61 protein-coding genes (2 of these 61 running past the window's edge) are annotated in these 54539 nt (G+C 61.9%); 29 read left to right on the top strand and 32 right to left on the bottom strand.

The window, feature by feature from the left end; translation table 11 throughout:
- The 3 genes from AB5I78_RS07905 to AB5I78_RS07915 form a co-directional block, all read left to right on the top strand.
- A protein-coding gene (locus AB5I78_RS07905; protein WP_369300676.1) for a Zn-dependent hydrolase crosses the window boundary here: on the top strand, window positions 1-297 show its 3' portion. It extends 933 nt beyond the left edge of the window; only the last 297 of its 1230 coding nucleotides appear in the window; its start codon lies beyond the left edge, outside the window; the stop codon is at window positions 295-297.
- Between the two features lie 87 nt (window positions 298-384).
- Entirely contained in the window at window positions 385-1407 is a 1023-nt protein-coding gene (locus tag AB5I78_RS07910) for a histone deacetylase family protein (RefSeq protein WP_145162925.1), read from the top strand.
- A gap of 74 nt (window positions 1408-1481) precedes the next feature.
- The gene (locus tag AB5I78_RS07915) at window positions 1482-1613 is read left to right on the top strand and encodes a hypothetical protein (RefSeq protein WP_256586935.1); all 132 of its coding nucleotides are present in this window, start codon (window positions 1482-1484) and stop codon (window positions 1611-1613) included.
- A 34-nt stretch (window positions 1614-1647) separates the two neighbouring features.
- Here AB5I78_RS07915 and AB5I78_RS07920 read toward each other — a convergent pair whose 3' ends face one another.
- The 7 genes from AB5I78_RS07920 to AB5I78_RS07950 form a co-directional block, all read right to left on the bottom strand.
- Window positions 1648-2535, bottom strand: a complete 888-nt coding sequence (locus tag AB5I78_RS07920) for a hypothetical protein (protein ID WP_369300675.1) — start codon at window positions 2533-2535, stop codon at window positions 1648-1650.
- A gap of 98 nt (window positions 2536-2633) precedes the next feature.
- The gene (locus AB5I78_RS07925; protein ID WP_242194044.1) at window positions 2634-4568 is read right to left on the bottom strand and encodes a response regulator; all 1935 of its coding nucleotides are present in this window, start codon (window positions 4566-4568) and stop codon (window positions 2634-2636) included.
- Window positions 4558-5421, bottom strand: coding sequence for a sensor histidine kinase KdpD (locus tag AB5I78_RS07930; RefSeq protein WP_262207425.1), 864 nt, complete (start codon window positions 5419-5421; stop codon window positions 4558-4560). Before AB5I78_RS07930 ends, AB5I78_RS07925 begins: the two co-directional genes overlap by 11 nt.
- Window positions 5414-6421, bottom strand: coding sequence for an ATP-binding protein (locus AB5I78_RS07935; protein WP_369300673.1), 1008 nt, complete (start codon window positions 6419-6421; stop codon window positions 5414-5416). Before AB5I78_RS07935 ends, AB5I78_RS07930 begins: the two co-directional genes overlap by 8 nt.
- On the bottom strand, window positions 6412-6816 hold the full coding sequence (locus AB5I78_RS07940; RefSeq protein ID WP_145162933.1) for an ATP-binding protein: 405 nt from the start codon (window positions 6814-6816) through the stop codon (window positions 6412-6414). Before AB5I78_RS07940 ends, AB5I78_RS07935 begins: the two co-directional genes overlap by 10 nt.
- The gene (locus tag AB5I78_RS07945; RefSeq protein ID WP_106576990.1) at window positions 6813-7175 is read right to left on the bottom strand and encodes an STAS domain-containing protein; all 363 of its coding nucleotides are present in this window, start codon (window positions 7173-7175) and stop codon (window positions 6813-6815) included. The genes AB5I78_RS07940 and AB5I78_RS07945 overlap by 4 nt, the downstream gene beginning before the upstream one ends.
- Before the next feature lie 2 nt (window positions 7176-7177).
- Window positions 7178-8029: an STAS domain-containing protein gene (locus AB5I78_RS07950; protein ID WP_369300670.1), complete on the bottom strand. Its 852-nt coding sequence runs from the start codon at window positions 8027-8029 to the stop codon at window positions 7178-7180.
- Window positions 8030-8454: 425 nt separating this feature from the next.
- On the opposite strand from AB5I78_RS07950, the gene AB5I78_RS07955 reads away from it, so the two are divergent.
- Window positions 8455-9357, top strand: coding sequence for a LysR family transcriptional regulator (locus AB5I78_RS07955; RefSeq protein WP_106577295.1), 903 nt, complete (start codon window positions 8455-8457; stop codon window positions 9355-9357).
- On the opposite strand, the gene AB5I78_RS07960 is transcribed toward AB5I78_RS07955, so the two are convergent.
- Both AB5I78_RS07960 and AB5I78_RS07965 read right to left on the bottom strand, forming a co-directional pair.
- Window positions 9349-10107 carry a substrate-binding domain-containing protein gene (locus AB5I78_RS07960; RefSeq protein WP_145163244.1) on the bottom strand — a complete coding sequence of 253 codons (759 nt, stop codon included), beginning with the start codon at window positions 10105-10107 and terminating at the stop codon, window positions 9349-9351. The two genes, AB5I78_RS07955 and AB5I78_RS07960, sit on opposite strands and share 9 nt — an antisense overlap.
- Window positions 10107-11411: an MFS transporter gene (locus AB5I78_RS07965; protein ID WP_145162939.1), complete on the bottom strand. Its 1305-nt coding sequence runs from the start codon at window positions 11409-11411 to the stop codon at window positions 10107-10109. Before AB5I78_RS07965 ends, AB5I78_RS07960 begins: the two co-directional genes overlap by 1 nt.
- Before the next feature lie 111 nt (window positions 11412-11522).
- Here AB5I78_RS07965 and AB5I78_RS07970 point away from each other — a divergent pair, with 111 nt between their 5' ends.
- Window positions 11523-11756: a hypothetical protein gene (locus AB5I78_RS07970; RefSeq protein WP_369300792.1), complete on the top strand. Its 234-nt coding sequence runs from the start codon at window positions 11523-11525 to the stop codon at window positions 11754-11756.
- A 125-nt stretch (window positions 11757-11881) separates the two neighbouring features.
- On the opposite strand, the gene AB5I78_RS07975 is transcribed toward AB5I78_RS07970, so the two are convergent.
- On the bottom strand, window positions 11882-12274 hold the full coding sequence (locus AB5I78_RS07975) for a VOC family protein (protein ID WP_145162941.1): 393 nt from the start codon (window positions 12272-12274) through the stop codon (window positions 11882-11884).
- A gap of 40 nt (window positions 12275-12314) precedes the next feature.
- A complete protein-coding gene (locus AB5I78_RS07980) occupies window positions 12315-12494 on the bottom strand; it encodes a hypothetical protein (RefSeq protein WP_106576985.1) in 180 nt (59 codons plus the stop codon).
- Between the two features lie 129 nt (window positions 12495-12623).
- Here AB5I78_RS07980 and AB5I78_RS07985 point away from each other — a divergent pair, with 129 nt between their 5' ends.
- The 3 genes from AB5I78_RS07985 to AB5I78_RS07995 all read left to right on the top strand — a co-directional run bounded on the left by AB5I78_RS07985 (window position 12624) and on the right by AB5I78_RS07995 (window position 15208).
- Window positions 12624-13559, top strand: coding sequence for a LysR substrate-binding domain-containing protein (locus tag AB5I78_RS07985; protein ID WP_106576984.1), 936 nt, complete (start codon window positions 12624-12626; stop codon window positions 13557-13559).
- Between the two features lie 27 nt (window positions 13560-13586).
- The gene (locus AB5I78_RS07990) at window positions 13587-14774 is read left to right on the top strand and encodes a low temperature requirement protein A (protein WP_369300668.1); all 1188 of its coding nucleotides are present in this window, start codon (window positions 13587-13589) and stop codon (window positions 14772-14774) included.
- 71 nt (window positions 14775-14845) lie between these two features.
- The gene (locus AB5I78_RS07995; protein WP_145162947.1) at window positions 14846-15208 is read left to right on the top strand and encodes a 5-carboxymethyl-2-hydroxymuconate Delta-isomerase; all 363 of its coding nucleotides are present in this window, start codon (window positions 14846-14848) and stop codon (window positions 15206-15208) included.
- A gap of 3 nt (window positions 15209-15211) precedes the next feature.
- Here AB5I78_RS07995 and AB5I78_RS08000 read toward each other — a convergent pair whose 3' ends face one another.
- The 4 genes from AB5I78_RS08000 to AB5I78_RS08015 form a co-directional block, all read right to left on the bottom strand.
- Window positions 15212-16147, bottom strand: a complete 936-nt coding sequence (locus tag AB5I78_RS08000) for a LysR family transcriptional regulator (RefSeq protein ID WP_242194030.1) — start codon at window positions 16145-16147, stop codon at window positions 15212-15214.
- A gap of 137 nt (window positions 16148-16284) precedes the next feature.
- Window positions 16285-17472 carry a cyanate transporter gene (locus AB5I78_RS08005; RefSeq protein WP_369300666.1) on the bottom strand — a complete coding sequence of 396 codons (1188 nt, stop codon included), beginning with the start codon at window positions 17470-17472 and terminating at the stop codon, window positions 16285-16287.
- Between the two features lie 219 nt (window positions 17473-17691).
- A complete protein-coding gene (locus AB5I78_RS08010; RefSeq protein WP_369300665.1) occupies window positions 17692-19134 on the bottom strand; it encodes an aldehyde dehydrogenase family protein in 1443 nt (480 codons plus the stop codon).
- Entirely contained in the window at window positions 19131-20756 is a 1626-nt protein-coding gene (locus AB5I78_RS08015; protein ID WP_369300664.1) for a 5-guanidino-2-oxopentanoate decarboxylase, read from the bottom strand. The genes AB5I78_RS08010 and AB5I78_RS08015 overlap by 4 nt, the downstream gene beginning before the upstream one ends.
- A gap of 110 nt (window positions 20757-20866) precedes the next feature.
- Here AB5I78_RS08015 and AB5I78_RS08020 point away from each other — a divergent pair, with 110 nt between their 5' ends.
- Window positions 20867-21739: a LysR substrate-binding domain-containing protein gene (locus AB5I78_RS08020; protein WP_369300663.1), complete on the top strand. Its 873-nt coding sequence runs from the start codon at window positions 20867-20869 to the stop codon at window positions 21737-21739.
- Window positions 21740-21864: 125 nt separating this feature from the next.
- On the opposite strand, the gene AB5I78_RS08025 is transcribed toward AB5I78_RS08020, so the two are convergent.
- Together AB5I78_RS08025 and AB5I78_RS08030 are read right to left on the bottom strand one after the other, a co-directional pair.
- Entirely contained in the window at window positions 21865-22479 is a 615-nt protein-coding gene (locus AB5I78_RS08025; protein WP_145162959.1) for an NAD(P)-dependent oxidoreductase, read from the bottom strand.
- 33 nt (window positions 22480-22512) lie between these two features.
- Complete coding sequence (locus AB5I78_RS08030) at window positions 22513-23379, bottom strand: MBL fold metallo-hydrolase (protein ID WP_369300662.1); 867 nt, start codon at window positions 23377-23379, stop codon at window positions 22513-22515.
- A gap of 104 nt (window positions 23380-23483) precedes the next feature.
- On the opposite strand from AB5I78_RS08030, the gene AB5I78_RS08035 reads away from it, so the two are divergent.
- The gene (locus AB5I78_RS08035) at window positions 23484-24389 is read left to right on the top strand and encodes a LysR family transcriptional regulator (RefSeq protein ID WP_369300661.1); all 906 of its coding nucleotides are present in this window, start codon (window positions 23484-23486) and stop codon (window positions 24387-24389) included.
- 99 nt (window positions 24390-24488) lie between these two features.
- Window positions 24489-24665: a hypothetical protein gene (locus AB5I78_RS08040; protein ID WP_164487913.1), complete on the top strand. Its 177-nt coding sequence runs from the start codon at window positions 24489-24491 to the stop codon at window positions 24663-24665.
- Here the strand turns inward: AB5I78_RS08040 and AB5I78_RS08045 are convergent.
- Window positions 24658-25542 carry a helix-turn-helix domain-containing protein gene (locus tag AB5I78_RS08045; RefSeq protein ID WP_145162965.1) on the bottom strand — a complete coding sequence of 295 codons (885 nt, stop codon included), beginning with the start codon at window positions 25540-25542 and terminating at the stop codon, window positions 24658-24660. The two genes, AB5I78_RS08040 and AB5I78_RS08045, sit on opposite strands and share 8 nt — an antisense overlap.
- A gap of 180 nt (window positions 25543-25722) precedes the next feature.
- Between AB5I78_RS08045 and pobA the strand changes: the two genes are divergently transcribed.
- Together pobA and AB5I78_RS08055 are read left to right on the top strand one after the other, a co-directional pair.
- On the top strand, window positions 25723-26916 hold the full coding sequence (pobA, locus tag AB5I78_RS08050) for a 4-hydroxybenzoate 3-monooxygenase (RefSeq protein WP_145162967.1): 1194 nt from the start codon (window positions 25723-25725) through the stop codon (window positions 26914-26916).
- A 66-nt stretch (window positions 26917-26982) separates the two neighbouring features.
- Window positions 26983-28500, top strand: coding sequence for an MDR family MFS transporter (locus AB5I78_RS08055; protein WP_369300658.1), 1518 nt, complete (start codon window positions 26983-26985; stop codon window positions 28498-28500).
- A 132-nt stretch (window positions 28501-28632) separates the two neighbouring features.
- Here the strand turns inward: AB5I78_RS08055 and AB5I78_RS08060 are convergent, their stop codons facing one another.
- Together AB5I78_RS08060 and AB5I78_RS08065 are read right to left on the bottom strand one after the other, a co-directional pair.
- Window positions 28633-29469 carry a cache domain-containing protein gene (locus AB5I78_RS08060; protein ID WP_369300656.1) on the bottom strand — a complete coding sequence of 279 codons (837 nt, stop codon included), beginning with the start codon at window positions 29467-29469 and terminating at the stop codon, window positions 28633-28635.
- A gap of 51 nt (window positions 29470-29520) precedes the next feature.
- Window positions 29521-30294: a transporter substrate-binding domain-containing protein gene (locus tag AB5I78_RS08065; RefSeq protein ID WP_145162973.1), complete on the bottom strand. Its 774-nt coding sequence runs from the start codon at window positions 30292-30294 to the stop codon at window positions 29521-29523.
- Window positions 30295-30696: 402 nt separating this feature from the next.
- Between AB5I78_RS08065 and AB5I78_RS08070 the strand changes: the two genes are divergently transcribed.
- The 5 genes from AB5I78_RS08070 to AB5I78_RS08090 all read left to right on the top strand — a co-directional run bounded on the left by AB5I78_RS08070 (window position 30697) and on the right by AB5I78_RS08090 (window position 35469).
- On the top strand, window positions 30697-32067 hold the full coding sequence (locus AB5I78_RS08070) for a glutamine synthetase family protein (protein WP_369300654.1): 1371 nt from the start codon (window positions 30697-30699) through the stop codon (window positions 32065-32067).
- 216 nt (window positions 32068-32283) lie between these two features.
- Window positions 32284-32883, top strand: a complete 600-nt coding sequence (locus AB5I78_RS08075; RefSeq protein ID WP_242194006.1) for a class I SAM-dependent methyltransferase — start codon at window positions 32284-32286, stop codon at window positions 32881-32883.
- A 122-nt stretch (window positions 32884-33005) separates the two neighbouring features.
- Entirely contained in the window at window positions 33006-34139 is a 1134-nt protein-coding gene (rnd, locus tag AB5I78_RS08080) for a ribonuclease D (RefSeq protein WP_369300652.1), read from the top strand.
- Window positions 34136-34429 (top strand): YcgL domain-containing protein, encoded by a 294-nt coding sequence (locus AB5I78_RS08085; RefSeq protein WP_145162981.1) that lies wholly within the window; start codon window positions 34136-34138, stop codon window positions 34427-34429. Before rnd ends, AB5I78_RS08085 begins: the two co-directional genes overlap by 4 nt.
- Before the next feature lie 107 nt (window positions 34430-34536).
- Complete coding sequence (locus AB5I78_RS08090) at window positions 34537-35469, top strand: D-2-hydroxyacid dehydrogenase (RefSeq protein ID WP_145162983.1); 933 nt, start codon at window positions 34537-34539, stop codon at window positions 35467-35469.
- 45 nt (window positions 35470-35514) lie between these two features.
- Here the strand turns inward: AB5I78_RS08090 and AB5I78_RS08095 are convergent, their stop codons facing one another.
- Window positions 35515-36099, bottom strand: a complete 585-nt coding sequence (locus AB5I78_RS08095) for a nitroreductase family protein (protein WP_242194000.1) — start codon at window positions 36097-36099, stop codon at window positions 35515-35517.
- Between the two features lie 153 nt (window positions 36100-36252).
- On the opposite strand from AB5I78_RS08095, the gene AB5I78_RS08100 reads away from it, so the two are divergent.
- Both AB5I78_RS08100 and AB5I78_RS08105 read left to right on the top strand, forming a co-directional pair.
- Window positions 36253-36702, top strand: a complete 450-nt coding sequence (locus AB5I78_RS08100) for a YcgN family cysteine cluster protein (protein ID WP_106576966.1) — start codon at window positions 36253-36255, stop codon at window positions 36700-36702.
- A 13-nt stretch (window positions 36703-36715) separates the two neighbouring features.
- Window positions 36716-37936 carry a hypothetical protein gene (locus AB5I78_RS08105; protein ID WP_262206367.1) on the top strand — a complete coding sequence of 407 codons (1221 nt, stop codon included), beginning with the start codon at window positions 36716-36718 and terminating at the stop codon, window positions 37934-37936.
- A 144-nt stretch (window positions 37937-38080) separates the two neighbouring features.
- Here AB5I78_RS08105 and AB5I78_RS08110 read toward each other — a convergent pair whose 3' ends face one another.
- The 3 genes from AB5I78_RS08110 to AB5I78_RS08120 form a co-directional block, all read right to left on the bottom strand.
- Window positions 38081-38431 (bottom strand): DUF2892 domain-containing protein, encoded by a 351-nt coding sequence (locus AB5I78_RS08110; RefSeq protein WP_119739148.1) that lies wholly within the window; start codon window positions 38429-38431, stop codon window positions 38081-38083.
- A gap of 67 nt (window positions 38432-38498) precedes the next feature.
- Window positions 38499-38966 (bottom strand): RNA methyltransferase, encoded by a 468-nt coding sequence (locus AB5I78_RS08115; RefSeq protein WP_017526685.1) that lies wholly within the window; start codon window positions 38964-38966, stop codon window positions 38499-38501.
- A gap of 199 nt (window positions 38967-39165) precedes the next feature.
- Complete coding sequence (locus AB5I78_RS08120) at window positions 39166-39540, bottom strand: YajD family HNH nuclease (protein WP_003210675.1); 375 nt, start codon at window positions 39538-39540, stop codon at window positions 39166-39168.
- A 151-nt stretch (window positions 39541-39691) separates the two neighbouring features.
- Here AB5I78_RS08120 and AB5I78_RS08125 point away from each other — a divergent pair, with 151 nt between their 5' ends.
- On the top strand, window positions 39692-40612 hold the full coding sequence (locus tag AB5I78_RS08125; protein WP_369300648.1) for a ParB/Srx family N-terminal domain-containing protein: 921 nt from the start codon (window positions 39692-39694) through the stop codon (window positions 40610-40612).
- 132 nt (window positions 40613-40744) lie between these two features.
- On the opposite strand, the gene AB5I78_RS08130 is transcribed toward AB5I78_RS08125, so the two are convergent.
- A complete protein-coding gene (locus AB5I78_RS08130) occupies window positions 40745-41431 on the bottom strand; it encodes a spermidine synthase (RefSeq protein WP_058411058.1) in 687 nt (228 codons plus the stop codon).
- A gap of 78 nt (window positions 41432-41509) precedes the next feature.
- On the opposite strand from AB5I78_RS08130, the gene AB5I78_RS08135 reads away from it, so the two are divergent.
- Window positions 41510-41794, top strand: a complete 285-nt coding sequence (locus tag AB5I78_RS08135) for a hypothetical protein (RefSeq protein ID WP_106576962.1) — start codon at window positions 41510-41512, stop codon at window positions 41792-41794.
- Here the strand turns inward: AB5I78_RS08135 and AB5I78_RS08140 are convergent.
- Window positions 41791-42264: a cyclic nucleotide-binding domain-containing protein gene (locus AB5I78_RS08140; protein WP_242193987.1), complete on the bottom strand. Its 474-nt coding sequence runs from the start codon at window positions 42262-42264 to the stop codon at window positions 41791-41793. The genes AB5I78_RS08135 and AB5I78_RS08140 overlap by 4 nt on opposite strands.
- A 70-nt stretch (window positions 42265-42334) precedes the next feature.
- Window positions 42335-44389 (bottom strand): S9 family peptidase, encoded by a 2055-nt coding sequence (locus tag AB5I78_RS08145; protein ID WP_369300647.1) that lies wholly within the window; start codon window positions 44387-44389, stop codon window positions 42335-42337.
- Window positions 44390-44410: 21 nt separating this feature from the next.
- Here AB5I78_RS08145 and AB5I78_RS08150 point away from each other — a divergent pair, with 21 nt between their 5' ends.
- Genes AB5I78_RS08150 through AB5I78_RS08160 form a run of 3 tightly spaced genes read left to right on the top strand, consistent with a single transcriptional unit; the run spans window position 44411 to window position 46308 of the window.
- Entirely contained in the window at window positions 44411-44947 is a 537-nt protein-coding gene (locus AB5I78_RS08150; protein ID WP_145162999.1) for an MFS transporter, read from the top strand.
- 30 nt (window positions 44948-44977) lie between these two features.
- Complete coding sequence (locus tag AB5I78_RS08155; RefSeq protein WP_064451362.1) at window positions 44978-45754, top strand: class II glutamine amidotransferase; 777 nt, start codon at window positions 44978-44980, stop codon at window positions 45752-45754.
- 11 nt (window positions 45755-45765) lie between these two features.
- Entirely contained in the window at window positions 45766-46308 is a 543-nt protein-coding gene (locus AB5I78_RS08160; protein ID WP_145163001.1) for a DUF2937 family protein, read from the top strand.
- 109 nt (window positions 46309-46417) lie between these two features.
- Here the strand turns inward: AB5I78_RS08160 and AB5I78_RS08165 are convergent, their stop codons facing one another.
- Window positions 46418-47338: a LysR family transcriptional regulator gene (locus AB5I78_RS08165; RefSeq protein ID WP_369300644.1), complete on the bottom strand. Its 921-nt coding sequence runs from the start codon at window positions 47336-47338 to the stop codon at window positions 46418-46420.
- Between the two features lie 189 nt (window positions 47339-47527).
- Here AB5I78_RS08165 and AB5I78_RS08170 point away from each other — a divergent pair, with 189 nt between their 5' ends.
- From AB5I78_RS08170 to AB5I78_RS08180, 3 genes are read left to right on the top strand one after another with little or no spacing between them, the layout of a single operon-like run.
- Window positions 47528-48268 (top strand): 5-oxoprolinase subunit PxpA, encoded by a 741-nt coding sequence (locus AB5I78_RS08170; protein WP_369300643.1) that lies wholly within the window; start codon window positions 47528-47530, stop codon window positions 48266-48268.
- Window positions 48265-48969, top strand: coding sequence for a 5-oxoprolinase subunit PxpB (gene pxpB, locus AB5I78_RS08175; protein WP_369300641.1), 705 nt, complete (start codon window positions 48265-48267; stop codon window positions 48967-48969). Before AB5I78_RS08170 ends, pxpB begins: the two co-directional genes overlap by 4 nt.
- A complete protein-coding gene (locus AB5I78_RS08180; RefSeq protein WP_369300639.1) occupies window positions 48966-49880 on the top strand; it encodes a biotin-dependent carboxyltransferase family protein in 915 nt (304 codons plus the stop codon). Before pxpB ends, AB5I78_RS08180 begins: the two co-directional genes overlap by 4 nt.
- Before the next feature lie 114 nt (window positions 49881-49994).
- On the opposite strand, the gene AB5I78_RS08185 is transcribed toward AB5I78_RS08180, so the two are convergent.
- The 4 genes from AB5I78_RS08185 to AB5I78_RS08200 form a co-directional block, all read right to left on the bottom strand.
- Window positions 49995-51173, bottom strand: coding sequence for a VWA domain-containing protein (locus tag AB5I78_RS08185; RefSeq protein WP_369300638.1), 1179 nt, complete (start codon window positions 51171-51173; stop codon window positions 49995-49997).
- Window positions 51173-52018, bottom strand: a complete 846-nt coding sequence (locus AB5I78_RS08190) for a MoxR family ATPase (RefSeq protein ID WP_058411046.1) — start codon at window positions 52016-52018, stop codon at window positions 51173-51175. The genes AB5I78_RS08185 and AB5I78_RS08190 overlap by 1 nt, the downstream gene beginning before the upstream one ends.
- Window positions 52019-52111: 93 nt before the next feature.
- Window positions 52112-52345: a hypothetical protein gene (locus AB5I78_RS08195; protein WP_369300636.1), complete on the bottom strand. Its 234-nt coding sequence runs from the start codon at window positions 52343-52345 to the stop codon at window positions 52112-52114.
- Between the two features lie 79 nt (window positions 52346-52424).
- The gene (locus AB5I78_RS08200; protein ID WP_369300634.1) at window positions 52425-53498 is read right to left on the bottom strand and encodes a DUF748 domain-containing protein; all 1074 of its coding nucleotides are present in this window, start codon (window positions 53496-53498) and stop codon (window positions 52425-52427) included.
- 124 nt (window positions 53499-53622) lie between these two features.
- On the opposite strand from AB5I78_RS08200, the gene cysK reads away from it, so the two are divergent.
- Window positions 53623-54539, top strand: partial view of a cysteine synthase A gene (gene cysK, locus AB5I78_RS08205; protein ID WP_145163016.1) — the 5' portion only. Its footprint extends 58 nt past the window's final position; 917 of the gene's 975 nt are visible here — the first part of the coding sequence; it begins with the start codon at window positions 53623-53625; its stop codon lies beyond the right edge, outside the window.

The raw sequence follows: 54539 nt of genomic DNA on the forward strand, positions 1-54539 counted from the left end.
CTGACGGTCAGCATCAGTGCGCACTGGATCAGCCCGGCAACGCCGTTCGATGCCGATTGTGTGGCGTGCGTGCAGTCCTCGGTGGATGCCTTGGGCTACAGCCAGCAGCGCATCGTCAGCGGCGCCGGCCACGATGCGATTCACCTGGCACGGTACTGCCCGACGGCGATGATTTTTATCCCGTGTGTCGGTGGGCTCAGCCATAACGAAGCTGAAGACGTACTGCCCGAGGATGTGCGCCAAGGCACCGATGTATTGCTTAACGCCGTGTTGCAGCGCGCTGGCCACGCTGATTAACGACTCAACGCCAACACCTGGCTTGATTCGACTGCAGGCGCTGGTACGCCAGCGCCCAGAGGTTGGGTGTTTATACAGGAGCATCTCATGCGTACGTTTTTCCACCCCGAACAACTCTTGCACCACCCGCGCAGCTACTACTCCCGCGGCCAGATGCGCACGCCGCAGGAAGTCCCCGAGCGTGCGCGCAACTTGCTGGTGGCCGCACAGACCTTGGGCTTCGATATCCAGCCGCCTGCTGACTACGGCCTTGACCCATTGCTTGGCGTGCACGGCGCGCCTTATCTGACGTTTTTGCAGGAAGCCCATTCACGCTGGAAGGAGATCCCCGAAGACTGGGGCGACGAAGTCATGTCGAATATCTTCGTGCGCGAACCCAACGCCCTGCGCGGCATCCTTGCCCAAGCTGCGCGTTACCTGGCAGATGGCAGTTGCCCGGTCGGCGAGTTGACCTGGCGTTCGGCGTATTGGTCGGCGCAAAGTGCTGTCGCCGCCGCTAAGCACATCCTTGACGGCGCGCCGGCGGCCTACGCGCTGTGTCGCCCGCCGGGCCACCATGCTCGTTACGATGCGGCGGGTGGTTTCTGCTACATCAACAATGCGGCGGTGGCCGCCCAGGTTCTGCGCGAAGGCTTTGCGCGCGTGGCCGTGCTGGATACCGACATGCACCACGGCCAAGGCATCCAGGAGATTTTCTACGACCGCGACGACGTGCTCTATGTGTCGATCCACGGCGACCCGACCAACTTCTACCCGGGCGTCGCAGGCTTTGCCGACGAGCGCGGCGTGGCTGGCGGTGCAGGCTTTAACCTCAACCTGCCCATGGCCCATGGCGCCAGCGAAGCGGTGTTCTTCGAAAAACTCGAGTTGGCCTTGGCGGCGGTGAAGCAGTTCTCAGCGGATGTGCTGGTGTTGTCCTTGGGGTTCGATATCTACGAACTCGACCCACAAAGCAAAGTGGCGGTGACCCGTGAAGGGTTTGCGCGCCTGGGCGAATGCATCCGGCAGTTGGGCTTACCCTGCGTGATTGTGCAGGAGGGTGGCTATCACCTGGAAACACTGGACAGCAATGCGCAGGCGTTTTTCAGCGGCCCCAAGGCGTGGGTGTAATGAGCAGGCGATAACTTCCGTGGATGCGTGATATCTTTGTGACATCACGCGTCGTGATCGTTACGGAGGGTCGCATGAAAAAGCTTTCGTTGGTTGGGTTGCTGGTGGTTTTGATGGTCACCCCGATGTTCGCGGCGGCATGCCCCAAGGGCACGCATCCGGTGGGCGGCACGGGCTCGCACCACAAAGGCGGCACTTGCCAGTAGGCGTTGTTCGGTCTGTCGCGGGGCGGCGTCAGGGCTACTTGCCGTCGCTGGTCGCCGCCAGCGCGTCGTTCACCAGTTTGAGTACCCGGTTGCGCCCACCTTCGGCCACCAGGTAAGTGCCGTCTGCGGTTCGCACAATCGATTGCGGCGCCTTCAAAAACGACAGGATCGTGTGCTGGCGTCCCTGTTTGTCGATCAGCAACAAGCGTGCGCGGTGGGTGGCATCTTCATTGACCCACAGGCCTCGCTCATCGCACATCAAAAAGGTCGGCTGGTTAAGTTTGGCCAGCACCACCGGGTCACTGCCGTCGGCGCTCAGTTCGCGCACCCTGCCTTCTTTCTTTTTGGTGTAGAGCATGCGGCCATCCGTGCAGCGGATGATCGACTCCGCCTGGTCCAGGCCCTCGCGTATTACGCTTATGCTCTGGTCACTCCAGCGATAGCGCAGCAGGCGTCCTGCATGGCTGCGGTCTTCGATGGCATACAGGTAGTCGCCGTCATCCCACAGGCCTTGCACGTTTTCGCCTTTGAACAATTCGGTGACCGCGCCGTCCTTGAGAAAGCTGACGGGGGCGTTGCCGGTTTCCTGGCTGAACACCCAGCCGCCCCGCGTGGCCAACATCCCGTCGGGTTTGGACAGGTTGCCGAGCACGACATCGCGCGTTCCATCCAGCCGGATGTGCACGATGCTGCCCAGCCCGTCCTTGAGTTCCTGGGTGACCATCAACGAGCCGTCAGCCATGGGCATCAACGACGCGGCCTTGGCCACATCGGTGTGCAAAACCTGATAACTCCACGAATCGGCGGCGCGCACCGGGTAAAAACTTTGCCAGGCAAAAAAGCCCAGGGTGGCGGTGCACAGCAGGCCGAGCGCCCACGATGCGAGGCGCAGGGGCCGATAGTTGTTATTGGGTTGAGTCATTGTTCGGTGCCGGTAGCCGATTGCAAGGCCGGTCACGGTACCAAGCCTGTCACCGCACAGCATCCTGCAATTTAGCCCGGGCGGCCTGCGTGTCCCCCTTACTGGGTGCCTGGCAGGCCGTCCAGCCCGCGGCGGATCTTCTCCAGCAACTCGTCGATATGGAACGGTTTGGAGATCAGGTCCATGCCTTCCCCCAGGAAGCTTTGGCGATTCGCCGCGTTTTCCGCATACCCGGTCATGAACAGAATCGGCAGCGTGGGACGCAAGCCTCGGGCGACATCGGCCAATTCCCGCCCGGTCATGTAAGGCAGGCCCACGTCGGTAAGCAACAAGTCGATGCTGGTGTCCTGGTTCAGGGTGGCGATCGCTTCATCACCGTCGGCCGCCAGGCTGCAGCGGTAACCGGCGTCGACCAGCACCTCGGCGACGAAGCTGCGCACCGAAGGCATGTCCTCGACGATCAGCACGTGTTCGCCGCTGCTGAGCCCGGGCGCCGCAACGGGCTTGGTGGTTACGCTCGCCGGGCCCGAGGCAGCGGGCAGCATGATGGTGACCTCGGTGCCCTGGCGGGTGACGCTGCGGATTTGTGCGTCGCCGCCGGACTGGCGCGCAAAGCCGTAGATGGTCGACAGCCCCAGCCCGGTGCCCTGGCCCAGCGGCTTGGTGGTGAAGAAAGGGTCGAACACCTTGTCGATCACACTGTGTTCGATGCCCACGCCGTTATCGCGCACGGAGAGCGCGATGTAGGCGCCGTTTTCCAGTTTCAGGTTGCCGTTGGAGTAAGCAGGGTAGGTGGTCACCCAGATATTGCCGCCTTTGGGCAGCGCATCGCGGGCATTGATGACCAGGTTCAGCACTGCGCTTTCCAGTTGGATCGGATCGACCAGCGCCACGGCCGGGTGGGTCGTCAGCTCGAGTTTGAGCGCGATATGTTCACCGATCGTGCGCACCAGCAGCTCTTCCAGTGAGCGGATATGCGCGTTGATATCCACCGGGCGTGTGTCCAGAGGCTGCTGGCGGGCAAACGCGAGCAGGCGATTGGTCAGGCCGGCGGCGCTCAGGGCCGAGCTCAATGCGGCGTCGGCATAAGCCTTGACCTTCTCGGTATGCTGAGTGTCGAGGCGTTTTTTGATCAGCTCAAGGCTGGTGATAATCCCGGTCAGCAGGTTGTTGAAGTCGTGGGCGATGCCGCCGGTGAGTTTGCCCAGCGCGTCCATCTTCTGTGCCTGCAGCAACTGCGCCTCGGTGCGCGCCAGCTGCGTGGTGGCGTTGGTCAGCTCGGCCAGCTGATGGCGCTCGCGATGGCGATGCTCGGTGACGTCTTCGACAAACACCAGGCTCAGTTCGGCCCGGCGATAGGGCGAGATTTGCCACTCGGTTTCGCGCACCTGGCCGTCGACTTGCATTTGCAAGGTGCCTTTCCAGCGCTCTCCCGCGGCGAGACGCAGGCACAACTCCTGGATGACGGCGTGCTGATCGCTGGCGAAGCATTCGAGCAAGGCGTCAGGGTTCAGGTTGTCCTGGATCAGTTGGGCGAACGCGTGGTTGCATTCATGCACCTTCAACTGCGGGTCCATGACGGCTATCGGCGCGCTGATGTTGAAGAAGATTTCGCGAAAGCGCGCCTCGCTCTCGCGCAAGGCGTATTCGGTGTCACGCACGCGCAGCAAGGTGCGCAGGGTCGCCAGCAGCACGTCCGGGTCCACCGGGTGGATCAGGTAGGCATCGGCGCCGGCGTCCAGGCCGGTGATGATGTCGCCTGTCTCGATGGACGCAGCCGAGACATGCACCACCGGTAGCAGGGCGGTCGCCGGGTCGGCGCGCAGCGCGCGCACGATGTCGAAGCCACTCATGTCCGGCAGATTGACGTCGAGGATGAGCCCGTCGATCTTCTTGCTCGCGATCAGGTCCAGGCCCTCTTGGCCGGTGCCGGCTTCGAGCACGCGGTAGTGATGGCTTTCCAGGCGCCGGCGCAGGGCATAGCGGGTGGCGGCGTTGTCGTCGACGATCAGCAGCTGGATGTCACGATTCATCGGCAGGCCCGCCCGCGATAGACAGAGGAATGATCACAAAAAACATCGACCCAACGCCTGGGGCGCTTTGCACCCCGACCCGGCCACCGAGCAACTCGGCAAAGCGCTTGCACAGCGAGAGCCCCAGGCCGGTGCCGCGCAGGCGCTTTTGCAGCGGTGAGTCGATCTGGGAAAAGTCTTCGAACAGGTTGTTGTGCAGCTCGGCAGGAATGCCCAGGCCAGTGTCCTGCACCGCAAAGCGGATCTCGTGCGCGCTTTCCATGCGTGCCGACACGCGCACCTCACCTTGCAGGGTGAACTTCAGGGCATTGGAGATAAAGTTGCGCAGGATCTGCGCCAGCTTCTTGTCATCGGTGTAGAGCTTGGGCAAGCCCGAGGGCTCTTCAAAGATGAGGTCCACCGACGAGGCGTCGACGATCGGGCGGAACATCCCGCGCAATGCCGAGAACAGGTCGAACATGTCAAACCAGGCAGGCGAGATGGTAATGCGCCCGGCCTCGATCTTGGCCAGGTCGAGCAGGTCGTCCACCATCTCCCGCAGCTCGCGCGCCGAGCTGCGGATAAAGCCTACCTGGGTCTGCTGCTCGGGGCTCAAAGGGCCGTCGAGTTCATCGGCAAGCAAGCTGGTGATGCTCAGGATCGAGCCCAGGGGCGTGCGAAATTCATGACTCATGTACGACAGGAAGCGGCTTTTCAGGTCTGATGCCTGACGCAACTGGTCGGCCTGCATATCCAGTTCGGCATACAGTGCCAGCACACCCTGGTTGGTCTCATCCAACTCGGTACGCAAGGCGTCGGCTTCCTGGTGCAGGCGTTGCACTTGCTCAGTGAGCGAAGCAATGGTGTCAGCCATCAATGGCCTCCAGGGCAATCACGAAGACGGTAACGTCATCCCGGCCGCGACAGAAATCACGGTGAAGGATGGCGGCGATCAGGGCGGGGTGGCGGTGGCAAAGCCCGGGATAATCCGCAAGGTTCCAGCGTGACTGCAGCCCGTCGCTGTAAAGGATCAGCAGTTGGCCGCTGACCTGAGCGTAGTCGAAGGGTTGCGCCTTGCGAAACTGCACGCCGACGATGCCCGGGTGGGAAGCCAGCCCGCGCGACTTGCCGAAGCCAATCAGGCTGGCGCCGATATTGCCCACGCCGGTGAAACGCAGTCGGTCGGCCACGGCGTCGTATTGCGCCACGGCCACTGCGCCGCCCCGGGTGCCATTCATGCCGATATGCATGTCGTTGAACAGTGTGGTCGAGTCCTGGAAGGGGTCTTGGGCGAACATCTCTTCACCCGCGCGCGCCGCGCGCTCGGCTTCGCTGCCATGGCCCAGGCCGTCGGCAACCATCACGCTGAACTGGCCTGCTTCGATTGCCAGGTGCCAGGCGTCGCCACACGCCGGATCGTTGTGCAAGGAATGCTGGCTGACGCCATAGCGGATATCCCGCGCGTTCGAGGTGCGAGGGTAGAGCCGCGCCAACATCGCCGTGCCCCGATGATCGGCATGCACATCAAAGACCTGGGCCACGCGCGAGATGGCGCCCATGCCGATGCCTTGCGTGCCGCCCGTGGAGAACCCATCCACCAGGCAGCTTTCCAGGTCGAAGCCCTGGCCACGGTCGACGGCGATCATTTCGACACCCTGGTTGCCCGTGGCGCGCAGGTGCAGCTCGCCATGGGCGGCATGCTTGAGGATGTTGCTGGCAAGTTCGGTCGCTACCAGGGCCACGCGCCCGGCGTCGGTTTCATCAAAACCCAGCAGCTCGGCAAGCTGCTGGGCGCTGCGCCGGGCATAGCCGATTTGGCTGACATCTTCGATCAAAAGCACTTGGGTCAAGGCGCTGGGAATATTCAGGTCCATCGGGTGATCGTCACGCGTGTGCCCTTGCCGGGTGCGGTGTCCAGTTCAAACTCGTCCACCAGGCGCCTGGCGCCGGTCAGGCCCAGGCCCAGGCCGCTGCCGGAGGTCCAGCCGTCGGTCAGGGCCAGCTTGAGGTCGGGGATGCCGGGGCCTTCATCGCGAAAGGTCAGGCGCAGGCCGGGGCGATGGTCTCTTTCGACGACGCTCCAATCCATGTACCCGCCACCGCCGTAGACCACGGTGTTGCGCGCCAACTCACTGACGGCCGTGACCAGCTTGGTCAGGTCGATCAGGCGCATGCCGCAGTCCTGGGCCAGCCTGCGTACTAATTGTCTGGCCAGCACAACGTCCTGTTCGATCAGCACGGGATGCGTGCCGCTGCTGGCTTGGCTCATAAGTGTTCTACCCGGTCACGCAGCAGTTTCATGCCGCGCTCGACGTTCAATGCGGTCGCTACGCCGGGCAGGGTCATGCCCAGTTCCACCAGGGTAATGGCCACCGCCGGTTGCATGCCCACCAGCACGGTCTGCGCGTCCATGATGCGCGACAGGCCGGAAATGGTGCCGATCATGCGCCCGATAAACGAGTCCACCATGTCCAGCGCCGAAATGTCGATCAGCACGCCGCGCGCCGAGGTGCGGCTGATGCGTTCGGACAGGTCGTCCTGCAGCGTCATGGCCAGCTGGTCGTGCATGTCGACCTGAATGGTCACGAGCAAAAATTCGCCCATCTGCAAAATAGGGATGCGTTCCATGCTTAGACAGCCTTGCTGATGGTGACGCCCAGGCGTTTGAGCGCCAGCGCCAGGGCATCCGCCAAGTTGGCTTTGGTCACCACGCCTTGCAGGTCCAGACCCAGGTGCACGATGGTCTGGGCAATTTGTGGGCGTACGCCGCTGATGATGCAGTCGGCACCCATCAGGCGGATGGCGGTGACGGTTTTCAGCAAGTGCTGGGCCACCAGGGTGTCGACGGTCGGCACGCCGGTGATGTCGATAATGGCGATTTCCGAGCCGGTGTCGACGATGCGTTGCAGCAGCGACTCCATGACCACCTGAGTGCGTTGCGAGTCCAGGGTGCCAATCATCGGCAGGGCCAGCACGCCGTCCCACAGCTTCACCACGGGGGTGGACAACTCCAGCAATTCTTCCTGCTGGCGTTTGATGACCGACTCACGGGACTTCTGGAAGGTGCGGATGGTGTGCATGCCCAGCGAATCGAGCAGTTCGGACACTTCCCAGAGTTGCTCGGCCAGTTGCGCCGGTTGTTCGGCGTACTCCCGTTGCAGCAAGGTGAACACTGGGCCTTTAAGGGCGAAAATGAAGCTGGCGGTTTGTTGCGAGTCCTGGCCGATCAAGGCGCGGCTGTGCGACAGCTTTTCCAGGAAAACCCGGGTCTCAGCCCAGTTTTCATGGCTTATCTGCTGTGAGCCGCCTTGCAGAAGCGCGTCGATCAGCAGATTAAGAAAGTCGCCAGCTTGCTGTTTGACGTCATCACCCTTGACGTTTCGCGTGGCTCCCGAAGCCTCGAGGCTCGTAATCCATTCGGTCAGCAGGGCAGGGCGTTGGGTTTGCAGCGCCTGGATTGTATGAGCTTGAAGAGTTGCCACGAGAGTCTCCTTGAACGGCTTTGGTTGTTCGCGTGCAATTTATACTAAGTTGGGTTGTTTTAAATTGTTTCGTGGATTTTTCGTGTTGAAATCCCACGGTATTGCTAACTTTCGGGGTTGGTATACAAGCCAATCAGTTCCCGTCCTGGCTTAAGCGCGCGGCGTCGGCGCTGCCCTCGCTTGAACACTGTGTGTATCGACACCTGTCTCACGGGTTTTATCCACCGTATCTGCGAGTGGCGCCGATAAGGCGTCATACGCAGTGAAGGTAGCAGGTCGCTGCGGTGCGGGCGCACATAACGCGCTTATATCACTGGCTTGATCGTTGTAGCCGGGTTATCAATTCAAACCCGTGCAGGCATACATGGCGCGTCACCACAGCCCATACGATAATGCCCCCCAAATCGACCACACTGGCCCATCCCGTGATCATCAACTTCGACCTCAACGACCTCCAGGCTTTCCGCGCCGTGGTAGACAAGGGCAGTTTTCGCGGCGCCGCCGAGGCCATCCGCATCTCGCAGCCGGCGCTGAGCCGACGCATCGAAAAGCTTGAGTCCGCCCTTGAGGTGAAGTTGTTCGAGCGCACCACGCGGCGGGTCAGCCTGACCATGGTCGGGCGGGCATTCCTGCCGCAAGTGGAGCGCATGCTCGACGACCTTGATGTCGCCTTGATGGGCATCAGTAACGTCGCGTCCACACGCATGGGCAACGTGACCATTGCCTGTGTGCCGTCCACCGCTTACTACTTCATGCCTCACGTGATCTCCGAATTCCATAAGCTGTACCCCAAGATTCGTCTGCGCGTGCTGGACGCCAGCGCCGGCGAGGTGTGCAACGCGGTGGAAAGTGGCGAGGCGGATTTTGGCGTGAGTTTCAGTGGCAGCCTGGCCGACGAAGTGGAATTTGAACTGTTATTGCAGGAGCGCTACGTACTGGCCTGTCGGCGTGATCATCCGTTGGCCGAGCGCGAGAGCGTGACCTGGGCCGAGGCTTACGAGCACGACTACATCACCGTGGACAAAACCTCAGGCAACCGCTTCCTGCTGGACCAGGCGCTGCGTGGGGTGCGGGTGAAAAAACCGAGTATTTGCGAGACCCACCACGTGACCACGATGATCGGGTTGGTGGAGGCGGGGTTGGGCGTGGCGATGGTGCCGTCGATTGCGATGCCGGCGGGCACGCACCCGATTCTGGTAAGCGTGCCGCTGGTGGAACCGCAGGTGATGCGCAATGTGGGCTTGATCAAGCGCCGCGGGCGGACGTTGCCACCGGCGGCGCTGGAATTGGAACGGTTGGTGCGGGAGATGCCGTTTCGGTCAGTGTGACACCGAGTCCAACCCGGTGGATTGCACCAGCGGTTGCGCCTCGGGCGAGGCCAGGTACTGCAACAGTGCCTTGGCCTGCGCCGGATGTTGAGCGTTGACCGGAATGCCCGCCGCAAAGCGCGTCACCGATTGCACGTCTTCCGGGATCTTGCCGACGTAAGTCACGCCCGGCACCGGCAGCAATTCCGCCACCTGCTGCAGGCCCACCTCGTATTCACCCTTGGCGACCACCGAAGCCACCGGGATGCGCTCGATCATCTTGCCCTTGGCGGGCATGCCGAGCTTTTTGAACAGCTCCTTCTCGACATACACGCCGCTGGCGCTGTCCGAATACGCCACGGATTTGGCCTGGCTGAGCACCGCTTTCAACTCGGCATCGGTGCCGATCGCCGGCTTGGCGGCGCCTTGCTTGACCACCAGGCCGATGCGTGAATCGGCCAGCTCCACCCGCGAGGCCTTGTCGACCTTGCCCTGTTTGATCAAATCATCCAGGGCATAGCCCACCATGATCACCACGTCGGCGTGTTCGCCACGGGCCAGGCGGTTGGGAATCGCTTCCGGCGCCTTGCCCATGGACGGGCCGAGGATGGTGTCGAGGGTGTCGCCGCTTTGCTGGGCGTATTGCGGGCCCAGCAGTTTATAGGCGGCGGTGAAGCCCCCGGAGGTCATCACCTTGAGCTCTTCGGCCTGGGCCGTCAGCGCCAAAGCGCCGAGGGCCAGGGCGGTCAGGGTTTTGCACAGCGCCTTCATCATGCGGCCCCCTGCATCACCTGCCCGCGGGTATTGGCGCGGCGGTACAACGCGAGGGTCGAGCACAACGCGCACAAGGCGGCAAACATCATCCAGTAGGCCGGCGAGGCCTTGTCTTCGGTGATGTGAATGAACCAGGTGGAGATCGCCGGCGTGAAACCGCCAAAGATCGCTGTCGCCAGGCTATAGGCCAGCGAGAAGCCCGCCACGCGCACTTCCACCGGCATGATTTCGGTCAGCGCCGGAATCATCGCGCCGTTGTACATGCCGTACAGGAACGAGAACCACAGCAGGGTTTCCAGCATGTGGCCGAAGCTCGGTGCGTTGACCACAAACGACAGTGCCGGGTAGGCGGTGATCACGGTCAGCAGGGTCATCGCCACCAGCACCGGCTTGCGGCCGAAACGGTCACTCAGGGTGCCGCCGATTGGCAGCCAGACAAAGTTCGACACGGCCACCAGCAAGGTCACCAGCAGGGCGTCGGAGGTGCTCAGTTGCAGCACGGTCTTGCCGAAGGTCGGGGCGTACACGGTGATCAGGTAGAACGCGGTGGTGGTCATCGCCACCATCAGCATGCCGCCGATCACCACGGTCCAGTTCTTCACCAGGGTCGCCAGCACTTCGCGCATGGTCGGGCGATGTTTGCGGTTGGCGAACTCTTCGGTTTCCTGCAGGTTGCGCCGCAGTACGAAGATGAACGGGATGATGATGCAACCGATGGCGAACGGAATGCGCCAGCCCCAATCGGCAACCACGGCCGGTTGCATCCACACGTTCAGGCCGTAACCCAACGCGGCGGCCACCACGATGGAGATCTGTTGGCTGCCCGACTGCCAGCTGGTGTAGAAACCTTTGCGGCCCGGGGTGGCCATTTCGGAAAGGTAAACCGACACACCGCCCAGCTCCGCACCGGCAGAGAAGCCCTGCAGCAAGCGGCCCAGCAGCACCAGCAATGGCGCCCACAGGCCGATGGTTTGATAACCCGGCACCAACACGATCAACAGCGTACCGCTGGCCATGATCGACAGGGTCACGATCAACCCTTTGCGGCGACCGACGTCATCGATATAGGCACCCAGGATGATCGCGCCCAACGGTCGCATCAGGAAGCCTGCACCGAACACGGCGAAGGTCATCATTAATGACGCAAACTCATTAGCGGCGGGGAAGAACGCGGCGGCGATATAGGTGGCGTAGAAGCCGAACAGAAAGAAGTCGAACTGTTCGAGGAAGTTGCCCGAAGTGACGCGGAATACCGCACCCACTTTCGAGCGGGCAGAGTCGGGCCGGGAAGGGCTAGTCATGGTTTTGTGTCTCCAGCGTTCTTTTTAAAGTGCTTGTTTCGCTTAAGACCGCGGATAGTGGCTGACACATTTAGAAATGATAAGTGAGTAATTTGGATACATTGATGCGCCATGGCTATCAATCGCCGTGCGCGTCCAAAATTTCGCCACTGTTCTATGCTTGAAGCGGTGACCAATTCTTACGGATGGGAGGTGGCAATGCCTGACAAACACGAGCACCGGGATGAGCACGCGCATGAGCAACCTCGGCGACAGCCCGAAGAGGAAAAGCCGCAGACCTGGAAGCATCCGGACGATGGTACGGAGCTTTCCGAGCGAGATCAGGAGCGGCCGCTCAAGCCCTGATTGAATGAGCGAACGCAGTCTAAAGGTGGTAGCGGGCTTGCTCGCGAAGGCAATGTGTCAGTAACCAATGGGCTCACTGATTCACCGCCTTCGCCAACAAGCCCGCTCCTACATTGGCGCCACGATCAGCCTACGATCGGCGTACACAATTCCACCAGCGTGCCATCCGGGCAACGCACATACGACACCACCTGGCCCCAAGGCTTGGTGGCGGGTGGCGCCAGCTCTATCGCGCCGTGGGCCAGTGCTTTGGCATGGGCGACGAACACGTCTTCGGTCACAAACCCGACCTCCATCCCCAGCGGCCTTTTAGAGGCATGCGCCTGGACATGACCACCGTCGAAATTCAATTCGCCCAACTCATGCGCTGCAAACGAGAGCGTGGTGTCGCCGGTTTCAAGCTCGCCGTAGGTGCCCGATTCATGCAGGAAACGGCGACTGAAGCCGAAGGCTTTCTCGAAAAACATCAGAGAGGCGGCAACGTCGGGTACATAGATGATGGTGTAGGCAAATTTCACGATCAGGCGGTCCTTGCTGAGAGTGGATGAATGCAACGGCTCATGAAAGCAGCACGGAGACGGGAACCCCCCACGCCAACACCACAAACGCGATCACGGTTGCCAGGCACAGGCCGACAAACACCCGCGTCAGCGTCCTCACCGTGGGGTTGGCGATCCCCTTGACTACCCAGAGACAAAACCCGGCCACCACAATGGCCAGGGCAATAATGAACAGCACGATGGTGTTCCTGCGGCCTTCAAGCGCTGATTTATAATCCCAAAGCCGCCGGATGAACAGTGTTCACATAGACGCAGCCCCGCGGGCTTTCTAAACTGCGGCTTGTCTTGGGGAAAGGGGCAGGTGCCGATGAATCGCAATGAATTACGCAAGGCCGACATCAACCTGATGGTGGTCTTCGAAGCACTGATGCTCGAGCGCAATGTCACGCGGGTGGCGGAGAAGCTGTTTCTCGGTCAACCGACCATCAGTTCGGCCCTCAACCGTTTGCGCACCTTGTTCAATGACCCACTGTTTATTCGCGTCGGCCACCGTATGGAACCCACCGCGCGCGCCGAGGAGATCATTCAGCACCTGTCGCCGGCCCTGGATTCACTGTCGTCGGCCCTGAGCCTGACCCACGATTTCGACCCCACCCAGAGCACCATGACCTTTCGCATCGGCTTGTCCGATGACGTCGAGTTCGGCCTGCTGCCGCCCTTGCTGCGGGCGTTGCGCCAGGAAGCGCCGTTGGTGGTGTTCGTGGTGCAGCATGTGGATTACTGGCGCATTCCTGATCTGCTGGCGTCCGGCGATATCACCGTCGGCATCACCCAGACCCGCGGCCTGCCGGCGAACGCCAAACGTAAACTGCTGCGGCATATCCGCCCCTGCCTGCTGCGCGCCGACGCCTCGGACAAACCGCTGACCCTCGACGAATATTGCGCACGCCCTCATGTGCTGGTGTCCCACACCGCCAACGTGTCCGGGTTTGCCGATGAATGGCTGGCCGAAATTGGCCGCAAGCGCCATGTGGTGCTGTCGGTGCCGCAATACAGTGCGCTGCCGGCACTGCTCGCCGGCACTGACATGATCGCCAGCTTGCCGGACTACACCGCCCAGGCCATGGCCGCTGGCGGCAACCTGTTTTGCGAGCCCTTTCCGTTCGAAACGCCGACCCTGGACTTGTCCATGGTCTGGCTCAGCCACGTCGACACCGACCCGGCGGAACGCTGGATGCGCTCGCGGCTGGAGGCGTTCATGAGTGAGCGCGACATGCTGCCGGTGCTCGCGACAAAATCTTGAGATAACCCAATTCAGGGAGTGCCACCGATGATTCCATACCGTTCCTTGCTGCGTGGGCGCGGCAGTCATGACAGTGGCAAAGTCGGCATGGTCGAGCTGTTTTTCGACTTGGTGTTCGTGTTCGCCGTGACCCAATTGTCCCATTCGCTGTTGGCTCACCTGACCCTGGACGGGGCGGTGCTGGTGGCGCTGATGATGGTCGCGGTGTGGTGGGTGTGGATCTTCACGTCGTGGATCACCAACTGGCTCGATCCGGAAAAAATCCCGATCCGCCTCGGCCTGTTCGGGTTGATGGTGGCCGGTCTGCTGCTGTCTTCCTCGATTCCCAAGGCTTTTACCGACCGAGGTGTACTGTTTGCCGGCGCCTACGTATTCATGCAGGTAGGACGCACGCTGTTTGCGTTGTGGGCAGTGCGCGGCGAGTCGCTGAACATGATTCGCAATTTTCAGCGAATCCTGGCGTGGATGTTGTGTTCCGGCGTGTTCTGGATCACCGGCAGCCTGCTCGACGGTCAACAACGGCTGGCCTTCTGGGCGCTGGCGCTGTTGATCGAACTGATATCGCCGTCGGTGTATTTCTGGGTACCGGGTCTGGGGCGTTCGACCCTGGCGGACTGGAACGTCGAAGGCAACCACATGGCCGAACGCTGCGGCCTGTTTGTGATCATTGCCCTTGGCGAATCATTGCTGGTGACCGGCGCCACTTTTGCCCAATTGCCCTGGAGCATGGAAGGCCTGGGCGCATTCCTGGTGGCGGTGGTGGGCAGCATTGCGCTGTGGTGGATCTATTTCGACAGCGGCGCCGAGCGCGCCCATCACCGCATTGCCAGCTCTGCCGACCCGGGCCGCCAGGCGCGGATTGCCTATACCTACCTGCACGTGTTGATTGTCGCCGGCATCATTGTCAGCGCGGTGGCCGACGAACTGGTGCTGGTGCATCCGGGCCACGCCAGCCAGGCCAGCGTGGTGGCGATCATCGCCGGCCCATGGTTGTTTCTATTGGGCAGCGCGTTGTTCAAGTGGGTCATGAGTGACCGGTCATTGCCACCGCTGTCGCACCTCGGCGGGTTGTTGATGTTGCTGGTGGTGTTGCCGCTTGGGTTGCAGCAGGTGTTTTCGGCCTTGGTGCTGGGCGCGCTGACCACGGCGGTGCTGGTGATCGTAGCCGTGTGGGAAAACCGTGCGCTGCGCAGCCTGATCGAAGTTTCACACTGAAAGCGTTCTGATTCGGTTCGGCTGCGTGCTATATGTATCGCTCTTTTTCCTACAACTATTCGGAGCTTTTCATGCCGCATCTGCACCTGGAATACACCGCCAATCTGACCGGCCTGGCCGTCGAGAAAACCCTGTTGCGGCTCAACAATGTGCTGATGGCGTCCGGGCAGTTCGGTTCCGAGTTCGATATCAAAAGCCGCGCCGTCAAGGTTGAGACGTTTCAGGTCGGCACCTCACTCAACCCGCGCGGGTTTATTGCGCTGAAGCTGTCACTGCTCAGCGGGCGCTCGCCGCAGGTCAAGAAGCAGTTGTCGGAAAGCCTGTTGGCGGCGTTGCAGGACCAGGGCGAATGGCCGGCGGATATTCAAGTTCAACTCAGCGTCTTGCTGGTGGATATGGATCGCGATTCCTACAGCAAGGTCGCGATTGGCTGAGGGCTACAACAACCCCTGATCGGCGCACACCTTCACCACTTGCTCACGAAACCAGGTATTGGCGCTGTCCTGGCCGCTGGTTTCGTTCCACTGCATGTCCAGGGTGAACCCCGGCAGCCCGTTGGGCGCCTCGCAATGGCCAAACACGCTGGCGGGCGCCAAGAGCTTTTGCACGCGGCGCGGCAGGGTGACGATGAAGTCGGTGCCGGTGATCATCTTCAACGCGGCGCTGTAACTGTTGGCCCTGGCGACCACTTGGCGCTTGTGGGCCTGGCGGGCCAGCCAGCCGTCGATCATGTTGGTGTGGGAGGTCCAGGGCGTGGGGAACACGTGGCGCCGCTCGACGAAGGATTGCAGGCTGAACGCCGGCTCGCGCGGGGTCGCGCGTTTATCGAACACACACACCAAATCATCTTCCAGCAGCATCTGGGCCTTGAAGTCTTTGTGGGCGCGGTGAAAGTTCGGGCCGAAACAAATCACCAGGTCGAGACGACCTTCGCGCAAGTCCTCGGCGGGAATCTCGGTTTCCAGCTTTTGCACATTGACGATCACTGGCAGGTCGGCGCGGTCGAAGTTCTTCAGCAGGCGCGGCAGGATCAGTTGCTCAAAGTACTCCGGCGCACACACATTGAAGGTCACGGCCTTCTGCGTCGGGTCGAAGGCCTGGCCACCGGCGTGGCACAGGTTGATGCTCTCGAGGATCTTCTGCACATGCCCGTACATGGTCGTGGCTTTGTACGTAGGCCGCATGCCTGCCCGCGTGTTGATAAACAGCTCATCCTCAAAACTGGTGCGCAGTTTCTTCAGGCTGTAACTCACAGTGGACTGGCTGACGAACAGCGTTTCAGACACCTCGGTAACGCTGCTCTGGTCGTAGACGGCGATGAACACCATCAAGTCCTGCATATCGAGCTTTCTGAGCAAATTACTGTTTAGCATCCGTTCCATCCGGTAAGCCTTGGCACTGAGGCAGCGCGCGACAAGGGCAAAAGCTTAACGGAACGGTCGTGCCAATAGAAAGCTCTGTAGGGCGTTTCTATGTTTGGTGTGGGACAAAAAATGTTGGCAATACGACGTCAGCGGATATGTCGTGCGTAATGCTTTGGATTGAACCGCGTGACGATCAGCAGCATCACCCCTATCACGGCGGTCAGTGACCACCAGGCCCATTCGAAGCTGCCGAGTTGGTCGCGGATCATCCCGGCAATAAGTGGCGACAGGCCAGCAATCAGGTAGCCGATGCCTTGCACGAACGCGGTCAGGCCACCGGCGCGGCGCGGGTTGTCCAAGTGGTCGAGGGACAGGATCAGGCTCATCGGAAACAGACCGCCAATGCCCAGGCCCAGCAGGCAAGGCCACAGCAGGCTCAGGGATTGAGGGCTGAGAATAAGGCCGCAGAAACCGCAGATGATCAGCACCAGCAACACCGCGACTACCCCGCGTTTATCCTGGCGGCGGTTGGCGATGGCCGGGGTGACCAGGCCGGACACGACTTCCATGGCGGTCAAGAACCCCAGCAGCAAGCCGGCATGTTGTTCGCTCCAGCCTTGCTCCACGTAGTAGGGCGCCAGCCACGCCAGCACACAGGTGTAGGAGGCGGTGCCCAGGCCAAAGAAGATCGCCAGCAACCATGCGCGACGATTGCCGAAAAACGATTCTTGCGCGCCGGCAGCGGCCTGGGGCAGTGGCGGCATCGCCGAACGCTGGGCGTACCAGAACACCAGCGCCAATAGCGCGAGTGCCGCCCAGATGGCCAGGCCGATGCGCCAGCTGCCGGTCTGCATCTGCACCAACGGCGCGAACGAAGCGGCCAGTGCCGCGCCCCCCATGATGGCGGTGACATACAGGCCCATGAACAGCGAGACGTTGGCGCTGAAGCGTGTCTTGATCAGCGCCGGCATCAATGCCTGGATCATCGCGATACCGACGCCGGCAGCGATGGCGCTGACGATCAAGCCTGGCGCCGAATCCAGAAACAGTCGCGACAGCGTGGCCAAGCCAATCACCAGCAGCGACAGCACAATGCTGCGGTGCTCGCCAACGCGTTTACCCAGGCCCATGCCAAAGAACATCGCCAGGCCCATGGCCATGACCGGCAGCATGGTCAGCAGGGCGGCGCTGCTGAAACTCAACGGCACATCGCCGCGAATCGATGACAACAGCGGACCGACGGCAGCCATCGACGGGCGCAGGTTAAGGGCGACCAGTACGACGCTGATCATCAGCCAGACGGCGGTGGTGGGCGTTGCGCGAACGTTTTCCATGGGCGGACCTTGAAGAGGCAAGGGCGAATCAGGCCACGCAGGGGGGAGGGGAGCAAATCAGAAAATCGTTGGGGCTATCTAAAAATTGCAGGTGACTGGCACACAGCGATTCAAAATGTGGGAGCGGGCTTGCTCGCGAATGCGGTGTGTCATTCGCAGATTCATTGCCTGATGCGCCGCTTTCGCGAGCAAGCCAGCTCCCACAAGGGATCTGCGTCGCTAGAGGGCGCGGATCACATGCTTGATCTCCTGAAACGCCGCCAAGCCCCAAGGCCCCAACTCGCGGCCGATGCTGCTCTGCTTGTAACCACCCCACGCCGTTTGCGGGAAGATCACCTGCGGCGCGTTGATCCACACAAGCCCGGCCTGCAAGGCATTGGCCACGCGTTCGGCGGTGTCGACATCGGCGCTCACCACACTGGCGACCAGGCCGAAATCGCTGTCATTGGCCAGGGCGATGGCTTCCTCGGCAGTGGTAAAACGTCGTACACACAGCACCGGCCCGAAGATCTCTTCGTTCCACAACGCACTGCTCAACGGCACATCGGTAAACACGGTCGGGCGAATGAAATAGCCCTTTGCCAGGTCGGCCGGTCGTTCACCGCCGCACAGCAAACGCGCGCCGTCTGCGATGCCACGCTGAATATGCCCCAGCACCCGCTGATACTGGGCACGGTTGATCAACGCGCCCATTTCCACCTCATCGGCAAACGGGTCTGCCACGCGAATCCCTTCGGCCCGTGTCTGCAAACGCTGCAGGAATGCGTCCGCCAAGCTGTCAGCCACCAGCACGCGGCTGGTGGCCGAACACATCTGCCCGGCGTTGAAAAAACCACCCCCACAGGCCAGCTCCACCGCCAGGTCAAGGTCGGCATCCGCGAGCACCAGCAACGAGGATTTACCGCCCAGCTCCAGGCTCACACCCTTGATGGTTTCTGCCGCGCGTTGCATCACCTGCACGCCGACGGCGTTACTGCCGGTGAAGGACATCTTCGCCACGCGGCGGTCTGCGGCCAGCGGTGCGCCGACCGCCAGGCCGGTGCCGCAGACCAGGTTGAACACACCCGCCGGCAGCCCTGCCTGGGCAATAATTTGCGCCAGTTGCAACTCCGCCAACGGCGTGACTTCCGATGGCTTGAGCACCACGCAACATCCGGCCGCCAGGGCCGGGGCGAGTTTCCAGGCGGTGGTCACCATCGGGAAATTCCACGGCACAATCAGCCCGACCACACCACAGGGCTCACGGCGCAGGCGTGCGCTGAAGTCCTCGCCGGGCAATGCCACCGGGCGGTCTTGCGCGGCGTCCATGTCGTCGCACATGCCGGCGTAGTAGTCGAAGGTGGCGATCACATCGTCCACATCAATGCCGGCCTCAAACAGCGGCTTGCCATTGTTGCTCGACTGCAACTGCATCAGCTGCTCGCGCTGGGCGCTCACGCCCTGGGCGATCTTGCGCAGCACGGCGGCGCGGTCACGGCCGGTGCTTTTCGACCAGTCGATGAACGCCGCGCTGGCCGCCTCCACCGCGTGGGCCACGGTGCTCGCATCGCCCACGCTGACGTGGGCCAGGCTGGCTTCGGTGGCAGGGTTAATCACCTCGATGACGTCATGGCCTGCACGCCATTCGCCCGCAATAAGCACACCGCTCAATACTGCGCTCATACCGCGACCTCCTGCATCCACAGCCCCTGGTCGATTTCTATCAGCGTCGGCCCCTGGCGATCAGCGGCGGCGCGCAATGCCGTGCGCAGCTGCGCGATACCCTGAATGCTCTCGGCGGCGCAGCCCAAGGCTTTGGCCACACCGATAAAGTCCGGGGTGTAGATGTCCACACCAACCGGCTCGATGGCGCGGTTGAGCATGTACTTCTTGATCTCCTCGTAACCCTGGTTATTCCACAGCAGCACGATGACCGGCACGCGCGCCTCGACCGCGCTGGCCAGTTCCGGCAGGCTGAATTGCAGGCCGCCGTCGCCGATCAGGCACACCACCGGTTGCCCGTCGCCGCGTCCCAGCCAGGCGCCAATCGCTGCCGGCAGGGCGTAGCCCAAGGTGCCGTAGCCGGTGGAGGAATTGAACCAGCGGCGTGGGTGGTCGAGGTTCAGGGTCAGGTTGCCGCTGTACACCGGTTGGGTGGAGTCGCCCACCAGCACGGCGCCGGGCAGTTCCGTTAGTACGGTGTTGAGAAACAGGGTTTGCGCGCGGGTGGCGGCGTCCCAGGTGGGCGTCAATTCAGCCCACAGGCGCGCGACGCGTGGGTTGCCCCAGTCGGGGTCGCGCTCGCCCAATACCTGGCTGTCCAGCGCGGCCAACAACGCTTCGGCTGCGATCTGCGCATCGGCCACCAGTGCGACCTGAGGCGGGTAATTGCGCACGGTCTGGTCGGGGTCGATGTCGATGCGCAGCAGCGCGCCGGGGATCTCGAACCCCCCGGCGAAGGTCACGTCGTAATCGGTTTCCGCCAGTTCGGTGCCGATGGCCAGCACCACATCGGCTTCGGCGACCAGGGCGCGGGTGGCGACCAGCGTCTGGGTCGAGCCGATCAGCAATGGGTGCGCGGCCGGCAGCATGCCTTTAGCGTTGATGGTCAGGGCCACCGGTGCGCCAAGCCGTTCGGCCAGGCGGGTCAATTCGGTGGCCGCCTCGATGGCGCCGCCGCCGGCGAGGATCAGCGGGCGTTTTGCTGCCGCCAGCCACTGGCTCATCTGCTTCACCGCCGCCGGCGCGGCACCGGCGCGCGCCACGCTGACCGGCTCGCTGCCGAGCAGGGCATCGGCGTTTTCGACCAGCACATCCAGCGGAATCTCGATGTGCACCGGGCGCGGTCGCCCGGCCTGGAACAGCGCAAACGCGCGCGCCAGCACGCCAGGCAACTCCGCCGCCGACATCAAGGTGTGCGAGAACGCCGCCACGCCCGCGATCATCGCGCTCTGGTTCGGCAGCTCATGCAGTTTGCCGCGCCCGCCACCCAATTGGCTGCGCGATTGCACACTGGAAATCACCAGCATCGGGATCGAGTCGGCATAGGCCTGGCCCATGGCGGTGGTGATGTTGGTCATGCCGGGGCCGGTGATGATGAAACACACGCCAGGTTTACCGCGGGTGCGCGCATAGCCGTCGGCCATGAAGCCTGCGCCCTGTTCGTGGCGCGGGGTGACGTGGCGGATGCTCGAGCGCGCCAGGCCACGGTACAACTCGACGGTGTGCACGCCGGGAATGCCGAACACCTGGTCTACGCCGTAGCGTTCCAGGAGGTTGACCAATACTTCGCCGCAGGTCGCCATACATGTCGCTCTTGTTGTTGATTCGAGGCGCTATTGGAGCGGCAGGCCGGTAGCGCCAACAATCGATAAAAAGTCATACTAGCCATGTCCCCACGTCATGGCTGCGCCCGATGAAACGCTTGCCACCGCTGCCCGCGCTGCACACCTTCTGGGTCACGGCCCAGTGCTGCAACTTCACCCGCGCCGCCGAGCAACTGCACATCACCCAAGGTGCGGTGAGCCGGCAGATTGCCGGGCTCGAAAGCCATTTGGGCTATGCCTTGTTCCAGCGCCAGGCGCGGGGCTTGAGCCTGACCGAAGAGGGCCGCGAGTGGTCGCTGCGGGCGCAGCAGGTGTTTGGCTTGATCGGCGACGCGGTGGAGCAGATCGGCAGCCGCCGCCAGACCCTGCAACTCAAGGCCTCCACGTGTGTGATGCGCTGGCTGCTGCCGCGCCTGATGCAGTGGCAAAAGGAACGCCCGGACGTGCCGGTGGAACTCACCACCACCGTGGCCTACACCGTGGACTTTCGCCGCGAGCAATTCGACGCGGCGGTGATCTATGCGCCCATCGCCGAGCAGTCGGCGCAGGCGCGGCATTTATTCGATGAACAACTCACCCCGGTCTGTGCGCCAGCGTTGCTCGCCAGCCTGCACACACCGGCTGATTTGCAGCGCCAGGTGCTGCTGCACCCCACGCGGGACGAGCGCGATTGGGCGTTGTGGCTGAAGGCTGCGAACACGCGCTTGAGCAACCTGGCCCAGGGGCATCATTTTGAAACGCTGGACCTGGCAATGACGGTGGCGTCCCAGGGTTCGGGAGTGGCGATTGGCGACAGTGCGTTGATTGGCGAGGATGTGAAGGCGGGGCGGCTGGCGACACCGTTTGAACTGCGCGTGCCGACCGGGATGGGGTATTACCTGGTGTACCCGCCAGGCACTGAGCCTTCGGCCGGGCTTGAAGCGCTGATGGAGTGGCTGGTGAGCCAAGCCCAACCGTTGTAATACCGCAGATCCAAAAGTGGGAGCGGGCTTGTGTGGGAGCTGGCTTGCCTGCGATGCAGGCACCTCGGTGTGTCAGCCATACCGCGGTGATGCTATCGCAGACAAGCCAGCTCCCACAGGGGGCGTCAGTAGCCGACGGTGAAACGCTGGCGCGAGTGCTTCGGCGTTTCTACTTCATCGATCAACGCGATGGCGTAGTCGGCAAAGCTGATCCAACTGCGCCCTTGCGCGCTCACCAGCAAATCATCCTGGCCCACGCGGAATGTTCCGGTGCGCTCAGTCTCAACGAACTCCGCTGACGGCGACAGGAAGGTCCAGTCCAGCTCTTTTTCCTGGCGCAGCGCATCAAGAAACTCAGCGCCGGCGCTGGCCTCGGCCTTGTACTCCGCCGGGAAGCCAGGGCTGTCGATGACTCGGCTGCCATCCGGCAACAACAACGAACCTGCACCGCCGACCACCAGCAGGCGTTTCACCCCGGCGTTCTTCACCGGGCCGATCACCGCACTGGCCGGCAGTGTGGCGAAGTGCGCCGCACTGATCACCACGTCGCTGCCGCTGACAGCCTGTTGCAGGGCGTTGGCATCCAGGGCGTCGACCTGTTTGACGGTGACGCCCGGGCGTGCGGTCAGCGTGCCGGTATTACGCGCAAGGGCGGTGACGGTATGCCCACGACGCAGCGCTTCTTCCAACAGTTGGCTACCGGCGCGGCCGGTGGCACCAATGATTGCGATCTTGCTCATGACGCTCTCCAGTACGTTAAGGTTTAAAACCATTCACCACTTCATTTCGCCCTTGGCGACTTTGGCACCGAGTTCCAGGCTGCTCTCATCTTCAAGTTTCGGGTAACGCTTTTTCATGGCCGCGATCAGCGCAGTGGAATCCTTGGCCTTGGCGGTTTCCTCATCGAACGCTTTGATATAGCCCGCGGTGAATGCCACGGACTGCACAGTGGGTGTACCCAGGTAGTGACCCGGAATCACGGTGCGCGGTTTCAGGTCTTCGATGCGTTGCAAGGTTGCCAGCCAGTCAGCGTGGGACTGGGCGGTTTGCGTATCGGCCATCCACACGTGGGTGTTCTCGAACACCACAACGCCGCCCACCACGGCCTTGATCGATGGAATCCACACGAACGTGCGGTCCGGCTGCGGGCCGTCCAGGCCGACCACTTCCAGCGTCTTGCCTTCCAGGCTCAGGCTATGGCCTTGGAGCACCTGCGGGATGATGGCTTTGGCCGGTTTGTCGGCACCCAGCTTAGGGCCCCAGAACGCGAGTTTCTGCTCGGCGGTGGCCTTGATATGGTCGACCACCGGCTGGGTGGCTACCACCTTGGCGGCGGGGAACGCCTTCGTCAGCACTTCAAGGCCGAAGTAGTAATCCGGGTCACCGTCACTGACGTAGATGATGGTCAGGCGCTTGCCGCTGGCGCGAATCTTTGTCACCAGTTGCTCGGCTTGGGCATTGCCGAATTGCGCGTTCACGAGGATGACGTCGTGCTCGCCGCTGACCAGTACTGAGCTGACGGGCATCATTGCCGAGGTACCAGGGTTATAAGCATCCAGCGTCAGATCGGCTGCCGCGGCATGGGCGGCAAATGCCAGGGCGGCCATGGCCATGGCCAATCGTTTAAGCGTCGAGATCATGTGCAGCTCCAGCAGCAGGTAAGTGATGCACAGAGCTTAGTTGCACTAAACGTCACAAAAAATGCCATGCTTGAACATAGTTTGTTTCTGAAAGCGTGCAAATCATGGATCGTCTTCAAGCAATGCGGGTGTTTGTCACGGTCGTTGACCTGGGTAGCCAGTCGGCGGCGGCAGATCAGCTGGACCTGTCGCGGCCGGTCGTTTCACGTTATCTGGCAGAACTTGAGGATTGGATGGGCGCGCGGCTGATGCATCGCACCACGCGCAAGCTCAGCCTCACCGCGGCGGGCAGCGAAATGCTGCCTCGAGCGCGGCAGTTGCTGGAGTTGTGCAACGACATGCAGGCCGCCGTCAGCGAGCCGGACGAAGCGCCGCGCGGCCAGCTACGGCTGAGTGTCAGCAGCTCATTCGGCCAGGCGCAATTGGCGGACGCCGTGGCCGAGTTCGTCAAGCGCAACCCGTTGGTCAGTATCGATCTGCAGATGCTCGACCGTACGGTGAACCTGGTGGATGAGCGGATCGACCTGGCGATTCGCACCAGTTTTGAGCTGGACCCCAACCTGATCGCTCGCAAGCTGACGCTCTGCCGCTCGGTCATTTGCGCGTCCCCGGCCTACCTGCTGGAGCACCCGCGTCCGCAGCACGTGCACGACCTGGCGAAGCACAACTGCCTGACGCACACTTACTTCGGCAAAAGCCTGTGGCACTTCACCGAAAACGCAGAGCCGGTGTCGGTGGCGGTACAGGGCAATATCAGCGCTAACGAGGCGACCGCCCTGTTACGGGTGACATTGGCGGGGACAGGGGTGGCGCGGCTCCCCAGTTATCAGGCGGGGGATTACATCCGCAGCGGCGAACTGATCCGTTTGCTGCCCGAGGCGGAGCCCCAGCAAATGAATGTCTACGCGGTGTACGCCTCGCGCAAGCACATGCCGTTGGCGCTGCGCAGCCTGCTGGATTTTCTGGTGCTGCGCTTTCCTGAGGAGCCGGTGTGGGATGTCGGCCTTTGAACCCGACATAAAGATCTTGAATGGCGTCCAATAATGGCAACTCTTGCTGGCTGACCTATGCTTTAAACAGCACCGAGTCGATCAGTTCAGAGGTGTGCCATGACTCTAAAAATCAGAAAGTACCTGATGATTTTCATCCTGTGCGCCCTGGCTACCGCGCTGTACGGCACTGCCGCGTACCGGGTTGAACAGACCCGCATGCAGCCGACCTTTGCGGTCAGTTGCCATCAGGACATGTGCCTGCCGCGTACCGGCAGTTTCAGCGCGCTCAGGTAGGCTGTTCGGCCTTCAACTGCTCGCGGAACGCTTTGGGCGAGAACCCGACCCGGCGACGGAACAGTCGCGAGAAGTTGGTCGGGTCAGAAAACCCCAGCACCTCCGACATCTCATTGATGGTCATGCTGGTGTAAGTCAGCAGGCGCTTGGCTTCCAGCAACTGGCGGTCATGCATGATCTGCAGCGCAGGTTGCCCACCCAATTCCCGACACGTGCCGTTCAGGTGTGAGACCGAGATGCCCAGCTTGTGCGCCAGGTCTTCGATCTTGGGGTGCTCGCGGTAATGCTGTTCGACCAGTTGGGTAAACCGCCGGAAATATTCACGCCCTCGCGGTGCGCGCGCGTGGCGGCGCTGGATGGCTTGGCGGCTGATCCACACCAGCAGCACGCTGACCAAGGCGTGCATCATCATGTCGCGCGCCGGTTGCTCATCGGCGTATTCGTCCTGCAGGCGCGCAAACAGGCTGTTGAGGTAGTCGCTGTCCTTGCCGGCCGGGTAGTTGCCCAGGGCTTGCAAGCCGTCCACCGTCGAGCCCAGCTGCGTCTGCAAATGGCTGACCAGCGGCGCTGACAGCGTCACGATGAACCCTTCGACATCTTCGGCAAACCGAAACCCATGCACACACAACGGCGGCAGCACCTGCAAGGTCGCCTCGTCGAGCGTGGTGCGCTGGCCTTCGATTTCCAGTTGCGCCTGGCCTTTATGCACGTACAGCAACTGGCACAGGTCCGCGTGCCGGTGGGGCTGGATTTCCCACTGGTATTCCCGACTGCGCCGGGAAATGGTTTCACAGTGCAACAAATCGGGCGTCGGCCATTGCTGGCTTTCCCCGTAAAGCTTGAAGACCGGAATCGCGGTACTGGCAGTTTTGGTCATGGTTTCAATCCGATACTCAGGATAGTGGTTCGGTAATCGCCCCGATTGGCAAAAAGCGCAGGCTTTGTCTCAGTTTTCACCTTCTTATGGCGGTCACTCAAGTGAAAAATGTCAGCAACAAGATCAATGACAACTCTTTCACCTCATCCGTTCGGGTGAGCCTTGCGGACCCTAAAAATAATGAAAACGCTGAAAACCCAAGTCGCCATTATCGGCGCCGGTCCCTCCGGACTGTTGCTCGGTCAACTGTTGCACAACGCGGGTATCCAGACCCTGGTGCTAGAGCGCCAGCGGGCCGATTACGTGCAAGGCCGCATCCGTGCCGGGGTGCTGGAGCAAGGCATGGTCGACCTGCTGCGCGAAGCCGGTGTCAGCCAGCGCATGGACGCCGAAGGCCTGGTGCATGACGGTTTCGAGCTGGCGCTCAATGGCCAGCTCAGCCATATCGACCTCAAGGGCTTGACCGGCGGCCGGTCGGTGATGATCTACGGCCAGACCGAAGTGACCCGCGACCTGATGCAAGCGCGTGAAGCCGCCGGCGCCCTCACGCTGTACGAAGCGCACAACGTGCAGCCCCATGACCTTAAAAGTGATCGACCGTGGCTGACCTTCGAGCATCAGGGCGAAGCCTTTCGTGTGGAGTGCGACTACATTGCCGGCTGTGATGGTTTTCATGGCGTGGCGCGCCAGTCCATTCCGGCTGATTCGTTAAAGGTTTTCGAGCGCGTCTACCCCTTTGGTTGGCTGGGCGTCCTTGCCGACACGCCACCGGTGCATGCCGAACTGGTCTACGCCAAGCACCCGCGCGGCTTTGCGCTGTGCAGCATGCGTTCGCCGACCCGCAGCCGTTATTACCTGCAAGTGCCGGCTGAAACGGCGCTGGATGAATGGTCGGATGAGCGTTTCTGGGATGAGCTGAAAACCCGCCTGCCCAGCGCCCTGGCCGCACAGTTGGTGACCGGGCCGTCGATCGAGAAAAGCATCGCGCCGCTGCGCAGCTTTGTGGTGGAACCGATGCAATACGGGCGCCTGTTCCTGCTCGGGGATGCGGCGCATATCGTGCCGCCGACCGGGGCCAAGGGGCTGAACCTGGCGGCCAGTGACGTGAATACGCTGTTTCGCATCCTGCTCAAGGTGTATCGCGAGGGGCGCGTGGACTTATTGCCGCAGTACTCGGCGATCTGCCTGCGCCGGGTGTGGAAGGCCGAGCGGTTTTCCTGGTGGATGACCTCCATGCTGCACCAGTTTGCGGACGCGGATGGCTTCAGCCAGCGCATCGCCGAGAGTGAGCTGGCGTATTTCGTCGATTCGCAGGCCGGGCGCACAACCATTGCAGAAAATTACGTCGGGCTTGCTTACGAAGCTATCGAGTAGCCTGCTATCGTATCGAGCATTCCCGCGGGCCCTTTCTGCCCGTGGGCCTTGCTCGAAGGTTCTGCCGTGACCAACCTCAATCAGCCCACCCAACCCGTTCCCGCCGTGCGCAGTGTGCTCGCCGCCTTGATGATGGCGATCTTCCTCGGCGCACTGGACCAGACCATCGTCGCCGTGTCCATGCCGGCCATCTCCGCGCAGTTCCATGACGTCAACCTGCTGGCCTGGGTAATCTCCGGCTACATGGTGGCGATGACGGTGGCGGTGCCGATTTACGGCAAGCTCGGTGACTTGTACGGGCGTCGCCCGATGATGCTGATCGGCATGGGCGTGTTCACGCTGGCGTCGCTGTTTTGCGCCATGGCGCAAAACATGGAGCAACTGGTGCTGGCGCGCATTCTGCAGGGCATCGGCGCCGGCGGGATGATCTCGGTGAGCCAGGCGATCATTGGTGACATCATTCCACCGCGCGAGCGCGGGCGTTATCAGGGTTATTTCAGCAGCATGTACGCGGTGGCCAGCGTGGCCGGGCCGGTGCTGGGCGGGTACATGACCGAGTATCTGTCCTGGCGTTGGGTGTTTCTGATCAACCTGCCGCTGGGCGCTGGCGCCTGGTATGTGGCGCATCGCACCCTGGTCGGGTTGCCGGTGCCGCAGCGCAAGCCGATCATCGATTATGTCGGCACCTTGCTGATGATCATCGGCCTCACGGCCTTGCTGCTGGGCATCACCGAAATCGGCCAGGGCCATCATTGGCGCGACCAGCAAGTGCTTGGGCTGCTGGTGTGTGCGGGGGTGGCGCTGACGGTGTTTGTCTGGCATGAACGCCGCGCGCGCGAGCCTTTGCTGCCGATGCACCTGTTTGCCAATCGCAGCGCCGTGTTGTGCTGGTGCACGATTTTTTTCACCAGTTTTCAGGCGATTTCCCTGACGGTGTTGATGCCGCTGCGGTATCAGACGGTGACCGGTTCGGGGGCGGACAGCGCGGCGCTGCACCTGCTGCCGCTGGCCTTCGGCCTGCCGGTGGGGGCTTATTTTGCCGGGCGCATGACCTCGGTGACCGGGCGCTATAAGCCAATGATTCTGACCGGCGCGTTGCTGAGCCCGTTCGCGATTCTGGGCATGGCCTACAGTGCGCCGCAGGCGGTCGGGATGACGGCGATGTTCATGTTGCTGTGTGGGATTGCGGCGGGGATGCAGTTCCCGACGTCGCTGGTGGGGACGCAGAATTCGGTCGAGCAGCGCGATATTGGCGTGGCGACCAGCACCACCAACCTGTTCCGCTCCCTTGGCGGGGCCGTAGGCGTGGCCTGCATGTCGGCCTTGTTGCTGGCGCTGTTGCAGGATTCGAGCTTTGCGCATTTGGCCAGCGGCGCGCTGGTGGCCGAAGGCAGTTCCGGCAACGTCTTGCTGGACGGCTTGAACGCCGCGCCCGGCCCGGCGCAGGATGCGCTGCGCGGGGAGTTGGCGGTGACGTTCCGGCATTTGCTGATGGTGAGTGCGGCGGTGTCGTTGCTGGGGTTGGCGGCGGCGATTGCGATGCCTAACCGAGTGCTGCGTGGGCGTGAAGACAAGGCCAAGTAACTGACCCGATGATGATCAAACTGTGGGAGCTGGCTTGCCTGCGAAAGCGGTGTATCAGTGCCGGCTATGCAAACTGACCCACCGCTTTCGCAGGCAAGCCAGCTCCCACAGTGGATTGCATTCCAAGCCTGATCAGGGGCTGTAATACCCGACCGCCACCATGAAATGTCCGGTCTTGCGCAAGTAGGCGTGCTTGTTCTCAACCTTGTTGGTCACCGGGTTTTTCCAGCGGTACTTGTACTCACCCTGATCCTGCTCGGCCATCAGCTTCAAAATCGGCTCGCCCACCGGCTTGCCGTCCGGGTCCCTGATCTTGGCAAAATCGGTGTCCACCAGCCGCAGGTTGGTGCCGTGGGCCACATAGCGCCCGGTATTCAGGTCGACCACGAACACGTACAGGTCATCCTGCAGGAAGTCGCCCTGCAACGAATTGATCGCCTTGAGCGTGCCGGCTTCATCCTTGACCAGTGCTTTCACCGCCTTGTCGCGCAAACCGCGAGCCTGCTCTGGCGTGGCGCGTGGCAGGTAATACCCGACGGCCAGAATCCGCTCGCCGATCCGCTGATAAAACACGTGCTTGTGCTCAACCTTGCCGTCGTTCCAGTTCTGCCAGCGATAATCGGCCTGCTGGATGCCTTGGCCTTCGGGCGCCGCCAGCGCTTGTTTGAACGAGGCTTGCAAGTCGGGCCCGAGCAACTCGGACACATCGCGGCCGATCAAGGCCGAGGAGGGCCCGCCGCTGGCCAGCAACACGCCCTGGGTGTCGACCACAAACACATAACGGTCATGGTCGACAAACTCCCCTTGGCGACTGAACGCGGCAAACGCCTTGTCGCCGTTGCTCTGGTAATAGGCCAAGGCCTTGGTCAGCAGCGCCTTGGCGGCCTGGGCGTCCTCCTCCTGAGTGGCCGCGTGCACCTGGCTGCAACACAACAGCAGCAGCCAGGTGATTCGGAGCAGTCCCTTCATTACTCATCCCTCGTTATTGTTTGATGTGAGCACAGCGTAGACGGCTGCGGCTCAGGGCGCCGCCAGCCATTGATTGACGATGGCGTCGTACGCCCCGGTGGCGACGCTCAAGTGCAACCACTGGTCGACATAGCTTTTCCACGCCACGTCATCGCGGGGCAGCAGGAAGGCTTTTTCGCTGTACTGCATCTGCTGCTGCGGGTTGACCGCGCACAGCCCGGGCTTGAGCTTTTGCTGGAAGCGCGCCTCGCTGGCGTCGGTGATCATCACGTCCGCCTTGCCCGCCAGCAACTCGTCGAAGATGGTCACGTTGTCATGCAGGCGGATCTGCGCCTGGCCCAGGTGAGCGCGGGCAAACACTTCGTTGGTGCCGCCGGCCGGCTCGATCACCCGCACCTGCGGCTGGTTGATCTGCTCGACGCTCTGGTAGCGCTGCACATCGGCGCATCGCACCAGCGGGATTTTGCCGTCCACACCCAGTGCCTGGCTGAAGAAGGCCTTTTTCTGGCGCTCCAGCGACACCGAAATACCGCCCACGGCGATGTCACAGCGCTGAGCCAGGAAGTCCGGCATCAGGGTTTTCCAGGTGGTCGGCACCCACGTGATCGTCGCATTCAGGCTTTTGGCCAGCGACTCGGCCATGGCAATGTCGATGCCTTCATAACGGCCATCGGCTCGCAGCGACGTGTAAGGCTTGTAGTCGCCGGTGGTGCAGACGGTGAGCGTGCCGCGCTGCACCACCTCATCGAGGCGCGAGGGCGCGGCATCGGCCAGGGCGGTGGTTGCCAAACCCGCCAATACACACAGGGCCAGGGGAGCTTTCATGCGGTCGAGTCCTTGGGGCAAGATCGGGGCGGCCATTATTTCCAGGAGCGCGCCGAGGTAGCAAGCGGCGCGATTGTTTAGCCAAGCTGCAACCAAACTCCGTCAACCCTGAATTTAAACCCCCTGTGCAGGCGTGTGACGCTGCCGGGCATCTACCTCACTGTGAATCCCGCATGGACGGTTCCCCCGACACTCATCCCGCGACATTGTCTGGCGCTTTAGTGCCCAGCTGTACCGCGGTTGTCGAGGCCCTTCCTTCCGAACTGGCCTTCTGGGCCTTGTTCCACTGCCGACACGCGCGCCCACCGGATACCGCTCTCCTACGTTGATCTTTCCCATAAACCCAGCGCCCCTGCGCGCGGTGCCTATGTTCCTGCCTGACGCAAACGTATGAGACTTGCCATGAGTGATTTCGCCTGCCTGCACGAAGCCCGATCTTTCCTTGAACAGCACCCGGACATCGAGATGTTCGAGCTGTTTATCCTCGACAACAACGGCGTGCCGCGCGGCAAATGGCTGCACCGCGATGAGCTGCTGGCGGTGTACGAAAGTGGCCGGCCGTTGCCCAGCACCATCCTCGGCCTGACGATTAATGGCGATGACGTGGAAAACTCCGGGCTGGTGTGGGAGGTCGGGGATATCGACTGCCGCGCCTACCCAATCAGCGCGAGCTTGCAGCGCATGCCGTGGCGCCTGATTCCCACGGCCGCCGTGCAAGTGAGCATGCACCCCAACGAGGGCATGCCCGCCACCGTGGCCGACCCGCGGCATTTGCTCGCCAAGGTCATCGACGGGCTGAAAGCCGACGGTTACTACCCGGTGATGGCGGCCGAGCTGGAGTTTTACCTGCTCGACCAGACACCCGACAGCAATGGCCGCCCACAACCGGCGCGGGATGTGGACGGCAATCGCCCGCGCTCGACCCAGGTGTACGGCCTGCGCGAGCTGGAGCAGATCGAGCCGTTCCTCGCCGATCTTTATAGTGCGTGCAAACTGCAAGGCATCCCGGCGCGCACGGCAATCTCCGAATACGCCCCGGGCCAGGTCGAAATCACCCTGGAACATCGCGCCGATGCTTTGCAGGCCATGGACGAAGCCGTGCGCTACAAGCGCCTGGTCAAGGGCGTGGCGCATAAACACGGGATGACCGCCTGCTTCATGGCCAAGCCGTTCGACGACCTCGCGGGCACCGGCATGCACATGCACGTCAGCCTGGCGGATGCCCACGGCAATAACCTGTTCGCCAGTGAGGCTGCCGACGGCACGCCGCTGCTGCGTCAGGCCGTGGGTGGCATGCTCAGCACCTTGCTCGATTCATTGCTGATGTTCTGCCCCAACGCCAACTCCTATCGCCGCTTCCAGACCAACAGCTATGCACCGCTGGCCGCCACCTGGGGCGTGGACAACCGCACCGTGAGCCTGCGTGTGCCCGGCGGGCCGGCCAATTCCCGACACATCGAGCACCGCATCTGCGGCGCTGACGCCAACCCTTACCTGGCGGCCGCCGCAATCCTGGCGGGTATCCATCGCGGCATCCGCGAGCAACGCGATCCCGGCGCCCCGGTGGAAGGCAATGGCTATGCGCAAGCCAAACAATTGCTGCCCACCGACTGGCTCACCACCTTGCGTGCGCTTGAAGGGTCAAGCTGGGCGCGGGATGCGTTCGGCAGTGAGTTCCTGGGTGTGTACCTGGCGGTCAAGCGTGCCGAATATCGGCAGTTTATGGGCGAGGTAGGCGAGCAGGACTGGCGCTGGTATCTGCACCAGGCGTAATCCACTGTGGGAGCCGGGCTTGCCCGCGATAGCGGTGTGTCAGCCAGTGATGGGTTGCCTGGCCCACCGCCATCGTAGCCTCGCTAAAGCTCGACAACTCCCACAATGGATCTTGGGTGTTTGGTGGCCGTGACGGCTTCGACCTTTTTTTCACGTTGCAGTGGGTAAGCTGCGGTTCAAGGTCGTTCACTACCGTTCCACACACATGAGCCCGTGATGCCGTCACAACCACCTTCCGCCATCGAAATTGAATTCACCGAGCGCTGTGACCGTGAGCATGCCAGGGTCTGCGGCGACACACGCCCGCCGCGCCTGCGCCAGCGCGTGGCGGCGTGGCGCGATGAGCGGTTGGTGCGCCAGGCATTGAAAGTGGCCGGCGAGCCGGGGCTGATCCTCGACCTGGCTTGCGGTTCCGGCCGGTTCTGGCCGGTGTTGGCAGAACACATCAACCGCGTGATTCTGGCCTCTGACAATTCCCAGGCGATGCTCGACCATGCGCGCACTCATCACCCGGCAGCACTGCTCAAGCGCGTCAAAACATTCCAGGGGTCGGCGTTTTCCATCGGCTTGTCGGCCAATGCGGTGGACTGCATTTTCTGCATGGAACTGTTTCGCCATGTACCCAGCAGTGAAGGGCGTTTGGCGCTGCTGCGCGAGTTCCATCGGGTCAGCCGCGACACCGTGATCGTTTCTGTGAACGCACACACACCTGTCGAGGGCGAGTTTCGCCAAGCCGGTTTCAAAATACTCAACCATCAGGAATTCCTGCCGGGCTCCAAGCTGTGGCGGGTTTACGTACTGCGTAAGAGAAGCTAACTCCCGTCCGTCGGACTATTCTTCCTGTCTTGTCGGAGTTTTCATGAAGGCGTGTGCACTGCGGATGCTCGCAAGCGTCTTTCGCGATATATACTGCGCGCCATTCTTCAAGGGAGAGCCGTGTGGCCATCGATATTCACTGGATCTGCGACAACGATAGCCTCGGCCAGCATTGCGCCGAATGGCAGCAGTTGCCATTCGTCGCCCTCGACACCGAATTCATGCGGGTCGATACCTTTTATCCCATTGCCGGGCTGATCCAGATCGGCGATGGCGTACGCGCTTACCTGATCGACCCTCTGACCATCGACAATTGGCAACCCTTGGCCGCCTTGCTGGAAAACCCGGCGGTGATCAAGGTGGTGCACGCCTGCAGCGAAGACCTGGAAGTGTTGCTGCGCCTGACCGGCAGCCTGCCGGTGCCGTTGTTCGACACCCAATTGGCGGCGGCTTACCTGAACCTCGGTTTCTCCATGGGCTATTCGCGCCTGGTGCAGGCCGTGCTGGATATCGAGTTGCCCAAGGGCGAAACCCGCTCGGACTGGCTGCAGCGGCCGTTGTCCGAGACCCAAGTGAGCTACGCCGCCGAAGACGCGGTGCACTTGGCCGAGGTCTACATCCGCCTGCGTCCGCAGCTCTCAGACGACAAATACGCCTGGGTGCTGGAAGACGGCGCCGAGTTGGTTGCCAACCTGCGCCGCGAAGTCGACCCGTACGAGGTGTACCGCGACGCCAAGCTGGCGTGGAAGCTGTCCCGCGCCCAGCTCGCCGTGCTGCGTGAACTGTGCGCCTGGCGCGAGCAGCAGGCCCGTGCCCGCGACCTGCCGCGCAACCGCATTATCCGCGAGCACTCGTTGTGGCCCCTGGCCAAATCCCAGCCGGACAACCTTGCCGCGCTGGGCAAAATCGAAGACATGCACCCGCGCACCGTACGTCAGGACGGTCAGTTTTTGCTGGACCTGATCAAGCGCGCCGGCAGCGTGCCCATGGACCAGTGGCCGCCGGCGGTTGCCGAGCCGCTGCCGGTGGACGCCGCCACGCTGATCAAGCATCTGCGGGCCTTGGGCCAGGCCGAAGCCGAACGCCTGAACATGGCGCCGGAACTGATGCTGCGCAAGAAAACCCTCGAAGCCCTGGTCAAAAGTGGCTACCCCGATGGGCCTTATAAATTGCCAGACTCGCTGCGTGGCTGGCGCCGCGAGTTGATGGGCCAGGCGCTGCTCGACAGCCTGGCCACTGCCGGAGAACAGCCTTGAAACGTATTTGCTCCATCTACCGCAGCTTGAAAAAAGACGGGATGTACCTCTACGTGCTCAAAAGCGACGCGTTGGAGCGTGTGCCCGAACCGTTGATGGCGGCCTTCGGCAAGGCCCATCTTGCGTTCGAGATGATCCTGACGCCGGAGCGCAAGCTGTCCCGCGAGGACATCAGCGTGGTCCTGGAAAACCTCGACAAGCAGGGCTACCACCTGCAAATGCCACCGGCCGAGGATGAGTACATCGAACACTTGCCCGAAGAGCTGCTGCGCCGCAACGACCCGATGTGATCGGTCAGTGCCCCAACCCGGGCACCTTCTTCAATGCAAACGTATTCGTTGGCGGTGGCCGTAAGGATGCGGGCGGCCGTCTGCAGTGTTTTTGAAAGGTTTGAACCATGCGTGTTCTGATTGCTGAACAGGATTACCCGCTCTACGCCAAGCTGCTGAGCGAAGCGGCACCGGACCTTGAGGTGCTGACCAGCGGCGACTCGGCCGAACTGTCGCGCCTGGCCGCCGATTGCCCGGTATGGCTTGGCCAGCCGGATCTGCTCGCCACCCTGTTGCGCCAAGGCCACCAGCCGCAATGGCTGCAATCGACCTGGGCGGGCATCACGCCGCTGCTGGCCGATGGCTTGCCACGCGACTATCGCCTGACCCGTGCGGTGGGCATTTTTGGCCAGGTCATGGCCGAGTTTGTGCTCACCTACATGCTCGGCCACGAGCGCGAAGTGCTCGCGCGGCTGGTCAGCCAGGTTGAGCGCAAGTGGGACAACCGCATGGGCCAGAGCCTGGCCGGGCGCAAGGCGTTGATCGTCGGCACCGGCGATATCGGCCAGAGCGTTGCCGATTTTCTGCTGCCGTTTGGCGTCAAGCTCTACGGCATCGCCAGCACCGCGCGTGAGCAGGCGCCGTTTATCGAAGTGGCCGGGCTGGATCAACTGGGCCGTCTGGTGGGCGAGGTGGACTACGTGATCAACCTGCTGCCCAACACGCCAAACACGCACGATTTGTACGATGCGGCGTTGTTCAAGCAATTCAAACCGACCGGCTTGTTTATCAACGTTGGCCGCGGCGTGGCCGTGGTTGATGCTGACCTTGTCGAGGCGCTGAAAGAAGGGCACCTGGCCGGCGCGGTGATCGACGTGTGCCGCCAGGAACCGCTGCCGCAACGCCATCCGTTCTGGACCGCGTGGGGGCTGCTGCTGACCGGGCACAGCTCGGCGCCAACCTCGCCGGGCATGATGGTGGAGTTGTTTGTGCAGAACCTGCGGGCGTATCAAGCCAAGCAGGCGTTACGCGCAGAAGTGAGCTTCGAACGCGGTTACTGATGTGGGAGCGGGCAAGCCCGCTCCCACAGGGGATATCAGCAAGGCTTACAGGCTGAAGTCGCCTTCGGACACCAGCTCGCTCAACGGCTTGCGTGGGCTGGGCGCTTCACGGCCCTGCAGGTACTCCGGCAGGCTCGACTTGTCGCCCAGCTTGCCCACGGCCACCGCCGCGTGCAGCGCGTAGCCTTCAGGAATCTTCAGTTCTTTGCGAGTCAGTTCCTGATCGAAACCGGCCATGCCGTGGGTGTGCCAGCCGCTCAGGCTGGCTTGCAACGCCAGGTGGCCCCAGGCCGAACCGGTGTCGAAGGTGTGCCACAGCGCCGGGGTTTCTTCGCTGGCGCCGGGGGCGGTGAAGTCGGTTTTTGACGCGATGATCACCAAGGCCGACGCATGCTGCGCCCAGGTACGGTTGAATTCATTCAGCAGGCCCAGGAAGCGTTCCCAATCCGGCGTGTCACGGCGCGCGTAGAGAAAACGCCAAGGTTGCGAGTTGTAGGCCGATGGCGCCCAGCGCGCGGCCTCGAAAAAGCTCAGCAGGGTGTCTTTCGGGATGCTCTCGCCGGTAAAGGCGCGAGGCGACCAGCGTTCGGTAAATTGGGTGTGGATCGGGTAGTCGGCAACGCGTGTCATGGGCAGTTCCTGAGGTGCGATTCGGCGTTCAAAGCTACTGCGCGCCCACTGCACTGACAAGTGTTGTTACACCGCCAGTCGCAAGCGCTTGGCCCCAGAGGCCTTGGGCACTAGACTGGCGGCCTTTTCACCGACCGATACTGATGTAGAGCCATGGCCGCTAAAGTCGAACCTTTCTGGATACGCAAAACCCTTGAACACCTCGACCAGGAGGAGTGGGAGTCGTTGTGCGACGGCTGTGGCCTGTGCTGCCTGCAAAAGCTTGAGGACGAGGAGGACAACAGCGTTTATTACACGCGCATTGCCTGCAAACTGCTCGACCTGAACACCTGCCAGTGCACCGATTACCCCAACCGCCGCGCTTCGGTGCCCGACTGCATCCAGCTCACGCCGGGCCAGGCCGACCAGTTCAAGTGGTTGCCGCCAACCTGCGGCTATCGCCTGGTCAGCGAGCGCAAGGACCTGCCGCTGTGGCACCACCTGGTCTGCGGCGACCGCGATGCAGTGCACCACGAACGCATATCCCAGTCCGGTCGCATGCTCGCCGAAGGCAGCGTGCCCGAAGACGACTGGGAGGATTACCTGATCTTCCGCGCAGGCTGAAAAAGGAGTGTGTATGACGGTGGCAACCAAGCTGGCGGCTTCTTTTGTGTTGCTGGCGCTGAGCCTGCCCGCGTGGTGCGCGAAGAAAGTCGACCTCGACTATCACGTCAAACTGTTGCCCCAGAGTGATCAAGCCGAGGTGCGTGTGAGCCTGTCCCAAGGCTCGGCGGTGCGCAGCCTGAACTTCGACCTGGGCCGCGACGGTGATTACAGCGACTTCAAGGCCGATGGCCAGTGGACGGTCACCGGCAACCGGGGCCTGTGGCAACCCAGCGCCGACAAGGCCAGCCTGAGCTACCGGGTACGCCTGACTCACGCGCGCAAACCTGGCGTGTATGAAGCGCGGATGACGCCGAGTTGGGCGTTGTTCCGAGGCGAAGACCTGGTGCCGGCTGCACGGCTCGACCAGCAGGACGGCGTCGAGCTGGTCTCGCGCCTGGCGTTCGAGTTGCCGGCAGGCTGGAAAAGCGTCGAAACCGCCTGGCCGCGCATCGGCAAGTACAAATTCCGCATCGACAACGTTTCCCGCCTGTTTGATCGGCCTACTGGCTGGATGCTCGCCGGCACCCTCGGCAGCCGTCGTGTGCGCCTGGGCGAAACCGAGGTCACCGTGGCCTCGCCCAAAGGCCAGGCCATGCGCCGCATGGACGTGCTGACGCTGCTGACCTTCGTCTGGCCTCAAGTGGAGGCCGCGTTTCCGCGTCACCCGGCCAAGCTGCTGGTGGTGGGCGCCAGCGACCCGATGCGCCGTGGCGTGTTTGCGTCACGCGACTCGGTCTACCTCAACAGCCGCACGCCGCTGGTCAGCGAGAACGGCAGCAGCGCGTTGATCCGTGAGGTGGTGCAGGCGATCGGGCGCTTCAACGATCACGACACCAGTGACTGGATCAGCGAAGGGCTTGGCGAGTATTACGCCATCGAGCTGCTACGCCGCGCGGGCGGGATCACCGATGAGCGGTATGCCGCGATTCAGGCGCGCTTGAGCAAAGAGGGCAAGGACGTGACCACGTTGCGTGGCGAGCACGTCAACGGCGCGACCGTCGCGCGGGCGGTGGTGGTGTTGCAGGAGCTGGACCGCGAGATTCGCGTGAAGACCCACAACAAGCGCTCGCTGGATGACCTTGCACAGGCGGTGATGCGCGCGAACAGCATTACGACGGCGGAGTTTGTGCAGTTGGCCGACAGTGTGATCGGCGAGTCGTCGGTGGTGTTGGATAGCAAATTATTGCGCTGAGCTTAGGCCATACACAAAGCCAAAATGTGGGAGCGGGCTTGCCTGCGAATACGGTGTGTCAGCCAAATACTTGGCGACTGATTCACCGCTTTCGCGAGCAAGCCCGCTCCCACAATTAGCTCTCCAATAGGTTGGAGAGGGGCGTCAGCCGGTGGTTTTGGTGGCTTTTTCAGCGGCGACTTCGGCTTTGGTCTTCAGGTTTTTCAGCTCTTCGCCCGCGCGCTCGATTTTGGTACGCACGCTGTTCATTTCCTGGCGGCCCTGTTCCAGCTTGTCTTTGAGCGAGCTGCGCCCGGTCACGCCGCGCACCAGCGCCACGCCACCAATCGCCACCTGGATGAGCCCGAAGATCCCGCCACGGCGCAGGCCTTTGCCAACCATCATCACGCCACCGGCCACCGAGCCAATGCGCTCCCAGCCGTGCACGTTTTGAGGCGGTTGGGTTTCAAATGGCGTGTGTTCGATGATAGGTCGCAGGATTTTGCTGTCGCTCATGATCTGTCTCCAACAAGGCAAGTGATATGTAGCTGACTGCCTGCAGGCGCCGGATGTTCCCAAAAAATCAGTACTTGGGGCCCGAGCGGGTGTTGTTGCCCTTGGCCATGCGATCGTAGAGCACCACGTTGACAGTGGCGGCGAGGTTCATGCAGCCGGTGGTCGGGATGTACACCACGTCTTCACACCAGTCGCGAATCTCCTTGTCCAGCGAGCCGTCTTCGGGGCCGAAGATGTACAACGCGCGATCAGGATGGGTGTATTCGGGCAGCGGGCGGGCGCCTTCGACCAGCTCCACGGCGACCGGGATACAACCCAGCGGCAGGATTTTTTTCAGGTCGTCGATGCCGATCAGCGGAATGTCGTGATGGACCTTCTTGGTGTCGGTGATGAAATCCCGGGCGCGCTCGTAACGCACGCCGGTGTAGAACACCGAGGCCACGCCGTAGCAGCCGGCGGCACGCATCACCGAACCGACGTTTTCGGGGGATTTGGGGTTATACAGACCGATGCAGCTGTAGCGTTTATTGCCCACGGGGAAGGGTGCCTTGGAGAAAAACGGCGATTATACGGGGAATGCTCGGGCTGCGGTCGGTCGCCAATTGTGTGTCGTTACAGCTGCCGCCTTCGCGAGCAAGCCCGCTCCCACATTCGACCGCATTTCAAAGCATGTACGCGGACAAATGTGGGAGCGGGCTTGCCCGCGAAAAGGCCGTAACAGGCAACGACGAACCTCAGTCGTCTTTTTTCATCAGCCCGGCCAACGCCGCAAACGGGTTGTGCGTGGCCTTGGCAATCGTCGGGCTGCTGGTGGAGCCTTCGCCGAAGTACTGCTGGTCGGTGTAGCGCGAGTGCTCGTTGTCGTGGCAATACAGGCACAGCAACTCCCAGTTGGAACCGTCCTGGGGGTTGTCATCATGGTTGTGGTTGCGGTGGTGCACGGTCAGTTCGCTCAAGCGCTTGCCGGCAAATTCACGCGCGCAGCGGCCACACACGTGCGGGTACATCTTCAAGGCTTTGTCGCGATAGCCCATTTCCCGGTCACGCTGGGCATCGGCGAGGATGCGGTCCAGCTTGGCGGTGTGGGAGGGCGGGTTGGTCGAGCTCATCATGGCTCCTGGCTATTTGGGGGTTCACGGATAGCGTTGATTCTAGCCGCTTGCGGGGTAAATGACTGCTGGCTTTTTCAGCTGCGGTACAGCCTTGCAGTGGCAATCGTTTGTAGTATCGGCTCACTTCATTCTCAAGGATCTGACACCAATGCGTTTATACACATGGACCGCAGCACTGCTACTCAGCGTCCTGGCGGCCCAAGCCCAGGCATTCTCCACGCCCAAGCCTGGCCAGATCATCGAGGTGGCCCTTGAACAATTGCACCCGACCCAGGCCGTCGTGGGCTTTGACCAGATTTACTACAGCCTGGGCCTGTTTGCCGACAAGCCGGCCAAGGTCTTCGACGAATACTGCGAAACCAACGGCCAGGGCGCGGCCGACAAAGTGCCCAAAAAGGCCGACCTGCACCAACCTGCCAGCTTCAGTTGCAAGGACCCGGTGGGCACGCATCCCGATGACATGAAAACAGTCGTGGTCGGCCCTGGTGGCCAGTTGTACCTGACCGACGGTCACCACAGCTTCACCACCTTGTGGGAAGTCCAAGGCGGCGGCCCGCAGCTGAACATGTGGGTCAAGGTGACCGATGATTTCAGCAACAGCCCCGACATGGCCACCTTCTGGCAGCGTATGCAAGCAGCGCGCAAGGTCTGGCTCAAGGGCGATCACGGCCAACCGCTGTCACCGCAGCAATTACCGGCGCACCTGGGCTTCAAGAACCTGCAGGACGACACCTTCCGCAGCCTGGTGTATTTCACCCGCAAGGCCGCCTACGGCAAGCCGGACGATGGCGCCGTCGCGCCGGAATTCCTGGAGTTTTACTGGGGCAACTGGCTGCGCACGCAGATCGACCTGAGTGCTTTCAACCTGAACAAGAAGGGCGGTTACAAGGACGCGATTGAAGCCGTTGCCCAGCGCATGGTCAGCCTGGCGCCGGGTTCACAGGTAGGCGATAGCGGCTTCACGGCCCATCAGTTGGGCGGCATGGCCTCGTTGGATCAAGCCGAGTTGAAGAAGACTGTCGAGAAAAAAGTGCCGTATGTGATCGATTACCGCAAATCCCGAAGCTGACTCAGGACAAAAATGTGGGAGCGGGCTTGCTCGCGAAGGCGGTGGTTCAGTGACTGATGCAGTGACTGACACTCCGCTTTCGCGAGCAAGCCCGCTCCCACATTAGATTTGTGGTGTTTTGGGGGATGTTGCTCAGCCCTTGAGTTTTTCGGCAATCCAGATGGTGTGCCGGGTGCCTTTGTTGCCATGGGCAAACACCTGCACTTCCTCAGCCTTGAAACCCGCCTTGCGCAGTTTGTCGCTGAACAGCTTGTCGGCACTGGCCGACCACACGGCCAGTACGCCCTTGGGGCGCAGGGCTTTGGCGCAGGCAGCCAGGCCGCCAGCCGAGTAGAGCCAGCTGTTGGCCTTTTGCGTAAGGCCTTCGGGGCCGTTGTCGACATCCAGCATGATCGCGTCAAAGCCTTGAGGCTCGGCTTGCAGCACCTTGGCCACGTCTTCCATGCGGATCACGGTGCGTGGGTCGAGCAGCGGGCGGCCGGACTTTTCACCCAGGGGCCCACGGTTCCATTCCACGACGCCGGGCACCAATTCGGCGACCACCACTTCGGCCGTCTTGCCCAGATGTTTGAGCGCCGACGCCAGGGTAAAGCCCATGCCCAGACCGCCGATCAACACCCGCGAACCCGGGCGCCCGGCGACTTTGCGGCAGGGAATTTCCGCCAGCGCGTCTTCGGAGCCGTGCATGCGCGTATTCATCAGCTGGCCGCCGTCACCGCCCTGGATCTTGATGACAAAATCCTCGCCGTATTCGAACAGGCACAAGGCACCGCCGTTATCGGGGATGGGAGTGGTGTCGAGCAGAACGAAACGTTTCATTGAAATCTCATTGGGAAGGGCATTCTTGCGCGGTTGGGAGTAGCCTTACGACATTCCGGTCAGGCCATGGAGCCATCGATGAAGTGCAGCATTCTAACGGTCATTGTGCTTGGCGCGCTCACATTGGGTGCGGCCCAGGCTCAGGAGGTGCAAACCGTTCCGGTCGCACCCGCGCCAACGCCCGGTGCGCCGGGTACGCCGACACCGACGTTGTACCCGCAAGTCACACCGCCTGTGGCGCCCAAAGCCACCGCCAACGGTTCACCCGCGCTGGTGCCGATTGTGTTGCCAACGCCGCCCAAGGACCAGAGCGTCCCTGGCCTGCTGCAAAATGACAGCAAGCCGAAGACGCCCGGCGGTTAAAACGGTTGCGAGAGCAATTGCCCGTCGGCCATGCGCAGGCGTTTGGACAAGGCGATCGCAATCGCGCGGATGATCTTGGCCGCGATCCTGGGCGCTTCGTTGAGCATTTTTTCCAGGGAATCCTTGCCCAGGTTCAGCAGCACGCAATCACTGGCCGCCAGGCAACTGGCAGAGCGCCGCTCGCCATCGAGCACCGCCATTTCGCCAAACGCCCGCCCACTGCGCAGGGTAGCGATGGTCAGGCGCTGGCCTTCATGGTTGGTTTTCTGCACGGCCACCTGGCCGCTGTGGATGATGCACATGAACGTGCCGGCATCGCCCTCAACGAAGATCACTTCACCCTGGGCAATGCTGCTGATGTTGAAGTAGCCGGCGGCGACGTGAAAATCTTCCGGCAGCAAAGGGTCGAACAGGCCGCAGTCCATGAGCATGTCGCGGATTTCATTGTTCAATAAAGTTGGTTGAGGCATAGCTGCAATCTTGGTCCATCAATCAAGTAGGCGGTCTGTGTGTTCAGACAGGACCGCCGTCCTAAGTTCCTTAAATCAAGCCCAGCGCCTTGAACACAAATGCGTATTCGAGCGCTACATCACGTAATCCCTGATAACGCCCGCTCATGCCACCATGGCCGGCGCCCAGTTCGGTCTTGAGCAGCAGCAGGTTGTCGTCCGTTTTGGTGTCGCGCAGCTTGGCCACCCACTTGGCTGCCTCCCAATACTGCACGCGGCTGTCGTTGTAGCCGGCGATCACCAGCAGGGCCGGGTAGGCTTGGGCGCTGACGTTCTCGTACGGCGCGTAGGCCTTGATGCGCTCGTACACCTCTGGTTCTTCAGGGTTGCCCCACTCGTCATATTCGGTGATGGTCAGCGGCAGCTCCGGGTCGAGCATGGTGTTGAGCACATCGACGAACGGCACTTCGGCAATCGCCGCCTGGAACAGCTCCGGGCGTTGATTGAGCACCGCGCCGATCAACAGGCCGCCGGCACTGCCGCCGCTGATGGCCAGTTGTTTGGAGGTGGTCAGGCCCTCGGCGATCAAGTGCTCGGCGCAGGCGATAAAGTCGCTGAAGGTGTTCTGCTTGTGTGCCTGCTTGCCGTTGCGGTACCAGGCTTCACCCAGTTCGCCACCGCCGCGTACGTGCGCGATGGCAAACGCCACGCCACGGTCCAGCAGGCTCAGGCGCGCGTGCGAGAACCAGGGGTCAAGGCTGTGGCCGTAGGCGCCGTAGCCGTAGAGGTACAGCGGCACCGGTTTGCCCAGCTGGTCGCGTTTGACCACCAGGCTGATCGGCACCTGGGTGCCATCGGCAGACGTGGCCCACAGGCGTTGGCTGACGTAGTCATCGGCGTTGAACACGCCGAGTACCGGCGTTTCCTTGAGCACAGCTTGCGCGCCGGTCGCCAATTCCAGCTGGCGCACCTGGGCCGGACGGTTCAGCGCTTCATAGCGCAGACGGATTTTGTCGCTCGGGAATTCCAGGCTGTTTTGCACATAAAGGCTGTAGGCGGCGTCGGGCAATTCGACGCGATAGGCCGGCACGTTCTGAGGGTGCACTTCGATCACTGGCAGGCCGCCGATACGCAGGCTCAAGGTCATCGCGCTGGCATTGAGGCTCACGCCGTCGAGCATCACTTCGTCGCTGTGCGGGATCAGGTTTTGCCATTGATCTTCGGTGGGCACGCTGCCGGTGTCGGCGGCGACGAACAGCGCGTAGTTGATACCGTCGCGGTTGCTGCGAATAAACCAGGTCCACTCGCCGTTGCGCTGGCCGTGGTCGACATCGTATTCGTGGTCTTCGACCCGTGGCGCCAGGCAAGTGAAGTCGAGGTGCGGCTGGTTGGCGTCCAGCGCCCAGATTTCACTGGTGGTCTTGCTGCCCAGGGCCAGCAGCAACTGGCGCTCGGAACTGGAGCGGTAGCAATGCAGGAAGAAACGTCCGTCAGGCTCGTGGAACACTTCCTGCGCCGCCGTGCCATCCAGGCGGTAGCGATACAGTTTGTGTGGGCGATGGGTGTCGTCCAGTTCGCCGAAGAACAGGGTCAGGCTGTCATTGGCCCAGGTCATGCTGCCGTCGCAGTCCTGAAACTCCAGTTCGCTGACTTTGCCGTTAGCCAACTCCTTCACGTACAGGGTGTAAATCTCTTCACCGCTGGTGTCCAGGCTGTAGGCCAGGCGCTGGTGGTCGGGGCTGATGCTGAACGCACCCAGCGAGAAAAAGCCGCCGTTGGCGAGTACGTTGGGGTCGAGCAGCAATTCTTCGCTGCTGTCGTCCACTGTGTTGCTGTCATCTGCCGGGCGGCGGCAGCGGTAGTGGCGGGCGTATTCGTCACCAGCGGTGGTGCGCGTGTAATACAGGTAAGGGCCCCACGGCGAGGGCAGGGACAGGTCGGTTTCGAGAATGCGGCCCTTGATCTCGTCGAACAGGGTGTCGCGCAGCGCCTGCTGATCGGCGAGTTGCGCCTCCTGCCAGGCGTTTTCGGCTTTGAGGTAATCGAGGACTTCAGCCGTGTCACGCGCTTGCAGCCAGGCGTACGGGTCCTGGCCTTCGGCCTTGCGGGCAATCGGGGCGGCAGTGATGTGGGTCGATGAAGGCATGGATCGCTCTCTGTCTGGCGGATGGTGGCAGGCATTGCAGCCGAGACACGCAAAAGCCGTTATCATAGCCGCCTGTTTGCCTACCTTGCCATGGACACCATGACCGAGAACGACTATCTGACCGCTTGGGGCCTTTACGCCTTCGCCGCTTTGGGCTGCCTGTTGGTGTGGTGGCGCATGACCCGCTGGATCTGGCGCTGGCTGCGCGAGCCGCTGCAGTTGCTGATGGCGGTGCTGCTGTTCAGCCCGACCATCGTCGATCCGGTCAAGACCCAGTTCGCGCCGGCTGTGGCGATCACGGCCCTGGACCTGGTGCTGCATGTCGGCAATAACGCCTGGCGGGCTATTTCCGATCTGTTCATGTACACGATGATCGCGTTTGGCGTGTATATCGTGTTTGTGCTGATCCGCTGGCCCATCGAGCGCGCTGCCAACGCCCGGCGTGAGCGCAAGGCCGCTGTCGACGCCGCCCTGGCTGCCGAGACGGTTGACGAGGACGACGAGCCGTTCAGTCGCCCGGCGCCTGCCAGCGGAATGCGCGTCGAACCGCGCCTTTGACGTCGTCCGCCCTGCAGCGAGAGCCCTGGCATGTGTGAATTATTGGGCATGAGTGCCAACGTCCCCACCGACATCGTGTTCAGCTTTACCGGGCTGATGCAGCGGGGCGGGCGTACCGGCCCCCACCGCGACGGTTGGGGCATCGCGTTCTATGAAGGCCGTGGCCTGCGCCTGTTTCAGGACCCGGCCGCCAGCAGTGAGTCGGAAGTCGCGCTGCTGGTGCAGCGTTATCCGATCAAAAGTGAAGTGGTGATTGGCCATATCCGCCAGGCCAACGTGGGCAAGGTGAGCCTGGCCAATACCCACCCGTTCGTGCGCGAGCTGTGGGGCCGCAACTGGTGTTTTGCCCATAACGGCCAGCTGGCGGACTTCAACCCGCGTGCCACCTTCTACCGGCCGGTGGGCGATACCGACAGCGAAGCAGCGTTCTGCGACCTGCTCAACCGTGTGCGCGAAGCCTTCCCCGAGCCGGTGGACATCGAACAAGTGCTGCCGGACCTGATTGCCGCCTGCGCCGAATACCGCAGCAAAGGCGTGTTCAACTGCCTGCTCAGCGACGGTGACTGGCTGTTTTGCTACTGCTCGACCAAGCTGGCGCAGATTACCCGGCGCGCACCGTTTGGCCCGGCGCGCTTGAAAGATGTCGACGTGATCGTCGATTTTCAGGCCGAAACCACGCCAAATGACGTGGTCACCGTGATCGCCACCGAGCCGTTGACCGACAACGAAAACTGGACCCGCTACGAACCGGGCCAATGGAGCCTGTGGCGACGCGGTGAATGCGTCAGCCAGGGCATTACCGAGTAAGGATATCGACCATGCTGCTCAGTTATCTGCGGTTGGTGCTGTTTGCCATTGGCTTGTTGGTCGGTGTGCAGGTGCCGGGTTTCATCAACGACTACGCCAAGCGCGTCGAGGCCCACCTGATCGAGGCCCAGACCGGCCTCAGCGGGTTTGAAAGCACTGCACGGCAGTTCTTCAACGGTGATTTGCAGGCATTGGTGGCGCATTACCGCGCCAGTGATGATCCGGTGTTCCAGAGCGACGCCAACAGCCTGGGCACCCTGCTTGATCGCCAGGTGGCGTTGGACAAGCAATTCCAGGCCATGCAAGGCCCGTGGTACATCCGCGCCCTGCAGGTGGCGGTGGCGGCGGACCCGGCGATTCGCCTGGAAACCTGGAATGGCTACAGCTATCAGATCCTGCTGACGCCGGAGGCGATGGGCTGGGGCCTGGGCGGGGCGATGCTGTTGTCGTTCGGCATTGAATGCCTGTTCCGCTTGATCGACTGGGTGGTGTTGGGCGGCAAGCGCCTGCGCCAGAGCCGGCCGATTGAAGAGCGAGACCTGAAGGGGCTCTAAAACTCAGCTTGGTCAACTGTGGGAGCTGGCTTGCCTGCGATAGCGGTGGGTCAGCTTGCCCATCTGCCACGGATACACCGCTATCGCAGGCAAGCCAGCTCCCACAGGTTTAATCCGGTTTCGTCAGAACCATATTCGCTTCGCCGACCTCTTCGGCATAGCGGGCCACCACCTTCTGGCACAGCCCGACAATCTCCTCCACCAACTCCACGCCCACCCGCCACGACACCACCACCTGCAAATTCGGCAGCTTCTGCCCCATCGGCAGCATCACCAACTCCCCGCGCGCCAGTTCCTCGCTGACCAGCACCGGCGGCAGTGCGCCGATGCCGAAGCCATCGCGCAGCAGGCGGGTAATCGCCGACACCGAATTCACACAGTTCATGCGCGGCGCGGCGACGCCGCTGGCCTGCATCAGGCTCAGCACGTCCTGGTGTGGGTGGGAGTTTTTCGAGTAGGTGATGATGCGTTCCTGGGCCAGTTCGGCGAGGGAGGCGTAGTCGCGGTTGTAGAGGGAATGGCTGGCGACGATCCAGGCCATCGGGTGGCTGGCCAGTTCCAGGCTGCGCACGGTTTCCAGGCGCAGCAGGTCGGTTTGCAGGATCAGGTCGAGGAAGCCTTTTTGCAGCTGATCGCTGAGGTTCAATGCGGTATCGGCGACCAATTCGATTTCCACCAACGGAAAGTGGCCCATCAATTCGGCCACCAAGGGGCTGAGCCAGGTGTGAATCACCGTGTCCATCGCGCCGATGCGAATCCGCCCGACCTTGCTGCTGGTGGTTTCCAGTGACTGCTTCAAGCCCTGCATGGTCACCATCATCAGCTCGGCGTAATCGAGCACCTTCAAGCCTTCCGGGGTCAGGCTCACGCCGCGTGAGTCGCGTAGAAACAGCTTCACACCCAACTCGCTCTCGAGCACGGCAATGCGGCTGGAAATCGAGGCCTGGGTGGTGAACAACTTCTCGGCGGTCAGGCGAAAGCTCTTGAGCTTGGCCACCCAGACGAAGGTTTCGAGGAACTTCAAATTCATGGGATCAACTTTTCTTATGCATGGATCGGTTTTTATTAGTTGGACGCCGCACCGGGCAAACGCCAAAAATCGAGCTATTCCACGATAAGCGTCGTTGGGGTGTGAGGACAAGTTGCCAGTTCTGTACGAAAAATCCCACACTACAAAAAATACAACGCCTGAAAAACAACGCCTGGAGGAGCACCCACCGTGAGCCGTCTGCTATTGAATTGCGACATCGGCGAAAGCTTTGGCAACTGGACCATGGGTCTGGACGCCGAGGTCATGCCGTTCATTGATTGTGCCAACGTGGCGTGTGGCTTTCATGCCGGCGACCCGAGCATCATGCGCAAGACTGTCAGCCTGGCCTTCAAGCACGGCGTGCAAGTGGGGGCGCACCCGGCGTACCAGGACCTGCAAGGCTTCGGCCGCCGCTCCATGGCCTACACACCGCAGGAAATCCAGGACCTGCTGCACTACCAGATCGGCGCCCTCGACGGCATCTGCCGTGCGCAAGGCGGGCGGGTCAGCTACGTCAAACCCCATGGCGCGATGTACAACGACATGATGGCCAACCCTGCGCAATTGCGCGCAGTGATCCAGGCCGTGGCCGCTTATGGCGACCTGCCGCTGATGCTGCTGGCCACCCGCGACAACAGCGCCGCCCAGGCCTTGGGCGATGAGTACGGGGTGACCTTGTGGTTCGAGGCCTTTGCCGACCGCGCTTACGACCCCAAGGGGCATCTGGTCTCGCGCCAGTTGCCGGGTGCCGTGCACCATGACTCCGAAACCATCGTGCAGCAGGCCCTGACGATTTCCCGTGGCGACGCCCTGACCGCCAGCGATGGCAGCGCCTTGGTGTTGCAGGCCAACACCTTGTGTGTGCACGGCGACAACGCCAGTTCGGTGGCCGCCGTGAAGCGTATCCGCGAGGCGCTGAAGTCAGCATGAAGCCACGCATTGAAGTGGTGGCGATCGATTGCCTGATGGTGCGTCTGTTTGATGCCATTGCCGAAGCCAACATGCCGTGGATGCTTGCTGCCACTCAACGCCTGCGCGAAGGTTTTGGCCCAGCGTTGGTGGACCTGGTGCCGTCCTACACCACGCTGATGGTGCATTACGATCTCACCGCGTTGAGCCCGGCGCAGGCCAGGGAGTTGATCGGCCAGGCGCTGACCGACCTGCAGCCTCAGGCCCACGGCAGCGGCCAGTGTCACGTGTTGCCAGTGTGGTACGACCTGAGTGTCGGCCCGGAACTGAGCTTGCTCAGCCAGCGCAGCGGTTTGTCGGTTGAGGACGTGATCCGCCGCCACAGTGCCCATGAATACCAGGTGTTCGCCCTCGGCTTTGCCCCCGGTTTTGCGTTTATGGGGTTGGTGGACGAAATCCTCGCGACGCCGCGCCTGAATACCCCGCGAAAGCGCGTGGCGGCTGGCAGCGTCGGCATCGCCGAGCGGCAAACCGCCGCGTACCCGGTGGTCTCGCCCGGTGGCTGGAACCTGATCGGTCGCACTCCGGCCAAGCTGTTCGACCGCGAACGTGACGGTTACAGCCTTATGCAGCCCGGCGATACGGTGCGTTTCGAGGCGGTCGGTCACGCCGAATTTATCAACCTGGGTGGCGATGACACGCCGTTGGAGGCGCAGGCATGAGCCGCTTGTTGATCGAGGCCAGCACGCCGCTGTGCCTGTTGCAGGATGCCGGCCGCTTTGGCGTGCGGCACCTGGGCGTGACCCAGGGTGGCGCGCTGGACTGGGTGTCGATGTCCTGGGCCAACTGGCTGCTGGGCAACGCGCTGGATGCGCCGGTGGTGGAAATCACCTTGGGCGGGTTCACCGTGCAGGCCGAGGCGTATTGCTTGCTGGCATTGGCCGGCGCGGATCTGGGCGCGTACATCGATGAGCGTGCGATCAGCCCGGGACGCAGCTTTATCCTGCAAAAGGGCCAGCGTTTGCGCTTTACCCAGCCGTTCAATGGCGCGCGGGCGTACCTGGCGGCGCCAAGCGGGTTTGATGCGCCGCAGGTGCTGGGCAGTTGCGCCACGGTGGTGCGAGAGGAATTGGGCGGGCTTGACGGTTTCGGCAAGGCATTGGTCGAAGGCGGGCGGTTGATGTATTCCGGAACGGGCGGTGCGATGAAGGTGTTGGGTAGCGCGGATTTGCAACCCGCTGCACCACTGGAAGTGATAGTCGGCGCACAAATCGGTCAATTCAGCGGCCAGAGTTTGTTCGATGCCTTTAATACCGAATGGGCGCTGGACAGCCGCGCCGACCGCATGGGCATGCGTCTGCTGGGCACGCCGTTGCAGTATCAGGGGCCGTCGTTGATCTCCGAAGGGATTCCGTTGGGGGCCATCCAGGTGCCGCCGGATGGGCAGCCGATTGTGTTGCTCAATGATCGGCAGACCATTGGCGGCTACCCGCGTTTAGGCGCGTTGACGCCCTTGGCGCTGGCGCGGCTGGCGCAGTGTTTGCCGGGGGAGAAGGTGCGCTTGGCGCCGGTGGTGCAGGAGACAGCGCATCGCCAGCATGTGGACTTTTTGCAGCGCTTCAGCGAAGGCTAACAATGTAGGAGGAGGCTTGCCCCCGATGGCGGTCTTTGAGTGCCAGTTGCATTGACTGAGGCGCTGCTATCGGGGGCAAGCCCCCTCCCACATTGGATTTATGGTGCATGTGAGTTACTTGGAGAGAAAACGCATCCCTTCTTCCAGGCCCCGCAGCGTCAGCGGATACATCTGATCTTCCACCAACTCCTGCACAATCCCCGTCGACGCCGTATACCCCCACGTGTCTTTCGGGTACGGGTTAATCCAGATCAGCTTCTTGTACTTGGCCATGAAGCGCTGCATCCACACGTACCCAGGCTCCTCATTCCAGTGCTCGACGCTGCCGCCGGCCTGGGTGATTTCATACGGCGCCATCGACGCATCGCCGATAAAAATCACTTTGTAATCGGCGCCGTATTTATGCAGCAAGTCCTGGGTGGAGGTGCGTTCGGAGGTGCGGCGCTGGTTGTTCTTCCACACCGACTCGTACACGAAGTTATGGAAGTAGAAGTACTCCAGGTGCTTGAACTCGGTCTTGCACGCGGAGAACAGCTCTTCGCAGATCTTCACGTGGGCGTCCATTGAGCCGCCGATGTCGAACAGCAACAGCAGTTTGATGGTGTTGCGCCGCTCCGGACGCATCTGGATATTCAGCAGCCCGGCATCGCGGGCGGTGTGGTCGATGGTGCCGTCGATGTCCAGCTCTTCGGCCGCACCCTGGCGCGCGAACTTGCGCAGGCGGCGCAGGGCGATCTTGATGTTGCGCGTGCCCAGCTCCACCTGATCGTCGAGGTTCTTGTACTCGCGCTGGTCCCAGACTTTTACCGCCTTGCCCTGGCGCTTGCCGGCGTCACCCACACGGATGCCTTCCGGGTTGTAGCCGCCGGAGCCGAACGGGCTGGTGCCGCCGGTGCCGATCCACTTGTTGCCGCCGGCATGGCGCTCTTTCTGTTCTTCCAGGCGTTTCTTGAATTCTTCGATGAGCTTGTCCAGGCCACCGAGGGACTGGATCTGCGCACGCTCTTCATCGCTCAACGAACGTTCGAATTCCTTGCGCAGCCACTCTTCGGGAATCAGCGCCTGCAGGTGGTCGTCGAGCTTTTCCAGGCCGTTGAAATAGGCACCGAACGCGCGGTCGAACTTGTCGAAATGCCGTTCGTCCTTGACCAGAATCGCCCTGGCCAAGTAGTAAAACTCGTCCATGTCGGCGAAGACCACGCGCTGTTTCAGCGCGTTGATCAGGTCGAGCAGCTCGCGCACCGAAACCGGCACCTTGGCGGCGCGCATCTCATTGAACAGGTTGAGCAACATTATCGATTACCGCGACGGCTCATGAAGGCCAGACGTTCCAGCAACTGCACGTCTTGCTCGTTTTTCACCAGGGCACCGGCCAACGGCGGAATGGCTTTGGTGGGGTCACGTTCGCGCAACACGGCTTCGCCGATGTTGTCGGCCATCAGCAGCTTGAGCCAGTCGACCAATTCGGAGGTGGACGGCTTTTTCTTCAGGCCTGGCACCTTGCGCACGTCGAAGAACACGTCCAGCGCTTCGCTGACCAGGTCTTTCTTGATGTCGGGGTAGTGCACATCGACGATCTTTTGCAGGGTGGAGCGGTCGGGAAAGGCGATGTAATGGAAGAAGCAGCGGCGCAGGAACGCGTCCGGCAGCTCTTTCTCGTTGTTGGAGGTAATGATGATGATCGGGCGTTTCTTGGCCTTGATGGTCTCGTCGATTTCGTAGACGTAGAACTCCATCTTGTCGAGTTCTTGCAGCAAGTCGTTGGGGAACTCGATGTCGGCCTTGTCGATTTCATCGATCAGCAGAATCACCCGCTCCTCGGACTCGAAGGCTTCCCAGAGCTTGCCCTTCTTCAGGTAGTTGCGCACATCGTGGACCTTGTCCACGCCCAGTTGCGAGTCGCGCAGGCGGCTGACCGCGTCGTACTCGTAGAGGCCCTGATGCGCCTTGGTGGTGGATTTGATGTGCCAGGTGATCAGCTTGGCGCCAAAGGATTCGGCCAGTTGCTCGGCAAGCATGGTCTTGCCGGTGCCGGGCTCGCCCTTGACCAGCAACGGCCGCTCCAGGGTGATGGCGGCGTTGACGGCCAGTTTCAGGTCATCGGTAGCCACATAGGCCTGGGTGCCTTCGAACTTCATCGGTCATTCCTCGAATTCATCAATGCCCGGACTATACCGCGCGGCCCCGGCGACTGTGAACGCAGACGGGTTATTCAGTCTCTGAATGGCCGGTCACACGCGACCCTTGGCGGCTTTCTCCAACGCGTACGCCCGCGCTTCCGCTTTGTCCCTGAGCTTGCTGCCGCCCCACAGGGCCAGCGCGGCTAACACCAGCGTGCCGATGCCGGCGAGGATCATCATGCCGGCGAGGGGGCCGCCGTGCATGGCGAACCCCACTATTTTCACGAAGCCTGAATAGGCCAAGAGGTAGCCAAGAATTGTCAGTATCCAGCCTGTGATGCGCATGCTCAGTGTCCTTACTCGTTGTTGTCATTGATCCGTCGGCACGCTAACCGATACCCCGTCTCCCGGTAGGGCGTGCGGCTCAGTTTGCACTGGGCTTGGGTTGTTCATACCGGGCATTGAATGCCTGGATAAAACCATTACGCAAAATCGCCAAAAATGCCGAGAACGCGCTGATATTTTGCTGGTGCACGCTGCCGCTGAGTTCCACGCGGGTGGCAAACTGGTTTTTGTTCTGGTTCTTTAATACGGTCTCGCTGGCGCCGACCACGGCTTCCCAGATCGAGCGGAAGATATTCTTGTCCTTGTTTTCGACATCCTGTTTCCAGTCGAACACCTCTACGTCACGCAGCAGCGGCTTGATATAACCGCTCAGTTGGCCTTTTTCGGCCTGGGCTTCGACCACCACATCGCCCGTGCCGGCCTTGAAGTCGAACTTGCCGTACGCCGACGCGAAGTCATTCAGGCGTTTGAGTTGAATATCCTTGGCGCGAAAGCGGAATTCGAAGTCTTCGAAGTTGCTCAGCGGGTCGAAAGCAGCGGTGGCTTCCAGTGGCGCCTGGCCGAGCAATTGCGCCTTGCCTTCAAAGGTGGCGTCCCGCTTGCCTTTGATGTCCACCACATTGGTCAGGTTGTAGAAGCTGGCGTTGACCTGGGTGGCGTAGATATTCACCGCGGGCTTGGAATTGAAGTTGTGGAAGGCGATCTTGCCGTCCTGAATGCGGACTTCGTTGAGGGTGATCGGCAACAATTTGCCCAACTGTTCACGCCAGTCGGTGCCTTTACCGGTCTGCGATGCCTGTTGGTTGCCACCGTCGACGAAGTTCAGCTCGGGCTGGAAGAACTGCACCTCGGCCACCACCGCATGGTCGTACCACAACGAATGCCAGCTCACCGACACGTCGATCACCGGCGCTTTGACGAACGGAACCGGCACTTTGCCGTCGACTTTGACGATCTGCAGGCCGTTGATTTTATAGGCCCCGCGCCACAGCGCCACGTCCACATCCGTGACCTGGCCGCGGTAATCACCCATGTCGGCGAGCTTGTCGTTCAGGTAGTTGCGCACCAGGTAGGGCAGGGCGAGGTCCAGAGCAATCAGTACTAGCACCAGTACGGCGACGATCCATAGCAGCCCACTGTAGCGACGTTTCATGTGCAGGTTCTCCAACGTTATAGGCGATGGACCGCGCGCACCGGCGCAACGTTCCTCTGACTGGACGCCTACCAGCCTGAGGCATACCCTTGTGGCCTTGTTGAAATTGCCTTAAGGACCCGTCATGAGCCGTATCTTTGCAGACAACGCGCACTCCATCGGTAACACGCCCCTGGTGCAGATCAACCGCATCGCACCACGTGGCGTGACCATCCTGGCCAAGATCGAGGGGCGTAACCCGGGTTATTCGGTGAAGTGCCGCATTGGCGCGAACATGATCTGGGACGCCGAAAGCACCGGCAAACTCAAGCCGGGCATGACCATTGTAGAACCGACTTCCGGCAACACCGGCATCGGCCTGGCGTTTGTCGCCGCCGCCCGTGGCTATAAGCTGCTGCTGACCATGCCGGCGTCGATGAGCATCGAGCGGCGTAAAGTGCTCAAGGCGCTTGGCGCCGAGCTGGTGTTGACCGAGCCGGCCAAAGGCATGAAAGGCGCGATCGACAAGGCTGGCGAGATCGTCGCCAGCGACCCGGCCACCTACTTCATGCCGGCGCAGTTCGAAAACCCGGCCAACCCGGCGATCCACGAAAAAACCACCGGCCCGGAAATCTGGAACGACACCGATGGTGCCGTTGACGTGCTGGTGGCGGGCGTCGGCACGGGCGGCACCATCACTGGCGTGTCGCGTTATATAAAGAACACGGCGGGCAAGCCGATTCTGTCGGTGGCGGTCGAGCCGATCGTTTCGCCGGTGATCACCCAGGCGTTGGCCGGTGAAGAGATCAAGCCGAGCCCGCACAAGATCCAGGGCATCGGCGCCGGGTTTGTGCCGAAAAACCTCGATCTGTCGATGGTGGACCGCGTAGAGCGGGTGACCGACGAGGAATCCAAGGCCATGGCCCTGCGCCTGATGCAGGAAGAGGGGATTCTGTGCGGTATTTCCTGTGGCGCCGCAATGGCCGTGGCCGTGCGTCTGGCCGAGAAACCGGAAATGCAGGGCAAGACCATCGTGGTGATCCTGCCCGACTCCGGTGAGCG

It is taken from the genome of Pseudomonas sp. N2-3-1-14, assembly GCF_041228395.1.
GTDB lineage: Bacteria > Pseudomonadota > Gammaproteobacteria > Pseudomonadales > Pseudomonadaceae > Aquipseudomonas.

Bases quoted from the DNA above. Each gene is read 5' to 3' on its own strand.
- AB5I78_RS08040 (WP_164487913.1), top strand. From the start codon at position 24,489: ATGACTCTAAAAATCAGAAAGTACCTGATGATTTTCATCCTGTGCGCC.
- AB5I78_RS08060 (WP_369300656.1), bottom strand. From the start codon at position 29,469: ATGAAGGGACTGCTCCGAATCACCTGGCTGCTGCTGTTGTGTTGCAGC.
- AB5I78_RS07915 (WP_256586935.1), top strand. From the start codon at position 1,482: ATGAAAAAGCTTTCGTTGGTTGGGTTGCTGGTGGTTTTGATGGTCACC.
- AB5I78_RS07965 (WP_145162939.1), bottom strand. From the start codon at position 11,411: ATGACTAGCCCTTCCCGGCCCGACTCTGCCCGCTCGAAAGTGGGTGCG.
- AB5I78_RS08075 (WP_242194006.1), top strand. From the start codon at position 32,284: ATGCCGTCACAACCACCTTCCGCCATCGAAATTGAATTCACCGAGCGC.
- AB5I78_RS08140 (WP_242193987.1), bottom strand. From the start codon at position 42,264: ATGCCTCAACCAACTTTATTGAACAATGAAATCCGCGACATGCTCATG.
- AB5I78_RS08120 (WP_003210675.1), bottom strand. From the start codon at position 39,540: ATGAGCTCGACCAACCCGCCCTCCCACACCGCCAAGCTGGACCGCATC.
- AB5I78_RS08100 (WP_106576966.1), top strand. From the start codon at position 36,253: ATGGCCGCTAAAGTCGAACCTTTCTGGATACGCAAAACCCTTGAACAC.
- AB5I78_RS07985 (WP_106576984.1), top strand. From the start codon at position 12,624: ATGAATCGCAATGAATTACGCAAGGCCGACATCAACCTGATGGTGGTC.
- pobA (WP_145162967.1), top strand. From the start codon at position 25,723: ATGAAAACGCTGAAAACCCAAGTCGCCATTATCGGCGCCGGTCCCTCC.
- AB5I78_RS08045 (WP_145162965.1), bottom strand. From the start codon at position 25,542: ATGACCAAAACTGCCAGTACCGCGATTCCGGTCTTCAAGCTTTACGGG.
- AB5I78_RS07935 (WP_369300673.1), bottom strand. From the start codon at position 6,421: ATGGACCTGAATATTCCCAGCGCCTTGACCCAAGTGCTTTTGATCGAA.
- AB5I78_RS08015 (WP_369300664.1), bottom strand. From the start codon at position 20,756: ATGGCGACCTGCGGCGAAGTATTGGTCAACCTCCTGGAACGCTACGGC.
- AB5I78_RS08025 (WP_145162959.1), bottom strand. From the start codon at position 22,479: ATGAGCAAGATCGCAATCATTGGTGCCACCGGCCGCGCCGGTAGCCAA.
- AB5I78_RS07910 (WP_145162925.1), top strand. From the start codon at position 385: ATGCGTACGTTTTTCCACCCCGAACAACTCTTGCACCACCCGCGCAGC.
- AB5I78_RS07940 (WP_145162933.1), bottom strand. From the start codon at position 6,816: ATGAGCCAAGCCAGCAGCGGCACGCATCCCGTGCTGATCGAACAGGAC.
- AB5I78_RS08005 (WP_369300666.1), bottom strand. From the start codon at position 17,472: ATGGAAAACGTTCGCGCAACGCCCACCACCGCCGTCTGGCTGATGATC.
- AB5I78_RS08105 (WP_262206367.1), top strand. From the start codon at position 36,716: ATGACGGTGGCAACCAAGCTGGCGGCTTCTTTTGTGTTGCTGGCGCTG.
- AB5I78_RS07920 (WP_369300675.1), bottom strand. From the start codon at position 2,535: ATGACTCAACCCAATAACAACTATCGGCCCCTGCGCCTCGCATCGTGG.
- AB5I78_RS07990 (WP_369300668.1), top strand. From the start codon at position 13,587: ATGATTCCATACCGTTCCTTGCTGCGTGGGCGCGGCAGTCATGACAGT.
- AB5I78_RS08095 (WP_242194000.1), bottom strand. From the start codon at position 36,099: ATGACACGCGTTGCCGACTACCCGATCCACACCCAATTTACCGAACGC.
- AB5I78_RS08035 (WP_369300661.1), top strand. From the start codon at position 23,484: ATGGATCGTCTTCAAGCAATGCGGGTGTTTGTCACGGTCGTTGACCTG.
- AB5I78_RS08110 (WP_119739148.1), bottom strand. From the start codon at position 38,431: ATGAGCGACAGCAAAATCCTGCGACCTATCATCGAACACACGCCATTT.
- AB5I78_RS08020 (WP_369300663.1), top strand. From the start codon at position 20,867: ATGAAACGCTTGCCACCGCTGCCCGCGCTGCACACCTTCTGGGTCACG.
- AB5I78_RS07930 (WP_262207425.1), bottom strand. From the start codon at position 5,421: ATGGCTGACACCATTGCTTCGCTCACTGAGCAAGTGCAACGCCTGCAC.
- pxpB (WP_369300641.1), top strand. From the start codon at position 48,265: ATGAAGCCACGCATTGAAGTGGTGGCGATCGATTGCCTGATGGTGCGT.
- AB5I78_RS08090 (WP_145162983.1), top strand. From the start codon at position 34,537: ATGCGTGTTCTGATTGCTGAACAGGATTACCCGCTCTACGCCAAGCTG.
- AB5I78_RS07925 (WP_242194044.1), bottom strand. From the start codon at position 4,568: ATGAATCGTGACATCCAGCTGCTGATCGTCGACGACAACGCCGCCACC.
- AB5I78_RS07995 (WP_145162947.1), top strand. From the start codon at position 14,846: ATGCCGCATCTGCACCTGGAATACACCGCCAATCTGACCGGCCTGGCC.
- AB5I78_RS08180 (WP_369300639.1), top strand. From the start codon at position 48,966: ATGAGCCGCTTGTTGATCGAGGCCAGCACGCCGCTGTGCCTGTTGCAG.
- AB5I78_RS08195 (WP_369300636.1), bottom strand. From the start codon at position 52,345: ATGCGCATCACAGGCTGGATACTGACAATTCTTGGCTACCTCTTGGCC.
- AB5I78_RS08200 (WP_369300634.1), bottom strand. From the start codon at position 53,498: ATGAAACGTCGCTACAGTGGGCTGCTATGGATCGTCGCCGTACTGGTG.
- AB5I78_RS08030 (WP_369300662.1), bottom strand. From the start codon at position 23,379: ATGATCTCGACGCTTAAACGATTGGCCATGGCCATGGCCGCCCTGGCA.
- AB5I78_RS08065 (WP_145162973.1), bottom strand. From the start codon at position 30,294: ATGAAAGCTCCCCTGGCCCTGTGTGTATTGGCGGGTTTGGCAACCACC.
- AB5I78_RS07960 (WP_145163244.1), bottom strand. From the start codon at position 10,107: ATGAAGGCGCTGTGCAAAACCCTGACCGCCCTGGCCCTCGGCGCTTTG.
- AB5I78_RS08160 (WP_145163001.1), top strand. From the start codon at position 45,766: ATGCTGCTCAGTTATCTGCGGTTGGTGCTGTTTGCCATTGGCTTGTTG.
- AB5I78_RS08165 (WP_369300644.1), bottom strand. From the start codon at position 47,338: ATGAATTTGAAGTTCCTCGAAACCTTCGTCTGGGTGGCCAAGCTCAAG.
- AB5I78_RS08185 (WP_369300638.1), bottom strand. From the start codon at position 51,173: ATGTTGCTCAACCTGTTCAATGAGATGCGCGCCGCCAAGGTGCCGGTT.
- AB5I78_RS08155 (WP_064451362.1), top strand. From the start codon at position 44,978: ATGTGTGAATTATTGGGCATGAGTGCCAACGTCCCCACCGACATCGTG.
- AB5I78_RS08010 (WP_369300665.1), bottom strand. From the start codon at position 19,134: ATGAGCGCAGTATTGAGCGGTGTGCTTATTGCGGGCGAATGGCGTGCA.
- AB5I78_RS08130 (WP_058411058.1), bottom strand. From the start codon at position 41,431: ATGAAACGTTTCGTTCTGCTCGACACCACTCCCATCCCCGATAACGGC.
- AB5I78_RS07970 (WP_369300792.1), top strand. From the start codon at position 11,523: ATGGCTATCAATCGCCGTGCGCGTCCAAAATTTCGCCACTGTTCTATG.
- AB5I78_RS08135 (WP_106576962.1), top strand. From the start codon at position 41,510: ATGAAGTGCAGCATTCTAACGGTCATTGTGCTTGGCGCGCTCACATTG.
- AB5I78_RS07945 (WP_106576990.1), bottom strand. From the start codon at position 7,175: ATGGAACGCATCCCTATTTTGCAGATGGGCGAATTTTTGCTCGTGACC.
- AB5I78_RS08145 (WP_369300647.1), bottom strand. From the start codon at position 44,389: ATGCCTTCATCGACCCACATCACTGCCGCCCCGATTGCCCGCAAGGCC.
- AB5I78_RS08125 (WP_369300648.1), top strand. From the start codon at position 39,692: ATGCGTTTATACACATGGACCGCAGCACTGCTACTCAGCGTCCTGGCG.
- AB5I78_RS08150 (WP_145162999.1), top strand. From the start codon at position 44,411: ATGGTGGCAGGCATTGCAGCCGAGACACGCAAAAGCCGTTATCATAGC.
- AB5I78_RS08190 (WP_058411046.1), bottom strand. From the start codon at position 52,018: ATGAAGTTCGAAGGCACCCAGGCCTATGTGGCTACCGATGACCTGAAA.
- AB5I78_RS08070 (WP_369300654.1), top strand. From the start codon at position 30,697: ATGAGTGATTTCGCCTGCCTGCACGAAGCCCGATCTTTCCTTGAACAG.
- AB5I78_RS08000 (WP_242194030.1), bottom strand. From the start codon at position 16,147: ATGCTAAACAGTAATTTGCTCAGAAAGCTCGATATGCAGGACTTGATG.